Genomic DNA, 56762 nt, shown 5'->3' with positions numbered 1-56762 from the left:
CTGGAATTATCGTTGGTGGCTTCATTTTGTTCGCAGTCTAAGTCCGCAATAACGTCTTCGAAGGCAGAAATAGTCTGCTGGAGTGCAGCAATTTTCCTGAGTTCGTCGTCTCCGACGGGTCCTTGAGAATTTCTCAATGCAACGACCAGCTCTCTTCGACGCTCCTTCAGTTGAACCAGCGGTAAACCGTGATCGGGCGGATAATTCATTTGGATCTCTCTGTTGTGAAGTCCCTCAACTTTAACCCAAACCTGCTGGCATTGAATTGAAACGACTAGTCATATTTTAGATGTTCGATCCTCAGTCACCACAGGCTAGGCTACCACCGGGTCGCGCATCGCTAGATCTTAATCATCGAGCGAAGTTGCACCGGACACCGCGAGCGCTTGAGCCAGACTGTCGCACGAACATTGCCTAGAGCTCCTCTCCTCCTTAACAGCCGAGGCCCGCCCTTCCCGGTATGGGACATGGGTCGCTCTGCGGCCGAGGCTGACATGACTGCGCTCGGTAAGGTTGATCAGTTAGGTTAAAAACTGGGTCAAGTTGCTGAATCGGAACGCCACGCTACTCTGTTTTTATGAACACCAAGAGAGCCACGCCTTCAGAAGGTGAGTCGTCTACCGCGACGCTTGTTCGGATGCGCGAAGAAGTACTCAAGCTAAGGCTGGAAGTCGAAGCTGAGCAGGCGCGAGCGGATGCAATCAAAGCTCAGCGGCGCAGGGAAACTGCCGGAACGAAATAGTCTCTTCAAACATCTCGACCAGATGAAGCAAGCCCTACGTGTGCGATCCGCCTCAATGAATCAATCACACACGTTTGTTTGAGGCACAGCTGCATCTCCGGCCATCGCGGTCAACTGGTCAAGAGTTCGATGCATTCCTAACCAGCATCGCGATCGTGAGTATGATCGCTCCCGAGACGCGCGAGCCTTCCCTGCCGACGGCCGCGGCGGACATCGAGATTCTCAACCGTTTTCAGCCCAGGGCCGACCCGCACTAACTGCGGAGATGGGCTTTTTCGCTCCCTTCCCCGTGGGTCCAAGCGAGTAGACATTGTAATCGCCCTGCTCCGTTACGGAATACTGATAGGGGCGTCCCCATGGGTCCAGAAGAGTCTTGGCATTCTTCAGGTAGGGGCCGTTCCAACGAGGCGCTTCTGGCGTCGCTTCCACCAGAGCCCTTAGCCCCGCGCTCGAACTCGGATAAGAACCATTCTCCACGAAGTACATTTCCAACGCTGTGTTGATATTCTCGATTTGAAGCTGCGCGGATTGCGTCTTGGCTTTTCCGAAATATCCCATCACTTGCGGAGTAGCCATGGCGGTCAGCGCTGCGAGGATGCCCATCACGACGAGCAACTCGAGGAGCGTGTAGCCGGCCGCTGCCGCTCGCCGCCGGTGAACGCGCAGCTTCCTAGAGCGCTGAGGCGCTGGCATTTTACTCGTATCGACGGTCATGGTGCCCCCAAACAAGTAGCTATTGCATTTCGGGGTATCCTCATCATCCCGCGTATTTAACGGGTTAATGGACCCGGCAACTTTGAACCAGTCTGAATACGGGGATTAGAGACTGGTGAGAATGTGCAGCCGTCCGATAGTCAGCGGTTAAGCTTTTCCGCAAGTTAACGGCATTCGTAGATAACAACGTTCGACCATCAAGCTTAACCCGCGAGTTCATTTGTCTCGAAATGCAGCCATTCCTATAATCCGCACAATGCATCTCAAAATCAGAAATTGATCGATATGATTGCGGGGACTTGGACTTTGCAGCGCATTAATGTCTCTAGGAACGTCACGCTGGATCCGATCGAGAAGTCTTTAGGCTTGCGCTATGCGGAAATTGTTGCGCTCCGCAAAGCCGTTCGGAAAGAGAGTTCGACCTTGGCTTCCAAGAAGCCCAGGTCGAACAGACGCAAGCGAATGCATATTCACGTCAAGTAAGCTCCGCGTTTCTGCACCGAGCTGACAAGGCTATATCGGCGCTCGCTGCCGAGACCGCGATCATCGCCGAGCCCAAATAATCCTTCAACGCTCAAACCCTATCAATTGCAGCGATTGAGACTGCGCCATCGCAGGCCGTCGGCCCAAACCAGGCGACAGCGTGTCACGTCGGCGCGGCCATAGGCATCGCGCGCCCACTTCCCATAGATAGCGTATTCGCCGTAACCGAAGGGGTAGTCGTACCCGTCATCGAGCCTGTTGTAGGCGTAGGCCGATACCGGGTGGGAGAGATCTGGCGTCACGACGGTGAGGATGGGATTCGAAGTTCGCCAGAGGCGAGCGTCATATCCGTAGTTTCGGCGCCATTCAGACTTACTGTAGAGTTCCGTGCGGTCCCTCGCCTCGCCAATGCCGGGAGCGAGCGCCGCAAACATCGCGGCGGTGACTAATGTAAACGTCGTGGCTTTCATCGACTTGCTAGCTCCGCTTGCGTTCCCCTCTCTCGCGACGATGAGCACTGTAGACTACTCGCGGTCGCGGCGAGTACCTTTCCCCCAAGATGTGGTTAAGCTTTCGAACGCGATGGTGGTTAAAGAACGCGGTTCTAACGCGCCTCCCGCAGTCGGGTTACCACAAGAAACATGGACACTTCGCCGTTCGCGCTGCATAAGCGTGGAATGAATGGATCGATCCTCAAAACCGCGCTCGCGATTGCCGCCTGGGGGTCAGTTTCCTTGATCGGTTACGCCACGCTGACCAAGGTTCAATTCATCTACGCGGTCTACGGCACGATCAAACCGTTCCTTTGGGGATTGGACATGGCGACCTGGGCCCATCTGGAGCACGCGATCGCTTTCCTGACGTTGGGGAGCCTCTTCGCCCTCGCCTACCCTCGGCGGACCCCCTTGATCTGCCTGGTCGTGGTCGGCAGCGCCATCACCTTCGAATTGCTTCAGACGTTAACCCCTGACCGGCACGGCACGGTGTTCGACGTATCGGAGAAAATCGTCGCAGGTTGCGCGGGGATCGCCGCTGTTAGACTTGTCCAGGTCGTTCGATCTGCGCGAAGAAAACCTGAGACTTGCGCCTCCAAATGATGGTGCGCCACTATCCCAGCAGAATGCTCAGCGGATCGAACACCCACGCCAGCCACAGCCCGACGGCAAGATGAGGGCCGAACGGAACCGCGTGCCGCCCGTCGACCTCATAGCGCACCGACCTGAGCAGGAAGGCGCAGGCGAGCGCCGAGACAACGGCGATCAAGAGCATGACCGGAAGCGAGCGGAGGCCGGTCCAAACGGTGGCGGCGGCGAGAAATTTCACATCCCCGAGGCCAAGTCCATCATAACCGCGAACCCAACGATAGATCGAGCGAAAGGCAACGATCGCAACCGCGACGATTGCGACGTCCGCGAGACGATAGACGATCTCGTCAGAGTCAAGCAGCCACACCGCGGCCAGGCCGCAGACCGCCAACACGACGACTAGCGTATCTGGGATGATGCCGAAACGGGCGTCGATAGCGCAGATGGCTGCCAGAACGGTAACGAGCGCGACGCTTAGCGCGAGATGGACGGTCCAATTTTGGTCGGCCGAACCGGTGAGCAAGATCCATAGCAATCCGGCGACCAGGAGCCAGGCGACGAGAACCTGGTCCTGATAGGGATCCCGCCAGACCAGAGCACGCGTCAAGTAGCGGCCGGTGCGCCTCGCCGTCTTTCGCAGACCGGCGATCATTTCGCCAAGACGTTGAGCGGCAGGGTCTGCCGTTCGCCTTCCGCCTCGAGCACGATCTCGTTCGGTTTGACTTCGGAAAGGCGCCAGCCAGACCATTGCTCATTCAGGGCGATCCAGACGCCTACCGGATCGTCCGACGAGGTGAGGAACGCCTTGGCACGCTCGCCGCTCATGAAGACGCCTCTGAGCGCCACACTGGGGTCCAGCATCGCTCGAGCCGGCGGCGCCGGTTTATCGACAATCTGCTGTGGCACGGCAGGTGCAACGGCCTGGCGGCTTCTGGAAAAGAGCGGACGCTGCAGGATGTGCTCATAGTTTCCGACGCCCTGGCCCTCTCGCCCTGCGAGAGATCCGCCACCGCGACTTCCCGGCGCGGACTGGCCCGCTATGGCAATTTCCAGCGACACGATCAACACGATCGGCGCGATCGCCGTGAATGCCGTCAGCACGACGAGGCCGAGCAAGAGCGCTCGCCTGATCGGGGCCACCGACTGCAACTCTCGAGGGCTCGGGACCTGACCGCGCAAACCCTCAATAATACTCGCGAGCGTCAGTCCGCTGCGTGAGTTCAGAACGGTCTGCGCGAGATGCTGACGGGTGTTTGGGGGCGTCAACTCGGTCATCGGTTGCCTGCCTTTACGTCGCCGCTCGACCGGTTCTCACTCAACAATGGCCCGGCCGGCGGAGCAGTCGGGCTGCGCAGCGCGCCTTCGACAGTCAGGCTCACACGCATCCGACTGTCATCTCCGTCGGAGAGCGTCCGTAACGACAAGTCCGTGATGAACAGGAATGGCGTTTGGGTTTCGATCGCGGCGACCAGTTCGCGCACGGCAACGGCGGTCCCCTCAACCTCGAGTCCCACCGGAACCGCGCGCCATTGTCCTGAGTGGCGGCCAGGCAAGCCGCGGACTGCCTGCACCGCCAATCCTTTGGCGCTTGTCAGGGCCTGAAGATTGGCTTGCAGATCGGCGCTGGCGATGCGCTCTTCGGTGCCCGGCAAATACGGATCGACGTCCAGAGTGGCGGCCTTGCCAAGCCTCGCGGCTTCGTCCACAACACGGCGGACCTGAGCGAGCTGTGCAGCGCTGTCCATCATGTCGTCATTGCGTTCTGCGAAATGGGAGGCGATCGGCTCCAAGACCGCAAGGCAGATGGCCAGCACAATCGTCGCATTCAGCCCAAAGAAAAGCAACCGCCGCCTGAGAAGTCCGCCTTGGCTCATGATTCTGGCCTTTCAGCCGCTTTGGCCATCCGGCCAGCGCCGACCTTCCGCAGCTTCAGGATGATGCGAAAGCGATCCCTGCGCTCAGCGGCGTCGGGCGTGATCGGTCCCGCCAGCGTCGCGCCGGTGAAGAGACGGGAGCCGTCGAGAATACGCACCAACCGGGCCGCGTCGGACGACAGTCCCGACAGCGTGATGATCCCGGCCGCAATCCGGACCTCCGTCAGGAATGTGTGGTCGGGAATGACGCGGGACAATTCGTCCCAGGCCGCCAAGCCGCCCGGCACCGCCTTGAGCGCCAAGAGCCGGACCGGCGATCCTGCACCCTGCTGCGCGAACTGGACGCCCTGTTTTGCTTCGTTCAACTCGTCCTCGAGCTGCGCCGCCCGACTTGACTGCCACCACTCGAACCCCAGGAGACCAGTCATCGCGGTCACCAGCAGGGCGACCGCGAGGATACGGGTCGCACGCAACACGCGCGGCGGATCATCCCGTCGGCTTGCTCGAAGCGACACAACAGGAATTGGCCGGCCGGCGGCTGGCCTCGCTGCGATGAAATCGACCCCGGTCGTCGACAGGCCCAGCCGCGAGAGTTCCGCTTCCGCGCGGTCCTTGGGAATAATCCAGTGGCGATACCGAGCCACGCCGTCATGCAACGGCTCGACTTCGGGCGTTACACCATGCCAGATATCGGCAAGTTGAAATGGCGTGCGGTGAACGACCTCCTGGGCGAGAATCCGCGTCAACGCGTCCAGCTCCGATCGTGGCAACGAGAAGTCACGCTGGAAAAAGAGATCGGCGCCCAGCGCAACGCCGATCTGCATCGCGTCACGCTCGCATCCGACGTCCGCGAGCCAATCGTCGACCTGCGAGCCGATAGGACAATTGGCCTGAAAGCGACGCTCATGCACCCCAAACGGTGTCACGAGGTGACCGGCCACTGCATCGCTGTCGCTGAAAATGAAGAGGCGCGTTTCGGCCCGCGACTGAACCATACGACGCAAGACCTTGGGCGAGCACTCACGCAGCTCGTTTATCCACCAGCGCGCGAATTGTCGCGACGCCTCTATGAGCGCGCGCGGACCCTGCAATGGCGTCACCGAGACGTCGGTCATCGGCCTGTTTTCCCTGCAAATCGGAGCATTGATGCGACGACTATATTTACCAGTTGTTTACGAGACGTAACGCCGGCGACCGCTCAAGAGCCGCCCGGCGCCCCTTCATTACGCAGCGCCACGATCGAGACCGGAGCATTGCGTCTCGCATCCTCGAAACTGAAGCTCATCTCGACCAGGGCGGGCAGCCGGTCGGACTTCGTCCAGCCGTCACGCCATGTCGGCTCGCCCTTCGCTCCGGCGTCCCCGAAATAGCGAAAACGGACGTCGCGCAAACCCCTTAAGATTGTCGTCGTTGAGATCGGCGCCTTGCGGGCGTCATTGTCCCGCAACGATCCGAAGACCTCCACGACCAACTCCTTGCCGCGGCGGCGGATCCGGACGTCCTGCGGCCCCCCGCGCAACGTGCGGCCTTCGCTCAAGGCCACGAAGCGCAGCTCTTCGCGCTGCCCATCGAACAACAGGGGACCGCCCGGCTGCGAATTGGCCGCGGGTATCGCCGAGGCAACCAGGTCGCGGACACTCTCCGCTGCCGCATGGCTTGCCATTTCGGTGGTGCTGCGGCGGTCGGTGTTGAACGCGCGGATCGTAGTGGACAGCCCGCCCACGATGAAACTCGTGAGGATCATCAGGATTGCCAGCGAAACCAACAGCTCGATCAAGGTGAGTCCGCACTGGGAGGCACGTCGACGCGGCGCGCGCAGGGTTCGCCTTCGCCCACGGCCGGTCATTGCGCCACTCTCTGGACCAGCTTGAGAGCTGCCAGCCTGGTCTCCAGCCCGGCCTCGTCCCGCACGACGATCTCGACCCACGACGGCATAAATGACGCGACCTGCGGTGTGGTGCCGTCCCGCGGCCGTTCTTTACCGAGATCGACCGGCGTCACGATCTCCCGCCAGCGATATCGTCCGATGCGACCTTCGCGCCGGCCGCTCTTCAAAAGGCCGGTTCGACCGGCCGCCTCCAGCCTCGACTCGGCAATTTGATCGAGTACATGCTTGCTGTGCACCTTGGCATCCGCCCGCAGGGCGGTCGCGATTCCCACCGCTAGGGTGCCGAGACCGATCGCAAGCACGACGAAAGCGACGAGCACTTCGATCAGAGTGAAGCCGCGCTGAGCTCCGAGGCGGTTACCCTTGGCGGATGATTTGCGGGACGAGAGGCAGATCGGCATCACTCGATCCCCGAATCGCCAGTAAACCAGTTGACGACGATGCGCTCCCTGCGCCCACGATAGGTCAGCAGGATCTCCCCGCCGCTCGAACGACCGTCCGGATAGAACCTGATGCCGCCGACGGAGGCGTGCCGCTCCGTTGCCGCAATGGTCAGGGAGACTTGCATGCCTTCGGGCAATTGACGCATCGCGTCGACGCCCCCGAAGCGTCCGTTCTGCGTGTCGACGCCGACGACAATCTCGGCGTTGCGGGCGCGTGCCCTGCTGCGGGCCAATTGCAGGCTCGCCACGATCGCGCGAGCTTCGGCATTGACCCGGGCGGCCGTCGTCCTCGGCTTCGCCGCCAGCACCGTCGCCGAAACCAGCGCCATGATCGAAAGTACGACCAGCGTTTCGATCAGCGAGAATCCCGCCAATTTGGAATCCGGCCGCATCATTGATAGGCCAGATTGCTGATGGAGAGGACGGCGCTCATCACCTGGAGGATCAGGGCGCCGACCAGCCCGCCGATCCCGACGGTGAGTAGCGGCGTGAGAAGCCCGACGAGTTGCTCGATCCTGCCTTGGACCTCGCTTTCCAGATGGGACGCGACGCGAACCAGCATCTTCGCGAGCTGTCCTGTCTCCTCGCCCACCGCGATGAGTCTGATCATTGCCGGCGGGAGCAACGCCATGCTTTCGAGCACTTGGCTGAGCGCCCTGCCTTCGGGCACACGGCTGATGGCCTCGCCATAGCGCGCATTCAGATATCGGTTGCCCACCAGCGACCTGGCCGTCTGCAACGCCGCCATGAGCGGCACCCGGGCCTCGACCAGGCTGCCGGCAGAGCGCGCGAACTGGCTCGCCTCGCGCCGCTGGACCAGCGGCCCTAGCATGGGAAGGCGACACCTGAGATGGTCGAGCTTTTTCATCGTCGTTTCGTCGCCGACGATCCGGCGATACGCGATCCAGCCGACCACGGCGGCAACTGCGCTCCAGAGCAAGAGCCGTTGCCAGTTGTCCGGCAGATCGGCGAGGATCGCCAGGACTCCCGGCAAAGGTAGTCCCGCGTCGGAGAAAATCGGTGTGAGATTCGGGATGAGCACGAAGACGATCACGCCCATCGACATCAGCGACATCATGAGAAGAATGGCGGGATAAACCAGAGATCCGCGAATCTTGTTTCTGATTTCGACCCGCCTGGCGAGCATCTCTGCGATCAGGGTGAGCGCCTGCGCAGTCTGCCCTCCGGCCTCGCCGCCGGCCAAAATCGCGATGTAGTCGGCCGGGAAGACTTCGGGCCTCCGGCCCATGGCTTCGGACAACTGTAAGCCCGCCAGAATGTCCTTGAGCAGTCCGTTCGCAAGAGCGATCCGTCGGGGTGACGCGCCGGCGCCAGCGAGCACCCGGAATGACGCATCGAGGGGAACACCGGAACCCACCAACGAGGCCAGTTCGGTCGTGAATGCCGACAACTCCTTCAAACCCACGCGCTTTGAGCCCTGCCAGCGAAGGCCGAGCCCACTCCGTTCGGGTGGACGCGTTGCCGGCGCCGTTTCGCCGTCGGCGCAGAGTACGGCTTCGACTGGCGTGAGGCCGGAGCCGTAGAGCGCCTCTATCGCGGCATCCAGCTCTTCGGCCACGATAGTCCCCGACGTCACGACGCCTTGCCTGGTGTAGGCGCGATACTGAAACCTGGACATGTGATGCCCCCTAGCTCGATCGCGACACCCTGAGCACCTCCTCGATCGTGGTCTCCCCCCGGGAAACCTTGATGAGGCCAGCCTCATAGAGCGTGTGGAAGCCCGCAAGCCGTGCGAGAGAGATCATGGTGCGTTGATCGTCACTTCGACGGCCGATCGCTTCACGCATGTCGTCATCGACGACGAGAAGCTCGGAAACGCTGGTTCGCCCGAGATAGCCGGTGCCGTGACAGACGTTGCAGCCCACGGCTTCACGCGCACCCGACCAGTCAATTGTCACGCCATCGGGGATCGGCCATCTCCGCCGCGACGCCGCTTCGGCCCGATAGGCCGCCGGGCGTGCGCAATGCTGACATAGCCTGCGCACCAGACGTTGAGCCATCACGCCGGTGAGCGTCGAGGCAAGCAGGTAACGCTCGATGCCGATATCGATCAGTCGGGTGATCGCGGCGATCGCGCTGTTGGTGTGAAGCGTCGAGAACACCAGATGTCCGGTCAGCGACGCCTGGACGGCGATGCGCGCCGTCTCAAGGTCGCGGATTTCGCCGATCATGATGATGTCCGGATCCTGGCGCAGGATCGAGCGAAGCGCGGCAGGGAAGTCCAGACCGATCTGCGGCTGAACCTGGATCTGGTTGATGCCGCCGAGCTGATATTCGATTGGATCCTCGACAGTAAAGAGTTTCAGCTCGGGGCGATTGAGCTCCTTCAAAGCCGTGTAAAGCGTGGTCGTTTTGCCGCTGCCTGTCGGCCCGGTGACCAGGACGATTCCGCTCGGGAGCGCCATCAATCGGTGGAGGCCGTCCTGGATGTCCTGATCGAGGCCGAGCTTGAAAAAATCGAGCTCGACCCGGGTGCGATCCAGAATACGCAGCACTAGGCTTTCGCCGAACGCCGTCGGCAGCGTCGACACACGCACGTCGATCTCGGTGCCGCGGACCGCCGTCTTGATGCGTCCGTCCTGCGGCAGCCGGCGTTCGGCAATGTCCAGCTTGGCCATGATCTTGATGCGCGTCGTCAGCGCAGCCTTGAGCGTCGATGGGACGACGCGTTCCTGCTGGAGAAATCCGTCGAGCCTGAAGCGCACCAGAACCGTGTCGCGGCCCGGCTCGATGTGAATGTCGGATGCACCGCGCTCGACGGCACCCGCAATGATCTGGTTGACCAGGCGAATGATCGGCGCTTCATTGGCGATATCGCGCAGGCGCTCGACGTCGATTTCGTTTCCATCGGCCGCACCGACGGCGGCCAATCTGTGGTCATCGCCGGTCGCTTGGGTACCCGTATCTTGATAGAGCTTGCGGAATGCAAGCTCGATGTCCGCAGGCGCGATGACCGCCATATCGACCCGGCAGCCAAGCATGTAGCCAATCGCCTTGCAGGCCTCATCGTCGAACGGATCAACGGCCGCAAGCAGCAGGGAGCCATCGGACGCCGAGATCGGCAGCGCGCGACTGGACTTGAGGAAGGGCAGCTTCAACCGATCGGCAAGCAGGGGCTGCGACGGAAGGTCGGACGGGCGAGCGACCCTGAGCCCGCAATAGGCAGCATAGGCGCCGCAGAGATCGGCCTCCGAAAGCAGGCCGAGCTTCACCATGACGATGTCTAGGCGTTCGGAGGCAGCCTCCGAAGCGCGCCTGGCTCTGGCGACTGCTCCAGGGTCGACCAGTCCCTCGCGCACCAGAAGTGCGGAGAACGCGTCGGCAAATCCGTCGTCCTTCGGCGTCAGGACATTGACCGCGCCTACCGCGGGCGCTTCTTCGCGTGTCAACGTCTGTAGCTCAGCGGGCATGGGTTCTCGAAAGTCCGGGCATTGGGTTAGCCATGCCACCCTAGTGCTATTTTGTTAATTAAGGCTTTTCATACTTTGTTTGCCATTTTCCTTTACCAGCTCGCAATCGATACGGCGAACGAGGTTACCCCGTGCTAGCACGATCTACGTCGATTGCGCCTGCATGTCGCCGCATGCGGCATCATCGCGACGCCCCCGACAGGTCTCCATCCGGCCTCCGCGACCGCAAAGGTTTTGCGTTGATCACAGTGATCTGGGGGCTCGGTCTCCTCACGCTGCTCGGCGCAACCGTGATCGTTGGCGCTCGTTACCGAGCCAGGTCCGCGCAGGTCGACGGCTCGATGCTCGCCACAGCCGCGGCCGCGGAAAGCGCGGTGAATTTCGCAATCGCCAGCATCCTTTCGTCGGCGCCAAACACGAGCTTTCCGAGGCGGTGCCGAATGCCCGGCGGCGAGCAGGCCGATATCGTGATCGAACAAGAGGTCGGCAAGATCGATCTCAATGCCGCCAGCCAACCAATTCTCGAGCGCTTTTTCTCCACACTTGCCCAGGACAAGACTCGCGGAGGCCGAATCGCCCAGAACATCGTCAATTTCCGGAAGCCGCCGCAGGGCAAAGACGCCGGCAATCAGACGACAGCCTCGGACAACCGGACCACGCAAACGAATGCGGCAAACGACGCCAAGAGCTCCAGCTTTTCCAGCATCCTGGAACTGGACCAAATCGACGGCATGTCGCCCACCTTGCTGCGCTCTGCGATGCGCCACACAACAACATTGTCCGGCCGGCCCGAACCCGTGCCTGAGGCGATGACACCGGCCTTGCGGCTGCTCATGGGGCTCGAGCTCGGCCGGACGGATCTAAGGCGGCCGGCACTGCCCGGACATTTCACCGTTCGCGCCGACGTACGCGCGAACGACGGGTCGCTGTACATACGAGAGGCGCTGGTCTCGTTCGGAGCATCTTCAACGCGGTCCTACACCATTCGCGAATGGCGTCGCGGCGACATCGTCGATGGCTCCATAGACGCGCTTATGGCCCGCGAGCCGGTACAGGCGTGCATCAAATTCTAGGTACTTGGCTTGACGCGGCTCTTTACCCCAAATGAGCGCCGTTCCCTTGGAAAACGGCCCATTGCGGCGAGGGCCGATCAGCCCTTCGAGCGAAGAACGGACTGAGGCCTCGAATTTCTCGCCGACTCTTCCAGCCGCTCTCTCTCCTCGACGACGGCGGGACCAGGCTCGATCACCGTGCATCCCTTTATGCGTTGAAGATCCGTCAGGGCATCCAGCCGCCGCCGCTCGTCGGCCAATTGCTTGGGTGCATCGAGCGGGAACCTGTCGGAGTCATAGCCGGCGAGCGGTCCGGCCGCGAGCCAGTATTCGAGGCGCGCGGCGCGCCTGACTGAAAAGCGGAACGATCCCGCGATCGCACTGCAGGACATGGACTCGTCAACGGGCAGTATCATGTAGGGCGGCGGCGGCTCGATCATGTAAGGCTGATCGGTCACGCAGCCGGCCAAGAAAAGCGGCAATGCCCAAATCCGTCCCATCCAGAGGACTGTGCCCGGGAAACGCATTACGGCGTCACCAGGCGGTGGACCGTATTGTAGGGCGCGCGCTGACGAGTCGTGGCGTGCGGCATATAGACGTTCATCTTGCGCCGATACTCTTCGGTCACCAACCGACTTTCCGTGCCATCGCGAACAACCTTCGGCGTGATCAGTATGACGAGCTCGGTCTTCTGTACGGCGTCCTTTCTGTTTGCGAATACCGCGCCGAGGCCAGGGATATCTCCCAGGATCGGCAACTGATTACTGCTTTTGTTCGCACTGTCCTGAATCATTCCGCCGAGCGCCAAGACCTCTCCGTCACTCACGACGACCGTTGTCTTAACTCGTCGCTGCTGAATGGTGGGAGAGTCGATGTTAGAAGTCGTCGTCTTGACGACACTGCTGACTTCCTGTTCGATGTCGAGTTGTACGCGCCCGCTCTCGTTGATGCGTGGCGTCACCGCGAGAATTACGCCGGTATCCTGCATCGTGATGGAGTTGACGATCGCCGTCTGCGCAGTGACCGTGCTTGTCGCCGTCTGCGTCGTGATCGGAACTTGGTCACCGATCTGAAGGCGAGCCGTCTTGTTGTCGAGCACCATGAGCGACGGCGTTGAGATGATATTGACATGGGTTAGAGCGTTGAGCGCGCTCAAGGTGGCAGCTATGTTCGCTGTATTGACTGCATAATTAAAGCCGGGGAACGAAGCTGCCACGCCGCCGGTTAGAGCGTTAGTGAATGCTGCGGTCGGTGTGCCGTTCTTGGCAAACTGCCACTGCAGCCCGAACTGAAGATCGTCATTGAGCGACACCTCGGCAATCACTGCCTCGATCAAAACCTGGCTGGCCACTACGTCGAGTCCCTGCACGACTCGCAGTACCCGCTGATAGTCGCGATCATTTGCCATGATCAGCAGAGAGTTTTTGGTATCGTCGGCTACAATCTTCATCATCGGCTCGGCGTTCGATGCAGAGCTATTGTCGGCCATATCGGTAGGCTGGCCGTCGAAGTCGGCGTTGGGAGAACGCGATGCTCCGAGCGGATCGCCCGCCTTCCCCAACCCTGCTTGCAGGCCGGCGTCCGAGCCACCGATGCCGTTCGTCTGGGATCTCGGCTGTTCGCTCCCGAAGGAGACCTGTCTGGATTTCGGTGAGACGTTGCGGCTCGTCGGGCGCACCACTTTCATCTCCTGCGAAAACATAGACTGGAGAATTCCGGCAAGTTCCCCCGCCGTTCGGTTCTGGACCTGATAGACATGCAATTGCGGCTCCGTTCCGGCCGCGCGAGCATCGAGGCGCCTGATCCAGGATTGCGCGCGCGGCAGGTAGCTCGGGTTGGACGCCACGACGAGAATTGCACCGAGCCTGGTGTTGGCGATGAACCGCACCCTGCCCTTCAGAGGACCTTCCTTCTCTGTAGTAAATACGGCCTTCAGCTCATCCACCATTTTCTCGGGTTGGGCAGCCTTAACGGGCACGACGGCAAAGGACATGCCCTTCATGACATCGACATCGAAGATGGAAACCGAGTCGAGCATGCTGTCGATTTCGGCCTGCGAGCCCTTTAGTGCGATGATGTTTCGTGCATCGTCGGCCTGCACGATGGCTCCCTTCGGCACCATTGGCTCAAGCACACGCGCGACTTCTGTGGCGGCGACATATTTGAGCTGCACGATGCGGACGCCATTCCCGGTGACGGCATTGTTCGTAGCATCGCGGACTGAGACCGCTCCCGTCGCCGCCTGGTCCGCCGGGGCGATCCGGTAAATGCCGCGGTTCTGCACCAGCACGGCGCCGATAGGCGCAATGGCGGTCTGGAACAGCTCGACGGCTTCCGCCTTGGAGACGGGGTGACTGGTCTGGACCGAAACGACGCCGTCCACCCGCGGATCGACCACATAATTGACCCCAACCAGATCGCCCAACACGGTCTTTGCCGCCTGCTGCAGGGGGACGTTTGCCAGATTAAGGACCACGTTGCCGTTGGCGGCCGTGGGGGTCGACTTGGCCGCGGCCGAGCCGATCATCCGGCCGTCACCTCCCTCCACGATGGCGACCGCCTTGGACGATTGGGACGGAAGCGCAATAGCTCCGGTGGGCATCAGATCCTGTGCGTTTGCCTCAAGAGATACTGGCTGACCGGAGAGCCTAGGCCGTTCGCTCAGGGTTGGACTGACGATTCCCGGGGCGCCACAGCCAGCGACGAGGCTCGCGAGCAGGCAAACCACAGAACCCGTAATTGGGCCACGAGACATCGGCAAAAATTGCTCCGAACAGGGAAAAGCGCGCGCGGGAATTCGAGCGTAAAGAATAGGTAAATCATCATGGTTAACCCATCGTAAAAGGGGCTCGCAGGGCCAAGGCAATGCCAGGATGCGAGCGTGGGGCGGCTGAGACCCTCCCCGACGCCTCTGCTGTCGGCGTCTGGGCGACTACCACTTCGGGCGCGGTCGGTATTTCTAAAGCACCTATGACAGCCGCCAGGACCAGCGTTCGATTTACCTGGGCTGGCAGCTCTGGCGGCAGACCTGTGCCTGGCTGTCACACGTTGCGAAGCACGGGGCACCAAGGGTGGTCGGGCAGACACGCTTGCATGCCGCGTTCTGGTTATCGCAGTTAACTATGCAGGCCTGACTGGTTGCGTCGGCAAACCGGAGCTTCGACCGGCTATGATTTTCACTCGACGCTTGCGCCAGCCCAGGCAACGAGAGGCAGGTGATCAGGGCCAAAACAACTCTCACGAAGGCCTCCTGGCTTACGGATACATTGCAGCGTCAAATTACCAGAGGTGCGATGCGACCATATTATACTTCAGATCAGGAAGTCGTCGATCGAGCGGCCGGTTCGTAGTGCGGCGGCGAGCCATTTGGGCTGCTTGCCCCGGCCCGACCATGTTTCATAAGGGGCGTTCACATTGCGATATTTGGGGTGAACCTGAGGGTAAGGGCGACGCTGGCGTTCCGCCGGAGCCGCTGGCGGATTGACGGCCTCGTTTTCACGGCGAAGCTGCGCCAAGCGCTTCTCCAACGCACGTTTCTCGGCGTTCAACCGAACCGACAAAAGCTGATTCAGCTCTTCGTGTAGTTGCCAGAGCTCATCCAGCGACAGGGTTTCCAGGTTGAGTTTTTTCATCCGTCCATCATATCGTCGCAGCCCAGCTGTACGATCACAGCACGCTGTGATTCGACGTGCTGAATATTGTTCCAATTTTCTTGTATTTTCCAACCGTGATTTATTTGCGACCAAAAATCGCTGCACGGCCTCGGCTCAGCAGGCGCTAAGCCTCTATAATAAAAGATGATATTTTAGTCTGGCTTTGCGACAAAGATTCAACCGTCTGGGTGTAAACCGCCTTTAATTCTCGCCTTAGTAGGCATTTCGCTTTCGCGCGACCTCAAAGAAGGTCTTGATGAGAATCTGGACGTCGAGCCAAAGGCTCCAATTATTGACATACCAAAGGTCAAGTTTGACGCGTTCAGCAATGTCCTCCACCGTGGGCGTCGCGCCTCGGGAGCCGTTGCACTGCGCCCAGCCCGTCAGTCCCGGCTTCACATGATGCCGGAACGCGTAATCTTCGAGAATCTTCTCGAAATAACTGTCATGAGCGAGAGCGTGAGGTCGGGGACCGATCAGCGACATCTCGCCGCTTAAAACGTTGAGCAATTGCGGCAGCTCATCGATGCTCGCCGCACGAAGGAAGCGCCCAATTGACGTTACGCGCGGATCTTGTCGCGTCGCTTGCACGACCACGGGCCCATCTTCCTGCACTTTCATAGTGCGGAATTTCAGCATTACAAATTCCTTGCCGTTGAAGCCTCTGCGACGTTGACGAAAAATAACCGGCCCGGCGCTATCCAGCTTGATAGCAATTGCGGTGAGGACGAAAATTGGAAGCAGCGCAGCCAGCGCCGGCGCCGCGACCAGAATGTCCATTGCACGCTTGACGACCCGTTCGACCGCGCTGAGCGGAGCGCGCTGAATTTCGATTGCAAGTACTCGCTGACGCGCCGACGACACAAAATTGGATAGGGATCGGACGTGTGAGTCCGGCAGCAATCGCGAGGAAACGGGCAGGTTTTTGACCTTCTCGCGGGCAAATTCAATTCTCGCAGTGTCGTTCCAGGGAAGCACTAAAAGCACTTCCCGGCAATTATTGCGGCGAACGAAAGCCCGGATCTGTTCAAATACACCTTCGTCGTCAGCCAAACGAGACTCGGGATCGACCTGCCCACTCAGCCGAAATTCCTTGACGTCCGTGGCCCCAAACAACGCGAGGCGGTCCCTTGGGGCGAGAGCAGCCATTTCGGTCTGATCTCCGACGAGCACCGCATCCCTGCGTCTAATCCCGCCCTTGGCAACAGCGGAAGCCAACTTCGCCTTGGTCGCCTTGCGAACAGCGAGGAGACCTATGGGTGTGACGAGGTAAAAGGCGAAAAAAGCACCACGCGAATAATCGCCACCAATCTTCAGCAGAAATGCAAAGAAGGCCAGCAATATCCCGGTACTAAACCAGCAGACAAGGATTTCCGTGATCTCGACCCCAGGCTTAGCGCTATCCGGCAGGTCATAGTAACCGACCCCGCTCATACGCAGGATATAGATAAACGCGGCCATCAGACCCACCGCGCAACATGGCAGAAGGTTCGGTACGGGGCTGCCCGCGAAGAGGTGATAGAAGATACCGCCGCTGATACTCGCTAAAACGATCACGAGGGCATCGGAAGTCGACAGGATATAGGGAATGGTGTCCGACGACCAAATTGTTCCCCTTTGGCCATACGCTTGGTCGACCCGACGCGTCTTATCGCGAATATCCGACCCAATCGACATAAATTTCACCAAATCGCTAAAGAGAAAATTAATCGGAGGATCAATCATAAAATCCAGCTTCTGACAAATGCTCCAATAAGTTTTCGTTAACGTTTTTAAGCTTAGGCTGCTTGTGTGTGCGACGCAATAAGATTTGGCACCGATTTTTGCCGTGAGGAACAGTCGACGCGGCGTGCCTCTGCCTTTAAGGGTTGCATGCGAGGCGCACCTTCTTGGCCGCTAAACGTTCCCGTCCTGCCCTTGCCGATGTCGTCGACGTTGTGCCGCCATGCACGTTCGCTGCCTAGTGGCACAAGCCTTCGACAAATAGGTAACGTCTTGCTGTGGCGAGCTGCACGCCTGGATTGACGCCCCTCCTCCCGCCGGCCAAAATCTCCTCAAGCTCCCGTCATCTGCGAAGCAGATTGGTCTGCGAACTCCACTATCCGTGTCCAGCACTCAGTCCAGCCCCGGGCAACTGCAGGCCATTGAGGCGTCTTCCAGGACCGGCGCTGCAATTGCGCTCGCCATCACACGCGGACTATAATTCAGCCGAACCCGTCCTTGCTCGGGAGGCTCTGGAGATTTCAAGTGGTCTATCGGGAAGCGCCGAGATCGTTCGTCGTGACTTTTCTATTCACAGCAAGACGACTACTCGGAGTTGCGACTTTCGTTCTTGCCCTTACGTTGCTTGCTCCCAAGCTTTTTCTTTTTTTCGACAACCCAAAAAGTGCCAGCTTCTCCGCCACATTGCTGGACGCGCGTGAAATCATTCTCAAGAAGGCCGCACCGCTCCTTCATCGCTACATACCCACGAACATCGCTGGTGCGGATCGCTCTGACTGGATTCTGATCGGGCTCGCGATCCTCTTCACCTTCGTGGTCGGGTCTCTGGCTCAGAGGAGCCAACAATCGGTCAACCGACGCGTCCTCAGGGCCTCTGCACAGGAGTGGCGCAAGAAAGAGGGCGTCAAACCCGGCTCCGTGCTCGACAAGCAACTGGAAAGCACACTGAGGGTTGCGGAGAGCGACAACGCGGTGAACCGGCAGGATCTTCTGCGCGTGTTCGCCGAGACCAAGAAGAAGCTCGACTCATTCGGACGGGAAGTTGCTTTTCTGGCGGTTGACGTCGTCGGATCGACTCACATGAAGACTGGCGAGGACCCGGCTTCCGTTCAGTACGACTTCGCCGAGTACAGAAAGCTCGTGGAGCGCATATTTCGGGCGCGGGGCGTGTTGAAGACCGCCTGGACCCCCGACGGCGTCATGGCCTGTTTTGCTCACGTCGAGGATGCGTGCCAGGCCGGCAAGGATGTGATCAAAAGCCTCAAGGGATTTAACCGCGACGTCAAGATTTCGAAAGCCGACTTCTCCGTACGGTGCGGCGTCAATGCGGGCCTCGTCTATTTCGACGACTCGACCCCATTGGAGACCATTTCCGACCGTGTCATCGATGTGGCAGGCCATATGCAGAAACACGCCGAACCCAACACCGTTCTCATCGCCCGAAAAGTCATCGAACCCTTACGCCAACTGGAAGAATTCACACACACGAGCCAGGTCATCGATGGATACGAGGCCAGCGTATGGCGCGATCCGGGGACCTTGTAGCTCCCGACCTTGGCGGCAACTGCTCAAGCCGCGTCCGGGTTATTTCCGAGCGACTATTTACCCTGTATTGCCAATGCTTTGGATTTCGCACAATATTGCCCAAACATCGTTTGTCTGGAACTTGGGCTCCGTTTAATCTGGTTCCCCTGAATACCGACAGATAATTTGGCTTTGCGCGTCATATCGACTGCGCTGGCACGTCGATTTGGGGTTTCGGACATGCATCACCCGCATCGGGACGAGTTTTCCCAATCTATTCCTGTTCGAACCTTTCTCGTTGTGATCGGCACCCGCCCGGAGGTGATCAAGCTGGCACCGCTCATTCGGCGCCTGCGCAGCACGGGTTGGGCCAACGTCAAGATCGTAACCAGCGGTCAACAGAGCGATCTGCTCGACCAGACACTGGCAGAATTCGGCCTTGCACCTGACATTGCAATTCGTCATCGAGGAACGTCCCATAGCCCGGCCCAGACGGCGAGCCGTCTTCTCAGCAAACTGGACAGCATTCTCGAGAACGAGCCGCCGGACTGCGTCATTGCGCAGGGAGACACGACCACGGCATATGCGGCCTCGGTCGGCGCATTTTACCGAAAGACGCCCTTCATTCACATCGAAGCTGGATTACGCACGCCGGAGCTCGACACGCCTTTCCCCGAGGAATTCCATCGTCGAGCGATCGCCGTTTCAACCGCGCTCCATTTCGCCCCCACGTCGGCTGCGGCTCAAAACCTGATCGGCGAAAACGTCCCGAAAGACAAGGTCTTCGTGTCCGGCAACACCGTCATCGACTCGCTGCTGGAGATCGCTGCCACCAAGCCACCCCCTCCGCCGGAATTCCAGGCGAGGCGGACGATACTGTTGACCGCACATCGCCGAGAGAATTTCGGCAGTAGATTGCGCGACGCTCTCACCGCGGTGAAAGCTTTTGTCGATCTTACTCCCGATGTCGGCGTGTACTTCCCCGTCCACCCGAATCCGAATGCCCGCGAGGCGGCCATGGAGATTCTAGCCGGACACCCGAGAATCCATCTCGTGGGGCCCTTAAACTACCGGACCATGGTCGCGGCAATCCAGAATGCCTGGTGCGTGGTGACTGATAGCGGGGGATTGCAGGAAGAGGCTCCGGCACTCGCCAAACCGGTCCTGGTCCTGCGTGACGTCACAGAGCGTCCGGAAGCAGTCGCCTCCGGTGTTGTGGAGCTCGTGGGAACGTCTCGCGAAGCCGTCTTCAGGTCGCTTTACGACCTTCACAAGTCGCCGTCAAAATACGCGAGGATGGCGCGCTCCGTTTTCCCGTACGGCGACGGGCACGCCAGCCGCCGCATCATAGATGTCATCTACCGGCATTTCGTGACCTGCCGAGATCAGACTTTAGCGACGCTCGTTCCACTTCAACATGCACCCTGACCCATGGCTGAACTGACCGCCTACCTCGCCGGATATATTTATTCGGTTGAGATCATGATGCTCGTGGCGGGCGTCATCATTGCCATATCCAGCTTTGACGATCTCGTGGTCGATGTCCTGTTCTGGAGCGGGAGGCTGTTCGGCATTGCGCGGACCAGGGATCTACCAGATGTCGAGCTTCTCGAGCAGCTGCCCGAGCGACCAATCGCGATCATGATCCCGTGCTGGAAGGAGCACGACGTGATCTTTTCGATGCTGTCTTCGAATTCCCGGCTCCTTCGCTATCGACAGGCCCACTATTTCGTCGGAGTCTACCTCAACGATCCCCAGACTCAGGACGAAATACGAAAGGCCCAGACCCTCTATCCAAACATACATATGGTTCTGGTGCCCCGGGACGGTCCGACCAGCAAGGCGGATTGCCTGAACCAAATCGTTTCCGACATTTTCATGTTCGAGGCAGAGCAATCTCTTCAATTTGCCGGGGTCGTCATGCACGATTCCGAGGATCTTATTCATCCCCTCGAGCTGAAGCTCTTCAACAAGCTTGTCGAACTCTACGACTTCGTTCAGTTGCCGGTCTATTCGTTCTCTCGTCCCGTTCTCTCCATGATCGGGGGGATTTACATGGACGAGTTTGCGGAAATGCACACTAAGGATCTCGAGGTCCGCCAGCGCATCTCCGGCGTCATTCCCTGCGCTGGCGTCTCAGCCTGCTTCGGCCGTGAAGCGATGCTTCATCTCGTCGACCAAAATCTAGGCGAAGCATTCCGCGTTGCCTCCTTCACGGAGGACTACGATATCGCCTTTCGCGTCTCCGAGTTGGGCTTCAAGTCCGCGTTCATTTCTTATCCGGCGAAGTACGCCATCGACATCGATATAGACACCGGAAATCCCGGCATCCTCCACCGGCGTCTTCCGATCGCAACGCGTGAATTCTTTCCCTCGAAGCTAGAAGAAGCCTACCGACAGCGCGCACGATGGCTACTCGGGATCGTCTTTCAGGGAACCGAAGAAATCGGCTGGAAGGGCAAGTTCGGCACGAAGTATTTTTTGGCACGCGACCGAAAGGGCGTCCTTACCAGTCCGGCAGTTATGCTTGCCTATTTCGCGATGGCCAATTTGGCTTTGTTCGAGACATTCCGTTGGTATCTCGACCCCAATTCGGCGCTCACCTACGTGCTTTTGTCTTCCAGCTGGGCGAAGACGTTATTCTGGGTGACGTTCGGGTTTCTGATCTGGCGCCTGCTCAACCGCATGATCTTCACCGGGATGATTTACAATCTGCGCCACGCGCTTATGTCGGCGCCGAGGCTGATTGTCGGAAATTTCGTCAATTTCTTTGCCACGTGGCGAGCCGTTCGCGTTTATACCAGCCACCGCTTTTCAGGCAGGCCTCTTGTGTGGGATAAGACCTCGCACTCTTATCCCATCAAAATGGGTGAGCTGGAGCTACCTGTTTCCGAGAATGAGCTGCCTGGCGGCGCAAGCGCGTCCTAACCGTATTGAAGCGCGGGACGATCGGCCGGGATCGGGCGCGTCTGCTGGCTGGGCCCAAGCACCATCCGGCAGATCGAGCGCAGCGCAAACGATGCGATGCCAAGCCCAATGGCCGCAATCTGCACTTCAGGGTGAAGGACGACCGCAACAAGCATGGCCCAACCCAGCGCGATGGCACAGACGTCGATAAACTTCTGTCCACGCGCCTTGTGTGCAGTCAAAAGACCTCGGTCAAACGCTGAGGCGATTGCCGCAAGCCCATCGACAGCATCCCGGCTCGGAAGCGCGGCGAAGTTCGTCGGATTTAAGCAGTTTGCAGTAGACATTAACGCCCCCGGTCGTCAGCCTCTTGCTGGCTCCATGGGGCTTTTGACATTAGAGCTCTTACGTGCGGCTCAAACCAATCAATAGAGTTTTACGGACCTTCGAGATTGGGCACTGGCATCCGAGCGCTTTCGGCAACAGGGATAACGCACACTTAAACACCAAATTCGACATAACCATTCTGCCCCTGCTCTCACGAAAATTTCGAGCAGGACTATGATCAAACGCCGATGACATCGACCCGTTCCGCGCGAGTGACAACTTCGCCACTTCGGCGCGGCGGCTTGCATGAGAAGAGGCCGCTCGGGTCCGGGGTAATTAGTTTCATTTCCCTCGAATACAACCATTGGCCGTGCAGCCTTCGCTGCGCTGCCAACCGGCTTTGACAGAGAGCACAGGCTGTCACGAAAGCAGCCACTGCATGAGCGCACGATGATGGTGCAAACATGTCAGACCCGCGGCTAAACAATAGCGGGCGGTTGGAATGTGGCGAGAATGAAGACGTTTAGCTGGACTGATCACAAACTGTGCTTATTCAGACGCGTGTGTAGTTGCCAGAAGGTCACAAAACCGCGCGTTTGCTTTCGATAAAACTTGATGAGAGTGACTCGACGAGGGGAAGCTTGCTACGTTCGAGCACAATGAAATGTTGGCGTGAGGTTGTGGTGGTCAGTAAGACAATAAAATCATCGGCTGAGATCAGCGTTTATCGATTGGTTGCGATGATCTTCGTCCTTACGATGATGACTGGCTGCGCCGGTATCATTCCGATGGACGCGCCGGATGCTGCTGCCGTTCACGAAAACGCTGCGATCGTGACGGAGCCGTCGGTACCGCTCCACTATGTACTGATGCCCATCAATCCGGCGGTTCTCAGTGCTTCAAATGCAATCACCACCGCAACCGGCATGTCGTTCGCCTCGGTGCCAGGTGGACGCTTTCGGGAAGCACCTATTAGCGTGGGCGATATTCTGACCGTCACCGTTTTCGAAGCCCAGGCCGGCGGCCTCTTTATTCCGGGCGAAGCCGGGGTCAGGTCTGGCAATTTTGTCGATATCCCGCGACAGCAGGTCGATCAATCCGGCAGCATCAACATCCCCTACGCCGGCTCGATCAAAGTCGCGGGCCAAACACCGCGCGCGGTGGGCAATATCATCCGCGAGCGCCTCAAGGAGCGCGCTATCGAGCCGCAAGTCGTGGTCGCGGTTGCAGAACAACGCGGCAATCAGGTCAGTGTGCTCGGCGAGGTCAACTCTCCATCGCGTTTCCCAATCGACCCCGGCGGGCTGCATTTGCTCGCGGCCATCGCAAGGGCCGGTGGCCCGAAGTTTCCAGATTACGAAGTCACTGTCACGTTGAAGCGCGGCAGCCGAACTTACACGCAGTACGTTTCGAGCGTTGTCCAACGGCCTTCGGAGGACGTGCTGCTGTCGCCGGGCGATGTCGTCTTCCTGACGCGAGTGCCTCGCGTGTTCATGGCATTCGGATCCACGCCTTCGCCGGGCTCGATTGGCGGCACGAATAATCGTCGCTTCACCTTCGAGAATGCAGAGATGTCGCTAGCCGAAGCCTTGGCCAAAGCCGGTGGTCTCGATGGCAACCGCGCCAATTCCAAATCGGTCTTCGTCTACCGGTTCGAGCCCAAGAGATTGATGGAAAGCGTTGGACTGAACGTGTCCGGATTCCCGACGATCCAGGTCCCTGCGGTCTACAAATTCGACATGAGCAAGCCTGATGGCTGGTTCCAGGCAGATTCGTTCAGGATGCGGGATCACGACGTCATTTCGGTAGCGGAGTCACCGTCAACTGAGTTTATCAAGCTCATGGCCCCTTTGGACGCGGCCACCACCAACGCGGCCAATATCAATTCCATCGTGACCTCAAGGTAGTTAATCTGCTCATCAAACGGGAGCCAGCGCGACACGCGTCAAGAGCGTCCCAGCTGTCGATCTTCCTTGGGCATGTCTCCTCCGCGCAAAAGACCTGAGGGCGCCGACGCCCCCACGTGTTGCCGGCGTATGCTGCCGTCGTTCAAAACGGTTAGGATTAACAGCAAATTGAAGTATTCGCTTCAGTCATTGTTAGGGCGCAAAAGTTAGGTTCTCACGGACTTTTTGTGGAGCCCCCTGACGATGTTGCTCATTGCCGGTAGTATAGCCATGGGGATACTCGTTGGTCTTCGATACCGGGTGTTCGTGCTCGTGCCGATTATTCTCGTCGGCACATTTGCAATTTGTGCAATTTCCCCTGAGCCGCTTCCGCAGGCCTTGGTATCTACTTTGACTTTCGCCCTACTGCTGCAAATCAGTTATGTCGGAGGGGCGCTGTTGAAATTTGCCGCCGGCGGCGGAGTGACCGCTGTTGTCCCCGGCGAGCTGAGCCGCATACGACCACGCTAGAGCTTGCCGCTGTCTGGAGAGCCCATGGCAAGCTTTACTTGCGCGAGGTGGGACCAAGCTGAGGCCGAAAGTCCGGAAAACGGCTCTGCACGGCAGCTTTAATGAACCTGAAATGGCCAATTGCCGTCCTGAGCTCCTCTAGTCGCCTCTGTCCGTTGACGATCTCGATATCGAACAGATCGTGATGATGGCTGTCGAGCGGCTCCCTGTGCAGGTACTCGTCGTCACCGTTGCCGAGCGTTACAGCGGCCCTGGCCATGACGTCATCGACGCGGCGGCCCAGACCGGCCCGCTCACGCTCAGCTGACTGCAGAGCGTCCTCGACGGCGGCCATGATAGCTCCGACGCGATGGTGGTCGGTTTCGGTATCCCGGCCAGCCGAGCGCACGCGAAATTCGGGAACGCCAACGCGGCGAAGCAAATTCTGGCTCCGAGCCCTTAGGAAACGTTGAAACATGGGCGGCATTCTCGTTCGAGGTCGGCACCCTCAGAACATCGCCCTCCCGTGGTTAACGAAGCTTTAACGGCTAAAACTGCACCGCGTGAACCAACCAGCTTCGCCAGGCGAGATCATGCTTTTCGTAGAGTGTCAGCCACCTCTGCTCGCTGTCTTCGGCCACGGCAAGGCCAGCTTCTGCGTCCATTGCTCGCGGCTCGACCTGCCCTCGATCAAGCCCCTCAAATTCCCGTGTCTCCTCGACCGTCAGTCCAATCAGAACCCTTTTCCCAACCCCATCCACAAAATACCGTCTGGGCGCCGCGTTCCCTGAAGCGATCATGTGACATCCCTGCGTCTAATATCGAAACGCCATACGGACAACGTCACGGCGCCATCCGTACTTGAAATCATAAATCAGGCAATTGTCGCTGATCGGCCGCATGACACATCAAACAAGGCCTTGCGCAACTGAATTGCCTGCAACTTACACCGGAGTTCAATTCGAGCAAATAGGATCTACTGGCAGCGTTAAAGCCAGACCGGGCGATCATTATCTACGAGCCGCGTATGAGACTGATTTTGATAAAGGGACAACCATATCGGCCTCGCGGCGCACGCGATTCCAGCGGGTAAGGTTGAGGGGTTAGCTTAACGCCCGGTGTTTGTTGCGAAGTCTTTGGAAACCCCTATTCATCTCGACAACGGGCTGCCCCCAAGGCCCGGCCCTCCCAAGCAAGGTCGCTGAGCGAACATGGGTGCGCTTGGCGACTTTGTCTTGTGCCCGTACGAAAGGATGCCTACCAGGATGGCTCGCAGGCCTTGGTCATTCAAGGAAGACCGTCGGCTCATGGAACTTGCGAAGTCCTCCACCACGCTGGAGGACGCGGCAAAGCAACTCGGCCGATCAACCGATGCCGTCAAGCGCATGGCGCTACGGCTCGGCCTTACGCTTAAATCGAAGAGGGCCAGCAAGCGCTAGTCTGTGGCCGATACGTTTGAGATCGACAAATTCTTCGTCAAGACCATCAACTGGACGCAGCTCCCTGACGATTGTGAAGATGCTGTTGGCGCTTGCGCTGGATTTTGTTTTTGACCGTCTCCGCCAGGCTACGCGACCAAGAAGCAATCCGCGCGTTTGATTTTTCATGCTGCGTTCAGGAAAGCCAGGGCTTTTTCGGTTCGGCCGCCCCTCCCTCTCCTGCGTCCAGCGCTGCTGGCAGCGGTGTCACGCCAACATCGCCGCGTCGATCGGGTCGACGCTCTGGTGGCTTGTGCGCGCCAAATCAAATCAGACAATGCGCGTCACAAGGCCTTAACGATGTTCTCGGCTTTCGAAGCCGCCAAGCGTACGATCGGCTATGCTGCTGACATGCGTCGCAATCACTTCATTGCAGCCGGGGGAATTTGCCTCGCGCTGGTCATTTATGCCACTCTCGTACGGCTGGCGGGCAAGCCTGTTCTCGTCGGCCATGCTGAGGCATATTGGATCATCGTCATTGAGCGCTTCAGCGTGTACGCCCTTCTTGGCTTCCTTTTATCCTTCCTGCTTCCCGGAAGGTTCGCCGTTGCTAGTAGCCTGGTAACTGCAGTCGCGATCGGACTTGAGTGCGCACAGACATTGATCCCCGATTACCATTTTGGATTTCTAGATGTCCTTCAAAAGGCAACGGGAGGCGTCGTCGGCGTCATCCTCGCCCAGACGATCTTGGCATTTTTGCCCAGACCGCCCGCGTAGCCCTTCTTACTCCAACAGCTGGCAGGCGTGGAGCTTCGGAAGGGGCGTCAGCTATCTCGCCATTTGCCTGCATTTCGCCACCCGGCTGGCCGCTGTATAGGAAAAATTCGCATACCTTTCGCCGGCTCTTTATAAATTCGCTGTCTGCGCGTCGCTAAGGTCACAGTTCCTGAAACGCGCTCTGCGCGCCGAGTAGAATTGGAGCACGCTGCCCGCGTTCGTTCCCTGCCCCGCCAAGGCCGTGGAATGCGCATCAAGCACTTGTTCAATGGAGTTCAGCATAGGCCACCTGCAGGTCACGACAAGCCTAAGTATCGAATGCTGCTTCCGCGTCACCCGAACGGCGACTTCATTTGACGACACTTCTTCGCTTCCTTAAAGTTCTCCGTGCAATATGACTACCTGCGCATTGGCTACCGACGCAAGACCGAGCGCATGCGCAGCGAAAGCTGCGCCCCGTCAAGTAGGGGCAATTCTTATGGCACCCCCTGGCCGTGACCATATGGCCATCCTGGTCCGGTGGAGCACCGGCGTTGCGCAACATTTTGACTGGGGGGTTATGGCTGCTTCGAATTGGTTCAGAGCGAGAGCTAAGCGCCACGCCTGAAAGCCGCGCTGCGCGGACTGAATCCCCTTGCCATCTCTCGATGGGTGTCGCGCAGGGCAGCGACGGCCTCATCGGAATCGAATTCCGATTTCCGAATCGTCTCGATGAAGTAGATTGTCAACATGGCGTTCAGCTTGACACGGGTATGTCCATCGCGGCTTCGACGCCGATCGAGCAGCAGCTGTTGCGCCTGCAACCTGGCCTCGTCAGCACCAAATCCGCAAAGTTTCCCAAGCTCCTGATACGTCATCCAGATCTGAGGCATATTCCTTGTCCGCTTATTGTTCTGGGCCTCACACTACGTTTCTCGCCTAAAGGCCGAGTTGCCGTGCATGTTGCAACGATGTTTTGGCGATAACAGCGTCAATGCAATGCTAAGATGCGGGAGCTTTGGGCGACCTGGATTGATGGCGCGGCCCCGAGCGGCTGTCGAGCCCCTTGGGTAATTTGTCATTTGGCTTGACGACCGCGTAGCGCGCTTTCACAGCCGGCGCGTCTTCCTGGCTGTAGATCAGCGTCACCTCGAACTTCACGTCGGGTGCTTGGCGTGCCGTTCCGGAGCAGGTCGCCATCGCACCGCTGCACGTGCCCGAAAGCGCGACCTCGACCTCGTCCAGACCGAACACGGTCGGCGGACCCTCGGCATAGCGCCGCGTGGTCAGGACGGCAGTGAAGCGCTGGTCGTCGTCGAACAGATAGGAGCCGTCATAGGTGAAGAAGCTGTCGCCGCCCGAGATCCGTCCATCCGCAAGATGCACGATACCCGTGCCCTGGCCACGCGGGGTCCTGAACCAGGCCGCATATTTGCCGTCTCGCATCATGGAAAACACCCGTCGTAATAGTCACCGGTATTTGCAACCAACTCTGAGGCGCGACAATGACCGATGCGGCGAGCATGCCGCCACGGTTAACGCCCTGCAAAGCCAACCCTTCAAATTGCCACCGCAGCATGCGGCGGCACCGTCAAAAAAATTCGATGCCGTCATCCGCGGTCTCGACCGCCTCGACCCGGCGCGTGACCGCGATCGACGCCAGCCCGAGCGCCTGCAGCAATTCGCGATGAACGTCCCGCTCGCGCTCCATCGTGTAGCGCGCGAAAAGATCGTCCAGGATCGCCTGATCCTGCGGCTCAGGCTGTAGCCGCTGCGCGCCCGCGCCCGCGCTCGCAGTCTCGAGCCGCGAGGCGACCGCAGGCAAGGCTGCGGAGCTTTCGCCGAGACCGGTCATCTGGGCCTGGGCGGAATTCATCAGCCGCTCGAATTCCGCGCCTTCGTCCACGAGCCGGCTCATCAGCTTGCCGAGCCGTTCATTGCCCGCCTCGACCTCGCGCAGCGCCTGCAGAATTTGCGGCTCGAGCTTGGCCAGCTGCGTGGGGTCACCCTGCACGCGCAGCTCCCTCAGCTCGTTGGCCGAGCGCTCGATCGCGTCGAGCACGGGCCTCAGGCGCCCGGCGCCCGCGGAGACCTGGTCCGAGGTCGCCTTGAGCTCGTTGGCGATGACGACGAAGGCGCTGCCGCGGCTGCCAAGATGGCTCGCCTTGAGGCCGGCATTCATTCCGATCAGCGTGATGTCGACGGTCGCCTCGGCAAGCCCGGCGATCGCCTGGCGAAATTTCGCCAACGTGTCCTCGACGATCGCGAGCGCCTCGTCGACCGAGCGGCCCGCGCTCTCGCAGGTGGCAATCAGGGTCGATGCGTGCGCCAGCGTCTGCTTGATCCGCGTCAGGAACGACGACGCGCCGCCATCCTCGCCGCCGAACAGCGTGCGGCCATGGCCGACGACGCTGCCCGCATCGTGCAGAATGGCCGTCAGCGCGCCGACAATTTGGTCGACGTCGCTGCCGAACTCGCGCTGGGCATCCCTGAGCTGGGCCGCCTGCAACCGGCAGATCGCACGCACGCCGTCGTCGCTCGTCACAGGCGCGGGAACCAGGCTCGGACCGGATTCCGACGCAAGCCTGATGCCGTGGGACACGTGCTCGAGACGCTGACGCGTGCTGTCGCCCGCCTGCAGCGAAATGATCGCGCTGCCGACCGCCTCGGCGATCTTCCTGGTGCTGGAACTGGCGCGGTCAGCCAGATGGCTGCTCTTGCTGCGCTGGTCCCGCAATCCTGAATAGGCTGCGCCGAGTTCGGCGCTCTCCGACACCAGTCTGGCCCGGTACCGGCTTTCGAACTCCTTCTGCCGGCCGGACGCGGTGGCAACAGCCTCGGACAGGCGCTGCTGGTCCCGCGCGCAGCCTTCGATCGAGCGCTGCACGGCCTTGCCGAGATCATACGCTTCCTGGGTGAAGGCGAGAAATCCCTCGCGGTCGCCGTCGAGCGAGGCCGCCTCGATCCGCGCGCTGCGCGCGATGATGGTGATCATCCCGATATGCTTGAACAGCGGCTTGAGCAGCGTGGACGCCTCTGCCGTGCTCTTGCCGATCGTCTCCAGCAGGGCGCTCTCCGCCGGCAGCGCCTGCGCCAGCTCGCTCAGCCGCGCCGCGATCTCCTGCAGCGCGGTTGCAGCGCCCTCGATCTCGGCGCCCGAGAGCTCACCGGAAAGCGTCGCGAGGCCCTGGTTCAGCTCCTTGAAGATGAGGTGGCCGCGTCCGAGTTCGTGGCCGACGCGCGCGAAGACGTCCTCGATGCGCGAGGAGACGTCCTCGATCGCGGCGGTTGCCTCGGTGAGCGTGTTGGCCGGAACGGGCGACATGGCCATCAGCCTGCCACCGCGGCGTGCCCGGCCTGATACCAGAGCATGATCTCCCGCGGAATGTGATGCAGCGAAACCACCTTTTCGACCCCGCCATGGGCGATGGCTTCCTTGGGCATGCCGAACACCACGCAGCTCTCTTCGTCCTGCGCCCGCGTCGAGGCGCCGAGCTTGCGCATTTCCAGCATCCCGCGCGCGCCGTCGTCGCCCATGCCCGTCATGATGACGCCGAGCGCGTTGGCGCCGGCATGCTGGGCCGCCGAACGGAACAACACGTCGACGGAGGGGCGATGCCGCGACACCGGCGGCCCGTCCTTGATCGCGATCTGGTAGCGCAGACCGATGCGCTGCAGCAGCATGTGGCGCGCGCCGGGCGCAATATAGGCGCAGCCCTGCAGCACCGGCTCGCCGTCCTCGGCTTCCTTGACCCTGATCTGGCAGACGCTGTCGAGACGCCTGGCAAAGGCCGCCGTGAAGCCTGCCGGCATGTGCTGGACGATGACGATCGGCGGACAATGCGCCGGCAGCATCTCGAGGACGTCGTTGAGCGCTTCGGTCCCGCCGGTCGACGCACCGATGCAAACGATGCGCTCGGTCGTCGGCCGGACCTTGCCCTGCACCGGGGGCGGGATGATGGCATCGGCGGTCAGCTTCTTCTCGATGGCCCGGCGTTCCGCACGCGGCCGCACCCGCGCGCGCGCAGCCGACTTCACCGCCTCGCGCAGCCGCGCCGAGCATTCGAGCAGCGCCTGGCGTGTGTCGATCTTCGGCTTGGGCACGATGTCGACCGCGCCGGCCTCGAACGCCTCGAACATCACGTTCGAGCCTTCCTCGGTCAGCGAGGAGCAGATGATCACCGGGATCGGGCGCTGCGCCATGATCTTGCGCAGGAAGGTCATGCCATCCATGCGCGGCATCTCAAGGTCGAGGATCATGACATCAGGAATTTCGTCCTGGAGACGCTTCGCCGCCACGAACGGGTCCGAGGCCGTTCCCATCACCTCGATGTCGGGATCGTCGTTGAGGATCGTTTGCAGGATTTGGCGCACCGACGCCGAATCGTCCACGATCAGAACGCGAACTTTCTCCTTCGGCATGTCAGGCGGCGCTCCGGCTAGACTCTGAAAATGGTTGGTTCAACTTGCTTCAAGCCCGGCACGGCACTGTGAATCATCGACTCCGAATGCCCGACCAGGAGATAACCGCCCGGCCGTAAATGGCTGCACAATTGCTCGATTACCTTGCGCTGCGTCTCGCGCTCGAAATAGATCAGGACGTTGCGGCAGAAGATGATGTCGACGTCGCGGTCGACGGGATAGGACGTGTCCATCAGGTTCATCCGCATGAAATGCGTCATGCGCCGCAACTCCGGCACCACCCGCACCTCGCCGCGCGACCTGTCGCGCGAGGACAGGAAATATCGCTTCACGAAGGGTTCGGGCACGGGCGCGAGCACGTCGCGGGTGTAGATCGCGGTCTGGGCGAGGCGCAGCACGGCGGTCGAGATGTCGGTCCCGAGAATGCGGTACTGGAAGCGCGAGCCGTTCCGCGTCATGTCGTCCAGCACCATCGCGGTGGTGTAGGCCTCCATGCCGGTGGAGCTCGCGGAACTCCATATCTTCAGGTTGGCGTTCTTGCGTCCGTGAGACTTGAGCAATGCGGGGATCGCGACCTCGCGCATGAAGGTGAAGTGCTGCGGCTCTCGGAAGAAGTCGGTCTTGTTGGTCGTCACGACGTCGATGAGGTGCGTGAGCTCGGTGTCGAAATGATCCGGCTCGAACAGGTTCTCGACATATTCGTTGAGGTCGGAAAAGTTCAACGCGCGCACGCGCTTGTGCAGCCGCCCCTCGAGCATCAGCCGCTTGCCCTGCGGCAGCTTGATGCCAACCTGGCCTTCGATCAGTTCGGCAATGGTCCGGAAATGCCGATCCGACAGATGGACAGCCGTATCCTGCAGGGCGGGCATCATGGACGTGCGCCTCTATGGAAGAGGGACGCCTGCACTGAATGTCGGGCCATCATGGCCATCTGCAACCCTACGCGTCTACTGGAAGAACTTGGAGACGAACCGGCGCGCCCTTTCGCGGCGTGCCGGTCCGCTGGCGATAAATCAACGTTGGAAGTCGGCGTCCCGATCGTCGCCGCCATCGTCCATGTCGAAGGCGAAGCCGCCGCCGCCAGCTGCCTTCACGCCGCGCGACGGCTTGGCGTAGACGACCTTCCTGGCCGGACGCTCGACGGCCGCCATGGTGGCCGCCTTCGCGCGCAACTGGCTGACGGCCTTGTCGATCGGCGCCGGCGCCTGGCTCCTCGCGCCCTGCTCGATGCGGAAATACGCAATCGTGGACTGGAGCTGTTCGGCCTGCGAGGCGAGCTCCTCGGAGGTCGAGGACACCTGCTCGGACGCGCTGGCGTTCTGCTGGCCGACCTTGTCGAGTTGCTGGATCGCCTGGTTGATCTGGGCCGAGCCGACGTCCTGCTCGCGGCAGGCGGCGGTGATCTCCTCGACCAGTGCGGCGGTCTTCTTGATATCGGGAACAAGCTTGGACAGCATCGCGCCGGCTTCCTGCGCGACCTTCACGGTCTCGGATGACAGCGATCCGATCTCCGCTGCGGCGGCCTGGCTGCGTTCGGCGAGCTTGCGCACTTCGGAGGCGACGACCGCAAAACCCTTGCCGTGCTCGCCGGCGCGGGCGGCCTCGACCGCCGCGTTGAGCGCCAGCAGGTCGGTCTGCCGGGCGATCTCCTGCACGATGGTGATCTTCTCGGCGATGGTCTGCATGGCGTCGACGGCGCGGCCAACGGCGGCACCGCTGGCCTCCGCATCCTTGGCGGACTGCGCCGCGATCTTCTCGGTCTGATTGGCGTTGTCGGCGTTCTGCTTCACGTTCGAGGCCATCTCCTCCATCGAAGAGGAGGCTTCCTCGGCCGACGAGGCCTGCTCGGTCGCGCCCTGCGACAGCTGCTCGGCGCTGGCCGAAAGTTCCTGGCTGCCGGCGGAGACGTTCTGCGCCGCGGTCAGGGCTTCGGACACGATCTGGCGAAGCTTCTCCACCATGCGCTCCAAGGCGAGGCCGAGCGTGTCCTTGTCCGACAACGGCTTGGCTTCGACGGTGAGATTGCCATGCGCGATCTCATTGGCGACCGCGGCTGTGGCGTTCAGATTGGCCGTCATCGCGTTGAGGGATTTGACGAGATCGCCGATTTCGTCGTTGGCGACGTTGTCGATCTTGTGGCTGAGATCGCCGACCGCGACGGCATCTGCCAGGCCGACCGCCTTGGCCAGCGACCGGCTGATGTTGATCGAGATCCAGACTGCCCCGATGGCAGCGACGATCAGTGATACGACGACCAGGACGATAAGAACCAGCTGAGCGCGACGGCTGTCCTCCTGCGACTGAACGGCCTGCTCGGCCATCTGCCGCTTGGTGTTCGCGACATAGGCGCCCATTGCCTCCGTCGCATCCGCAACCACCTTGCGACCGTCGCCCATCGATCGCTCTGTCGCCTTCGCCTTGTCGGTCTTCGCCAGCCTGATCGTCTCCTCCTGAAAGGCATTCATCCTGGCATAGGCGCTGGCGAAATTGTCGAGCAGCTTCTTGCCGCCCTCGCTGGCGAGTGCGTAGACCTCGTCCTTGATCTTGGTGGCCTCGTCGCGCAGCTTGGCGGCATTGGCCGCGAACTCTTCGGCTTGGTGCTCGGTTCCCAGGATTGCGTTCTTTTCCGCCCGGACCTGCTGCCAGATGATCTTTTCGACTTCGGCAGCCTTCTCCATGCGTTTGGCGCGCAGCACCATGGACTCCGCGGTCGAGGCCATGTCGGACAACTTCACGTAGCTGACGGCGCCGGCCACCATGAACAGAAGGATGACGGCTCCGAAGGCGCTTGCGAGCTTTGCTTTGACGGTGAATCGCATTTCAGTCTCGTTGGTTCGAATTGGGGGAGTTACGCTCGGTCACGCTTAACTGGAATTCAGGCCGCCCGCGGCGACTCGCGCCCGTCCGGGATCTCGTCGTGCGCCATCAGCTTGGCGAGGTCGAAGATGACGACGAATTTTTCGCCTTTGCGGCCGATGCCGGCGGCGTAGTCCGATTGCCATTTGCCGCCGACCTCGGGGATCGGCTCAATGGCCTGCTCGTCGATGTCGGTGACCTCGAAGACGCAGTCGGCGACGAAGCCGACGCCGACCAGGCGGTCTTTCATCGGCACGTCGAGGATGATGATGCGGGTGGCTTCCGTGGCGGCCACGCTCGGCAGGCCGAGCTTCTTCCTGAGATCGACGATCGGATAGCCGCTGCCGCGCACGTCGATCATCCCGAGCAGGAAGTCCGGTGCGTGCGGAAGCCGGGAGATCGGCCGCATGTCGAGAATTTCGCGGACGTTGCGAATGCTGATGCCGAACGTCTCGCCGGCAAGCCCGAGCGTCAGATATTGCGAAGTTGCGGCCATGATGCGGTCCGGATTCCGAGGGTTTGGACATGAGTGCGGCCCGGCGCGAGGCCGGACCGGTTGATCAGCGCTGGAACTCGGCGTCGCGGTCGTCTTCGCCGTCGTTCATGTCGAAGGCGAAGCCACCGCCGCCGGCCACCTTCATCGGCCTGCGGGCAGGCACCGGCTTCTTCATGCCGCGATCGGCGGCCGCCATGTGCGCGGCCTTGGCCCGGAGCTGACCGACGGCGCGATCGATCGGCTCAGCCGCCGCCTTCTCCTTGCGCGCATCTTCGATCCGGAAAAACGAGATGGTGGACTGCAGCTGCTCGGCCTGCGAAGCGAGCTCCTCGGACGTCGAAGACACCTGCTCGGACGCGCTGGCGTTCTGTTGCCCAACCTTGTCGAGCTGCTGGATCGCCTGGTTGATCTGGGCCGAACCGACGTCCTGCTCGCGGCAGGCCGCAGTGATTTCCTGCACCAGCTCGGCCGTTTTCTTGATGTCCGGCACGAGCTTGGACAGCATGTCGCCGGCCTCCTGTGCGACCTTCACCGTTTCCGTCGACAGCGTGCCGATGTCGGCCGCCGCTGCCTGGCTCCGTTCGGCGAGCTTGCGCACTTCGGAGGCAACCACCGCGAAGCCTTTGCCATGCTCGCCGGCACGGGCGGCCTCGACCGCCGCGTTGAGAGCCAGCAGGTCCGTCTGACGGGCGATCTCCTGAACGATGGTGATCTTTTCGGCGATGGTCTGCATGGCCTGGACGGCGCGGCCCACGGCAATGCCGCTGGCCTCCGCGTCCTTGGCCGACTGACCCGCAATCTTCTCGGTCTGGTTGGCGTTGTCGGCATTCTGCTTCACGTTCGAGGCCATCTCCTCCATCGAGGAGGAGGCTTCCTCGGCGGACGAAGCCTGCTCGGTGGCGCCCTGCGAGAGCTGCTCGGCGCTGGCGGAGAGCTCCTGGCTGCCGGCCGAAACGTTGCTGGCAGCAGTGAGCGCCTCTTCGACGACCTGGCGAAGCCTCGCCACCATCGCGTTCAGGGATTTGACGAGATCGCCGATCTCGTCATTGCTCGAGACGTTGATCGTCTGGGTCAGATCACCGCTCGCCACGGCACCGGCGAGATTGACTGCGCGGCCAAGACCGCGCGCGATGCTGATGGAGATCCAAATCGCCGCTGCCAGACCGATCACGAGCGAGGCCACGACGGCCGAGATCAGCAGCAGCTGGGCCCGGTTGCCGTCCTGGTGCGCCTGCGCGGCCTGGTCGTTCATGTTCTTCTTGACGTTGGTAACATAAGCGTTGCCGGCCTCCATCGCCTCGCCGACAGCCTTGCGGACCTCGGTCATGGAGCGCTCGGCTGCTTTCGCCTTGTCCGTCCGCGCGAGCTTGAGGGCCTCATCCTGGGCCGCGTTCATGCGCGTGTAGGCGACACCAAAATTCTCGAGCAGCTTCTTGCCTTCGGGTGAGGCCGCAGCGTGAATCTCTTCCTTCAGCTTGAGAAGTGTCTCGCGCTGCTTGGCGATCTCGGCAAGGAAACGCTCCGCCTCGCTCTCGGGAGCGACGATGATGTTCTTCTCGGCGCGGACCTGAAGCAGAATGCCCTTTTCGATCTCGGCGGCTCGATCCATGCGACCGGCGCGCGACACCAGGCTGTCGGCGGTATCGATCATCTCGGTCAGCTTCACATAGGCGAGGCCGCCGGCCGCCATCGAGAGCAACAGGACCACGCCGAATGCACTGGCAAGCTTTGCCTTGACCGTAAATCTCATTTGCAGCCCCTAACCCCAGTCTCGCCCGAGACCCTCGTTTCAATTCAGAATGCGTTCCATGTTGGGAACGATGACGAACTCTTCGCGCCACTTCGCGATGAAGCGAATGAACTCCGGCTTCCAGTGCATGCCGACGCGCGGCGTCTGCTGCACGTCGGTCTGCGAAATCTCCGTGACCTCGTAGACCTTGTCGGCGGTGACGCCGACCAGGACCGGCTCGCCGTCGAGATCGAGCTCGATCACGACGATGCGCGTCTCGGCCGTGTCATCGAGCTGCGGCATGCCGAAGCGGATGCGCAGGTCGGCGAGCGGAATGACGTTGCCGCGCACGTTGATCACGCTGGGAACGAAGGCTCTTGCGCCCGCCACTTTGGTTACGGGGACGGGATCGATGATCTCGCGCACGAGACCGGCATCGAGAGCGAATTTCTCCTCGCCGAGGCCGATCATCACGACCTGCATCGCGTCGGCTTGCCGTTCGCCGGCCAAACCATCGTTCATCACGCCGCCTCGCTGATATGCTGCTTCTCGACCTTCGACTGCGCCAACGCGACGAGCTGCGCGACGTCGAGGATCAACGCCGCCGTGCCGTCACCCAGGATGGTCGCGCCGGAGAACATCGTGACGTCCGAATGCAGCTTGGAGAGCGACTTGATCACGGTCTGGTGGTTGCCGATGATCTGATCGGCGACCAGACCGACGTGGGTGTCGCCGGTCGAGATGATGATCGTCTTCTGGTGCCGGTCCGGCGCGCCGGATGCGTTCATGATCTCGCGCAGCCGGAGGAACGGCACGAGATTGCCACGCACGTTGAGGAAATTGCGGCCGCGGGAGCGCTCGTCCTCGGCGGTCAGCTCGATGCATTCCTCGACGGCGGACAGCGGGATGATGTAGCGGCCCTCGCCGACGCGGATCAGAAGACCTTCGATGATCGCCAGCGTCAGCGGCAGGCGCAGCGTCACGGTGGTGCCCTGGCCCGGGCGGGTCGACAGATCGATCGAACCGCGCATGTTCTCGATGGTGCGCTTGACCACGTCCATGCCGACGCCGCGGCCTGACAGCGCCGAGATGGTCTGCGCGGTCGAGAAGCCGGGATGGAACAGGAACTGGTGGATTTCGTGATCGGTGAGCACCGCGCCGGCTGCGATCAGCCCCTGCTCTTCCGCTTTCGCGCGGATGCGCGCGGTGTTGAGGCCGCCGCCATTGTCCTTCACGGTGACGAGCACCTGCGCGCCGGAATGGACGGCGGCGAGCTCGATCCGGCCCTGCTCGGTCTTGCCGTTGGCCGAGCGGGTCGCGGTATCCTCGATGCCGTGATCGATGGCGTTGCGGATCAAATGCACCAGCGGATCGGCCAGACACTCGATCATGGTCTTGTCGAGCTCGGTATCCTCGCCAGTGGTGACGAATTCGACCGGCTTCGACAGACCGCGCGACAGATCGTGGATCAGGCGGCGGAAGCGGCCGAACAGCGAACCGATCGGCACCATGCGCGCGCCCATCGTGGTGTCACGCAGAGAGGAGGCAAGGCGCTCGATTTCCTCGGCGATCATCTTGATCGAGAGATCGGAGCCGGAGGATGCGAGCTGGGTCAGACGCGCCTGCGCGATGACGAGTTCGCCGACGCGGTCCATCAACTCGTCGAGGCGCTCGGCCTGGACGCGGACGGTAGCGATGCCGCGATCGTCACGCTTGGCCTCGAGCTTCGGTTCAGGCTTTGGTTCGGACTTCGGCTCCACCTTTGGGACGGCCTGCTCTGCGACAGGCGCGGCAGCAGCCTCGACCGGCGGCGCTGGCGCAGCGGCCATCGGGGCCGGCTCCTCGTCGAGCAACTGGAACAGCGGTGCGGGCGCCGGCGCTTCGACATGCGCCAACGGCGAGAGCGTCAGCTTCATCTCGTCCGACACGAACATGAAGACGTCGTCGATCGCGTCCTTGTCGCAGGCGGCGTGCAGCTTGACGTCCCATTTCAGATAGCAGTCCTCCGGCTCCATCTCGTCGAGGAAGGGGATGCCGTCTGTGACAGGCACGACGAAGCAGGGGCCGAGCTTGCAGAGATCTTCCAGCAGGTCGAGCGGGTTCGAGCCGTTGCGGAGGATATGGGATTCGAATTCCAGATAAAGGTGCCAGCCGGCCTGCTTGCTCTCAACCGGGACGAGCGGCGGCGCCACCATTTCGGCGACGGGTGCCGCGGCCTGGTCGGGAAACACGAAGCGCTTGAGGTCGTCGAGGATGGCCTCGCCGATGATGTCGTCGGTCGACTGGGGATCTTCGATCAACGCGCGGATGTAGTCCTTGGCGGCGAGCGCGACCGAGATCAGCTCCTGGGTCGGCTTGATCTCGCCCTTGCGGACGCGGTCGAAAGCGGTCTCGAATTCGTGGGTGAAGGCGGCAACCTTGTCGAAGCCGAACATGGCGCCCGAACCCTTGATGGTATGCAGGGCGCGGAAGGCGGAATCGACCAGTTCACGGTCGTCTGGACGCTGGCCGAGGTCGAGCAGGGCCCCTTCAAGAACTTCGAAAAGCTCGCTGGCTTCCTGACGAAAGATCTCGGTCGGATCCATCGCGCTCATGCACGCACCAATTTGCCCACCACGGCGAGCAGTTGCTCAGGCTTGAACGGTTTGGTGATCCAACCGGTGGCGCCGGCGCTCTTGGCTTCCTGCTTCACCGTGTCGTTGGATTCGGTCGTCAGGAACACGATGGGCATGCCGACCGCGCTGGGCAGTTTGCGCAAAGCCCTGATCAGCTCCAGCCCGTTCATGACGGGCATGTTGAGATCGGTGATGACGAGGTCGAGCTTGCCGGCCTGGGCCTTGGCGAGCCCTTGCGCACCGTCACCGGCCTCGATCACGTTGTGTCCGGCCGGCTCGAGCACGACCTTGATCATCTGCCGGATGCTGGGCGAATCGTCGACGGTCAGAATCGTGGCCATTAGATGCCATCTTTCTTTTGCGGGAAATGCTGATCGATCATCGCCTCGCTGGTGAAGCCGGCGCGGCGAAGGGTGTTGCGAAGAGACTGTGAGAAAGCGGTCAGCACCACCGGGCGGCCCTGGGCCTGCCCCGTCTTGGCCGTCGACAGCAGGAGCTGGAGCGAGGTCACGTCCGCCTTGTCGACGCTCGAGCAGTCGATCTCGAGACGCTCCTGGCGGCCGAACGCCTCGCGAATGAGTTCATAGACATTGCGGATGGCCGCGATGCTGCAATCGGCGGGTAACCGCAACGACCACTTTGGCTCCGTGGGATTGAGCGCCATCGCTGACCCGCCTTTGCTAAAATTCCACTACTCGTTTGACGCGAATCGGGTGAGCAAACCCCTAACACGGGTATCCGTACAACTACGGGTCACATTCCCGCGGAATTCGCGCAACCGTGTGCAAGCGTGCACAGCTTGCCGATCCCCATCATGCGCGACGTGCATATCCGAGGTGCAAGCGCCCTCGTGCGACGCATTTGCTTCGCGTTAAATTCGCTCGGGTGATGCCCCGGGTTCGTGTCCTTGCCAGCGAAGATGCTCACCCAAGCGCTTCCGGTGACGACAGCCGCTCGGTCCTCAACTATCTGAAACCGTCACATCGAGGCCGAAGGCTCGGTCGAGGCCACCACCTTCCTCGATCCCGTGGAAGCGTTGTCGTGCGCGCGGAGCGCATTGTCGATCTCGTGCTGGTCGACTACGAGATGCCGCACATGGACGGCATCAGCTTCATCCGTGTTTTCCGGTCCTTGCCGGGCTGCACCGACATCCCGATCGCGATGGTCACCTCACAGCAGACCGACGACATCAAGATGGAAGCGCTGCAGGTCGGTGCAACCGACTTCCTGCCCAAGCAGCCGCAGACCCTCGAGATGACGATGCGCCTGCGGAATTTGATTCAGTTCGCGCTGGAATGAGGCGGTCGGGATCGCTGCCGGTGACCGGGCGACACCAATTCAAGAGGCGAAGGCTCCGCTCGCGCCGATCATGGGGTCGCCGCTCGAGGGCCGTTCGCCTGAGACTGTCACGGCCGGCTGATTTCGCCGTTCGGCCAAGAGCTTGGCACCCTCCTCCGTCGGCGATGAGCGGTTTGAACCACTTCCTGCTAGAGTACACCAATCATCAAAGAGTGATTCTGGTCACACTTGTCTGGGTGCCCCGACGCTAAAAGTCGCACCGGGACGGGGACCAGCAAAGCATCGGTCGAATTGAATGAGAATAGCCATGAGAAGCCTGATCGGCGCTGTTGTCGGCGCGTTCTGTATTGCGGTCCCTGCCTTGGCAGAGACGCCCGCCGCTATCGTCGAGGATGTGCAAGGCAAGGTCGATGGCGTCGAGTTCATGGACTATGTCGCTGCGGGCAAGATCATCAAGCTCGGGCCCAAGGCCAGCATTACGCTGAGCTATCTCAAATCCTGCCTGCGCGAGACCATCAGCGAGGGCGTCGTAATGGTGGGCGCCGAGCAGAGCACCGTGCAGCTCGGCGACGTGCAGCGCGCCAAGGTGCCCTGCGACACCAAGGCGGCGCAGCTCTCCGAGCGCGAGGCGAACCAGAGTGCCGCCACCACGTTCCGGACCGTGCGGTCCGACGCCAAGGCCGCTCCGTCCAAGCTGCCGACGATCTATGGCACCGCGCCCGTGATCCAGGCCAAGAGCGGCAGCACGCTGGTGATCGAGCGCACCGACGGCAAGGAACCCACGATCAGCGTTCCGCTCAAGAACGACATCATGATCCGCGGCAAATTCTATGACTTTGCCAAGGCCGGGAAGTCGCTGACCCCCGGCGGCAGCTATCTCGCGAGTCTCGGAACCAAGCGTTACACCTTCCAGGTCGACGCCAGCGCCACCGCCTCGCCGACCCCGATCATCGGCCGCCTGCTGCGGCTCGAATAGCGGACCTGGCGACGGGAGCGATGCGGCGGATCGGGGGACGGGACATCGTTGCGGCGATCCTGATTGCGCTCGTCACGGGCGTGATCTTCACGTCGCCGCCGCTGCAGACCCTGCAAGGCCTCTCGCTCGACATCCTCACGGCGATGCGCTGGAAGCTTCTCGGCGACAGCCGCGATCCTGCGACGTCGCCGGTCGTCGTCGTCGCCATCGACAGTGAAACCTACGACACACCACCATTCAAGGGATCACCGACGCAGACCTGGACGCGCGAGATCGGCCGGGTGCTCGGCAGCATCACCGAAGGCGGCGCCAAGGTGATCGGCTTCGACGTCATCTTTCCGAGCTCGATCGAGCAATCGGAGATTCCGTTTGGCGACACGGCCGTCGGCGGCCGCATGAAGGGATTCGACCGGGATTATCTGATCGCGCTGCGGCAAATCTCCGACGGCGGCAAATTGGTGCTCGGCGAGATCCTCAGCAACGACCATCCGGAAGTGCCCTATCGCGCCCAGCAAGTGGCCGTGCGCAACACTGTGCGGGCGCTCAATGTCCACACCGATCCCGACGACGTCATCCGACGAATGCCGCTGAGCTTTGCAATCGAGGGGCGGCCGGTGCCGGCAATGGCGGTCGAGCTCGCTGCACGCGCGACCGGCGCAAAGCCGAAAATTGCGCCCTCCGGCGCGACCGAATTGGCTGGCTACGCGATCCCGAGTGCCGTTCCGAATACAATGACGCTCAACTTCCGGGGACTGGGACGCGACCTCCCGACCCACTCCTTCGTCGATCTGCGCGCCTGCGTCGACAAGGGTGACCGCGACTTTTTTCGCCGCGCTTTCGACGGCAAGGTCGTGCTGCTTGGGACAGCCCTGAACTTCGAGGATCGCAAGCTCACCTCGATGCGCCTGTCCGGCGGCTACGATGGAACGCAGGCCGCACGATGCGCACTGCCGGCGCAGGCAGGCACGCCGCAGAAGGCCCGCAGCGACGTCGCGGGGGTGTTCGTCCACGCCACCGCGGTCCGAAACCTGATGGAGCACGACGCCGTAACCGAGCTCGGCTATCCGATGCGAGCCGTTCTCACGATCGCGTTCGCCGCGATCATCGCCTGCGCGGCCTGCGTGCTCGCGCCGAGCGGCGCACTGATGGCCTGGTTTGGCCTCACCCTCGCCTACACGGCCATAGCCGTCGGTGCGTTCGTCCATGCCTTGGCGCTGCCGTTGACCGAGCCGGCACTCGCCAGCCTTGCCGCACTCGCGATCATGATCGGCTATCGATTCGTGCTCGCTGACCGCGACGAGCGCTTCCTGCGCAGGAGCTTCGCCTACTATCTCGCGCCCGAGGTGATCGAGACCATGGTCGCCTCCGGCAAGATGCCGGCGCTTGGCGGCGAGATGCGCAACGTCACCATGTTCTTCTCCGACCTCAGCGGCTTCTCGTCCATTGCCGAGGCGATGACGCCGGTCGAGCTGGTGACCCTGATGAACGAATATCTGTCCGCCATGACCGACATCATCCAAAGCCACGGCGGATACGTCGACAAATATATCGGCGATTCCATCGTCGCGATGTTCGGTGCGCCGGCCGACGATCCCGCACATGCCCGCAACGCCGTTCGCGCCGCGCTGAAGTGCCATGAGAAGCTGGCGGAGCTCAATGCCGGCAATCCCGCATTCGCCGGCCACGGCCTGTCGCACCGCATCGGATTGAACAGCGGCGAGGCCGTGGTCGGCAATATCGGTTCGCGGCGTCGCTTCAACTATACCGTGATGAGCGACACCGTGAACGTCGCCTCGCGGCTCGAAGGCGCCAACAAATATTACGGCACTGCGATCATGGCCTCGGAGACGACGATGATGCAGACCGGCGACACCTTTGCCTGGCGCGAATTGGATGCAATCAAAGTGCTCGGACGCGGCGAAGCCATCAAGGTGTTCGAGCCGTTGGCCGAGAAGAGCACGGTGAGTGCGGAACAGGCGAAAGTGACGGCAACCTATGCGGAAGGGCTCGCCTGCTGGCGCGGGCGTGATTTCTTGAAGGCGGCCGATGCGTTCGGACAGATGGCAAAGGCCGATCCGGCGTCAGCTTTGTTCGCCAAGCGCGCCACGGCATTCGCTGCGAATCCACCGCCGCCGGATTGGATACCGGTCAATGCGCTGGAAGGAAAGTAGCGACGCCAGCGCCAGGCTCCGACTAGAACGGCAGTCCCACGTAATTCTCCGCGAGCAGCCGCTGCGCCGTCTCTGACGAGAGCAGATAGTCCAGCTCGGTCTGCTGAAGCCGGTCCTCGTAGTCGAGCCGGTCGGGGAACCGGTGCAGGAGCATCGTCATCCACCAGGAAAAGCGCTGCGCCTTCCAGATCCGCGCCAGTGCCTTGGCGGAATAGCCTTCGAGGCCGGAATCGTCACCGCGCTGATAATGCGCGAGCATCGCGTGGTAGAGATAGTAGATGTCGGATGCCGCGCTGTTGAGCCCGCGCGCGCCGGTCGGCGGCACGATGTGGGCCGCATCGCCGGCGAGGAACAGCCGGCCGTAGCTCATCGGCTCGGCGACGAAGCTGCGCAGCGGCGCGATGCTCTTCTCGATCGAGGGCCCCGTGATCAAACGACCGGCGACCTCGTCGGGCAGGCGCCGCTTCAGCTCGGCCCAGAACGCATCGTCGCTCCAATCCTCGACCTTGTCGGTCAGCGGCACCTGAACGTAGTAGCGGCTCAGCACCTGCGAGCGCAGCGAGCAGAGCGCAAAGCCGCGCTCATGCTTCACATAAATCAGTTCCGGCGAGACCGGCTTGGTGCGCGACAGCACCCCCAGCCAGCCGAACGGATAAACTTTCTCATATTCGCGCAGCACATCCTTCGGGATCGACTTGCGGCTGACGCCGTGAAAACCGTCGGCGCCGACGATGTAGTCGCAATCGACGCGGACCATCTCGCCGTTCGATCGATAGGTCACATAGGGACGGTCCGAGGTCAGATCATGCGGCGTCACGTCCTGCGCATCGTGCACGACCTTGCCGCCGAGGCGGTCCCGTGCCTCGTAGAGATCGCGCGTCAGCTCGGTCTGGCCGTAGACCAGCACCGAACTACCGCCGGAATGCTTGTGCAGATCGATCTTGGATAGCATGCGGTCATGGGCGATCTCGAACCCATTATGGATCTCGCCCTCGCGGTCCATCCGCTCGCCGCATTGCGCTTCGCGCATCAACTTGGCGAAGCCGTGTTCGAGCACGCCGGCACGAATGCGGGCAAGCACGTGATCCCGGCTGTACTTTTCCAGCACGACCGTGTCGATGCCCTTGAGGTGCAACAGCTGGGACAACAACAGCCCGGACGGGCCGCCGCCGATGATACAGACCTGAACTTTCATTTTTGCGTCCTCCCGTCGGCACTTTTTTGCAGATTTGGCGCCACGGACCGATGGAGGGTTTTGCCATTGTCTTGTACTATTCGAACATGAGAGGCGCAGCCCCCGCGATCCGTATCTACAATTTGTTCGGCGAGTCCGGCGACTTGCCGGACGTCGTGCATTGCGAGACCATCGCGTCCCGCTCGGTGCTGCACGACTGGACCCTGGCCGTTCACCGCCATGCCCGCCTGCACCAGGTGCTGCTGATCGAGCGCGGCGGTGGCGAGGCGACTCTCGACGGGCGGGTCTTGCCGTTGAGGCCGATGCAGATCGTCAATGTGCCTGTCGGCCACGTGCACGGCTTCCGCTTCGTGCCCGATACGCAAGGCTGGGTGCTGACCATCGCCGCGGAGATCCTGGACGAGGCGCTGCTCGCCGCCGAGGGCCTGCGCGGCGCGCTGGCCCGCTCGGCCGTGGTACGCGGTACGCCGCAGATCCGTACCACCATGAAGCAGATCTTCGCCGAACATGCCGCGCGCGAATTCGGCCGCGCGCATGTGCTGCGGGCGTTGTCGTCGGCCATGATCGGGCTGGTGGCCCGCGCGCTCACGAGCGAGAGCGGCGGCAACGGCACGGTCGAATCCAGCCTGTTCCGCCGTTTCGAGGCACTGCTGGAGCAGCATCATCTGGAACGCTGGAGCGTCGCGGACTATGCCGAGGCGCTGGCGGTGACCCCGACGCATCTCAACCGGATCACACGGGCGGCGACCGGTGATACCGCCTCGCATCTGATCCTCAACCGGCTGATCCGTGAGGCGCGACGCAACCTCGTCTACACCAATCTGCCGGTCTCGACGATCGCCTACGCGCTCGGCTTCGAGGACCCCGCCTATTTCAGCCGGGTCTACACCGCAGCCACGGGGGTCTCACCGCGCGCCTTTCGCGCGCAGCTCCATGGCGAGGAGACGTGACGCCTCACACGTCGAAGAACACCGTCTCTTCCGGCCCCTGCAAATTGATCGTGAAAGAGTACACGACCTTGCCGCCGCGCTCGCTGCGCTTGGCAACCAGCGTCGAGCGCCGGATCGGCTGTTCGATCAGATTGAGCACGGGGTCGGCGGCGTTGGCAGCCTCTTCATCCGAGAAATAGAGCCGCGTGTTGAGGCCGATGTTGATGCCGCGCGCGACGATCCAGACATTGATATGGGGCGCGCATGTTCGGCCCGCTCTGTCGGTGATCGCGCCCGGCTTGATGGTCTCGAAGGTGACGAGACCGCTCTCGAAGTCGGAGCCGGCGCGGCCCCAGCCGCGAAACTCCTGCTGCAGCGCGCCGGCCGAGCGATCGGCCGGATGGTTGTAGCGGCCGGCCGCGTTGGCCTGCCAGATCTCCAGCAGCACGTCGCGCAGCGGCGTACCTGTGCCGTCGATCACCTTGCCTTCCAGCGTGATGCGCTCGCCTTCGGTGTCCGGTGTCGTCAGGACATTCGAAAAGTTCTTCTCGAAGATGTCGAAGCCGGCCATCGCCGGGATCAGACCGATATGGACGTAGGGACCGGCGGTCTGCGAAGCGGTTTCCTTGAGATAGTTCAGCGGCTGCGGCATGTGCTCAGTTCCCCGCGGTGCGATTTTCAAAGTACGTGGAGCGCTGGCCGCGCAGCACGATGTCGAAACGGTAGGCCAGCGAATCGAACGGCGCCGAGGCGTTGAGGTCGAGCGGCGCCACGAGGCGGTCGAGTGCGTCCTTGTCCGGGATGGTGGTCAGGATCGGGCAGATCGGGATCAGGGGATCGCCCTCGAAATACATCTGCGTGATCAACCGCTGTGCAAAGCCCGAACCGAACACCGAGAAGTGGATGTGGGCCGGACGCCAGCTGTTGACGTAGTTGCGCCAGGGATAAGGCCCCGGCTTCACGGTGCGGAAATAGTAGTAGCCGGTGTCGTCGGTCAGTGCGCGCCCGCAGCCGCCGAAATTCGGGTCGATCGGCGCCAGATAGGTGTCCTTCTTGTGCCGGTAGCGGCCGCCGGCATTGGCCTGCCAGAACTCGACCAGCGTGTTCGGCACGCCGCGGCCGGTCTCGTCCAGCACGCGGCCGTGGACGATGATGCGCTCGCCGACGGGATCGCCGTCCTTGGCGTAGTTGCGGATCAGATCATTGTCGAGCGGGCCGAGATCGTTGTGGCCGAACACCGGCCCCGTGATCTCGGAGACCGAACCCTCCAGCGAGAGCAGCGACTGGCGAGGCGAGCGCAGCACCGAGGATTTGTAGCCCGGCGCATGCGCCGGCGGATGAATCGAACGATCCCGCTGGAAGAAGCCGCCGTCGCCGAGCGGCGGTGCAAGGGGCTCGGGGCGGTTGAGGCGGGGATCCTGCAAGGCTGGCGCCTGGGCATTCATCGTGTTTCTCCCTGGGGCGCCCGGTCCGGACGCGCGGCTTATCGGGAGATCATGGGCCGGTCTATTCCACAGATAAATAGATGGATTATAATGTATTGCATGAAGGAAATCGATCATTTGGCCCTCGACGGCCATGCCCTCGAACTGTTCCTCGCCGTGCTGGAGGAAGGCTCGGTCACGGCGGCCGCCACCCGGCTCGGCCTGACGCAGTCCACCGTCAGCCACGCCCTGAACAAGCTACGGCGGATCGTGGGCGATCCGCTGTTCGCCAAATCAGGCCGCGGCATCGTCGCAACCGCGCATGCGCAAGCGTTGGCCGCAAAGGCGCGCGCGCTGATCGACGAGATGCGAAGCTTCGCCGGCGGCGTCAGCTTCGAGCCGCCCCACGCGCAGCTGTCGCTGACGATCGCGGCCAACGACTTCCAGCGCGACCTGCTGCTGCCCCGGTTCTTCGATCAGGTCGCCAGCCAGGTGAAGAGCCTGAACCTGCGCGTGATCCCCTCGCAGTCGCCCTCGCCCGCGATGTTGCGCGAGAACCGCTGTGATCTCCTGATCACGCCTCTGCCGCCGTCCGGCATCGACATCGTGCAGAAGCGCCTGCTGAGGGATCATTACGTCTGTTACTTCGATCCAAAGGCGCGTCCCGCGCCGGCCAGCCGCGGCGCCTATCTCGCTGCACGCCACATCACCGTCGTCTACACCGACAACGAGCGGCTCGACTTCGACCGCCGGCTGGCGGCCAACGGTCTTCACCGCGACATCGCGATCTCGGTGCCGAGCTTTTCCGGCGTGCCGCCGTTCCTGCGCGGCTCGCAGATGCTGGCGAGCATGCCGAGCCTGCTCGCATCCGGTATGATGCGCGGCTTCGCACAAACCCGGATACCGCTGGCGTCACGCACGCGAACGCTCGCCGAGCTGCCGATGTTCATGGTCTGGCACCAGCGCTATCAGAAAGATCCGGCTCATCGTTGGGTCAGAAGCCAGCTGGAAATTGTCGCAGCGACAGCTGCGGGCGGCTGAGCCTCCGCCTCTGGGAAGCCTGCCCCTCGCCAAACCCACTGGTTGCGCAAGCGGAGCCGCGCTAAAATCCTTCCATGACAGTGACAGATATTGCGAGCCGGACCTACAATCACAGCTGGCGGCTGGATCCCATCATCCGCAGCCTGCTTGATACTGACTTCTACAAACTATTGATGTTGCAGATGATTCGGGAAGCGTACCCGAAGCAACAGGTGACCTTCTCGGTCATCAACCGCTCGCGCCATGTTCGGCTCGCCGAGATCATCGACGAGGGCGAGCTCCGCGCCCAGCTCGACCACGCCCGCACCATCCGCTTCACCAAGAAGGAGCTGATCTGGCTGGCGGGTAACACTTTCTACGGCAAGACCCACATGTTCTCGGCGGACTTCATCCGCTGGCTGGCCGAATTCCGCCTCCCCGAGTACGAGCTGCGCAAGGTCGAGGGCCAGTATGAATTGCATTTCCACGGCCCCTGGAGCCACACCACGATGTGGGAGATTCCGGCGCTGGCGATCCTCAACGAGCTGCGCTCGCGCGCGGCGATGAAGGGCCGCGGCCGCTTCGAGCTCGACGTGCTCTATGCCCGCGCCAAGGCCAAGCTGTGGACCAAGGTGGAGCGGCTGCGCAAGCTGGAGAACCTGCGCCTGTCCGACTTCGGCACCCGCCGCCGCCACGGCTTTCTCTGGCAGCGCTGGTGCGTGGAGGCGGTGAAGGAAGGGCTGGGTCCGTCCTTCATCGGCACCTCCAACGTGCTGCTTGCGATGGACAACGATCTCGAAGCCATCGGTACCAATGCGCACGAGCTGCCGATGGTCGCCGCCGCGCTGGCCAGGGACGACGAGGAATTGCGCTGGGCGCCATATCGCATTCTCGACCAGTGGCGCCAGACCTATGGCGGCAACCTGCTGATCGCGCTGCCCGACGCCTTCGGCACCAAGGCCTTCCTGCGCGATGCCCCGGAATGGGTCGCCGACTGGACCGGCTTCCGCCCCGACAGCGCGCCGCCAATCCAGGCCGGCGAAGAGATCATCGCCTGGTGGGACAAGAAGGGCCGCAATCCCAAAGACAAGCTTCTGGTGTTCTCGGACGCCATGGATGTCGGCTCGATCGAGGAGACCTATCACCACTTCGCCGGCCGGGTGCGGCTGTCCTTCGGCTGGGGCACCAACCTCACCAACGACTTCGTCGGCTGCACGCCGGACGGCTCGTTCAATCTCGATCCGATCTCGCTGGTCTGCAAGGTGTCGTCGGTGGACGGCCATCCGGCCGTCAAGCTCTCCGACAATCCGGAGAAAGCGACCGGCATGCCCTCCGAGATCGAGCGTTATCTGCGCGTTTTCGGCGATGCCGGCCGCGTCCGCAAGCCGGTGCTGGTCTAACGGCGCCGACGAAACTCTCTCGGTCGTGTACACTGCGCAGACCAATGCGAGGCATTGGTTCGCGATACTGCGCCATTTGTGATTGGGCAGTATTTTAAGCAAACAGGGCAAACCGGGTTCACAGCGCCTTCACCTTGCACTGCAGTCTCCTGCAGTCTCCTGCAGCCTTCAGGCCGGGTTAAGCAACCATCGCCTCTACTTGGCGTTGCAGGCGCAGCGCTTCCGCTGGGGGTGGTGCGCGATTTGGGGAACGCAGGGTGTTTCGCAGAACAGCGACGTCAACGAAGGGACACAGCTTCCTTCATGTCATCAAGCTCGTGTCGCCTTTCGTGATGGTCGTCGTGCTCCAGGCGGCGATCGCGGGATTCAGTCTCGAGGTGATGTCGTCGGTCCGCGCCTATGTCGGCGGCGAAGCGATGTGGTCGCGTTCGCAGAAGAACGCTGTTTATTTCCTCAATCTCTACCTGCATTCGGGCGACGCCAGCCAGTTCGCGCAATACCAGTCCTCGCTTGCCGTTCCCATCGGCGACGAATTCGCGCGCTGGGCGCTCGAGCGCGACCCGGTCGACGTCGAGGCCGCCCGCATCGGCTTCCTGCAAGGCGGCAACCATCCCGATGACGTCCCGGGATTGATCTGGCTGTTTCGCTACTTCAATGGCGTCAGCTTCCTTCAGGATGCAATCCGCGAGTGGGCCGCCACCGATCCCATGTTGCTCGAGCTCAGCGTCTTCGGCGAGGTCATCCGATCCGAGTTGGAGAACGGTCCTGTTCGCGACGCAAACCGGCTGCAGTTCCTGTCGTCGCGGCTCTCCGAGCTCAACACCCAATTCACGGTCCATGCCAACCGGTTCTCCACCGTGCTCGGCGAAGGCTCCCGCGCCATCAAGCTGACGCTGACCGGCATCAACATCGTCACCGCCGGGACGCTGATCCTGCTCCTGATCTGGCACACGAGGCGATTGGTGCTGCAGCGCCAGGCCTTCGAAGATGCCCTGGATGCCGAGAAGGAACGCCTGGTGTGGCAGGCATCGCACGACTGGCTGACCGGCCTGTCCAACCGCCGCGCCTTCGAGGCGCGCCTGCAAAGCGAACTGGACGTTGCCGGAGCGGATTCGCTGGGCCTCATCCTGCTCGACCTCGACCAGTTCAAGAACGTCAACGACAGCTGCGGGCACCTCGCCGGCGACCGCCTGCTCTGCCAGGTCTCGCGCCTCCTGCAACAGGACCGGCATCCCCGCGATCTGGTGGCCCGGCTTGGCGGCGACGAATTCGGACTGATCCTGCCCCAGTGCTCGCCTGCGAAGGCGCTCGACATCGCCGAACGGCTGCGCCGATCGCTGGAGCTGTTCAACTTCGTCTGGGACGATCGCTGTTTTGCGGTGACTGCCAGCATCGGGGTCACCTGCATCGCCGACGCCAACACCACGCTCGAAGCCGCGATGCGGTGCGCGGATGCCGCCTGCTATCGCGCCAAGGAGAAGGGACGCAACCGGGTTCAGGTTGACGGCGGAAGAGCCGATGCCGTCGTCGTGGCGCCCCGGCCGCGCGAAATCGCGCGCGCCTGACGTTCTCCGCCGTCACCGCCGCGGCAGGATCCCGAGACCCACCAGATGCGCGTCGAGGAATTGTTCGACCTGCTGACGCAGCAGCTGGGGCGGCACGGCCACCATGCGCTCTTCCAGACCGAGCGATATGATTCCATGCACGGCTGAAAACAAGGTGCGCGACAACAGCGCGATCTTGACGTCATCCGCATCCGGCAGCAGCCGGACCAGGGGCGGATGCATCAGCGCGAAAGCATCCATCACCATCTGCAGGATGTCGTCGGGATAAGGGCGGTCGTCCTCCATCCGATGTTCGAACAGCGAGCGCAGCAGATTGGCGTGCTCCGAGAAGAATTCGAGATAAGTCTCAGCGAGCCCGTAGAGCTGGCGAACGGGGTCCTCATCTGAAACCCCGCGAAGTCGGTCCGTGAGCGCCTGAACGGTCTCCCGATTGACGGTTAAAATCACCCCGTCGAAGTCGCCGAACTCGTTATAGACGCTGCCGACCGAACAGCCGGCGGCCTCCGCGACGTCCCGAACCTTCAACGATCTCAATCCCTTAGCGGCAATGATGCCCCGCGCGATCTCCAGGATCTGGAGCCGTCTTCGATTTTTTTTCTGGTCTCGAGGCGATTCTTCTTGAACATTGTTCATTTTCAAGCTACTCATGTGAACATTGTTCAAATTAGCCTGGAGACCTGTAAAATGCAAACCCTCGCTGTTGATATCGCCGCTACCTTCGTGGATGACGCCATCGTTCTCGTGACCGGCCCTGCCCGCGCCCTGCTGCGGTTCGCCATGAGGCCGATCGATCGCATCGCAAATGCCTGCGACATTGCCGGCGTGCTTGCCGAACGCCGCGCGACCTTCCGGATGTGGCGGGCCAGCCGCGACCGCGCACGTCTCGAAGGCCGCAAGCTCAGCATCCTTGGCCGCCTGTCGCCCTTCCGCCACCTCGCCCATCTCACCTGAAGCGCGCGACAGCCTGCACGTTCCGGTCGATTCGAATGCAGGATCAGGTTGCAAGGAAGGACTTACCATGCCCCGACATCGGCATCCGATTTCGTCACCTTCGGCGATGCGGTTCAACTTTTCCTCATCGCCCCACGCGATACCCCAACAGGCGCGACCTCTCCGCCCGAACTGCAGTCGTGACCAGATATTTGCGAACCTAACGAGGCCACTTGGATACCAACAAGATCAGAGGGACCGAGGGGACAGAGCAGGCGCCGACCATCGTCACCCTGCAATCGTCCGATCCCTATCCTTCCGGTCGTGACGTTTCACCCACTCTGCAAGCACTTCAGGCTGCCTTTCCAAAACAGGACTGATCATGATCAGGGAATTGATGTCGTCACGCCGCTTTGCGCCGCTGTTCTGGGCGCAATTCTTCTCGGCGCTCAATGACAACGTGCTCAAGAATGCGCTCGTCATCATTCTGCTCTACAGCGCCGCAACCGGCCATGGCGACGCGCTGGTGACGGTGGCGGGCGCCGTCTTCATCTTCCCCTATTTCATCCTGTCGGGGCTCGGCGGCCAGCTCGCCGACAAATACGTCAAGTCCGTCGTCGCAAGGCGGCTCAAATTCGCCGAGATCTTCGCCGCGGCGTTCGCGGCCGCCGGGTTCTTCCTGCACTCGGTGCCGCTATTGTTCGCAGCGCTCGCGCTGTTCGGTGTCATCGCCGCGCTGTTCGGGCCCGTGAAATACTCCATGCTCCCGGATCAGCTCGAGCTCGGCGAGCTCGCGACCGGCAACGCGCTGGTCGAAGGCGCGACCTTCATGGCGATTCTGCTGGGCACCGTCGCCGGCGGCCAGTTCGTGGCGGGATCGGCGCATATGGGCTGGGTCGCATCGGCCGTGGTCGTGCTGGCCCTGCTGTCCTGGGCGTTCGCTTCCCGCATTCCGCAGACGACACCGTCGGCGCCCGACCTGCCCGTCGATGCCAATCCCTGGACCTCGACGGTGAGCCTTCTCAAGACCCTGCACGCCGACCACCGGCTGTGGGACGGCACCGTGATCGTCTCCTGGTTCTGGCTGGTCGGCGCGATCGTTCTGTCGCTGTTGCCGGCGCTGGTCAAGGAGGTCGTCGGCGGCACCGAGGGCGTGGTGACGCTGTGCCTTGCGATCTTCGCCATCGGCATCGCCATCGGCTCGCTGTTCGCGGCCAACCTCAGCCACGTTCGCCCGAATCTCGCGCTGGTACCGATCGGTGCCATCATCATGGGGTTTGCCGGCCTCGATCTCGCATGGGCCATCGGCGTCACCGCCAAGGGCCAGGACATCACCGCAGCCGGTTTCGCGACCTCGTTCGCGGGCCTGCGCATGCTGGCCGACTTCGTCGCCTTCGCATTCGGCGGCGGCCTGTTCGTCGTTCCCTCCTTCGCCGCGGTCCAGGCCTGGTCGGCGCCATCCGAGCGCGCCCGCATCATCGCCGCCGGCAACGTGCTGCAGGCGGCCTTCATGGTTGTCGGCTCGCTGTTCGTCGCGCTGCTGCAGGCGGCCGGCCTGCATATCGGCTGGATCTTCTTCGGCCTCGGCGTCGCCAGCTTCGGCGCAGTGTGGTTCGTGCTGACCAAATGGGGCAAGGAAGGCGTGCGTGATGCCGGCGGACTGCTGTTCCGCGCCCTCTTCCGCACCGAGGTCCGCGGTCTCGAAAATCTGCCGCCTCCGGGCACGCGCATGCTGATCGCACCCAATCATGTCAGCCTGATCGATGGCCCGTTGCTGCACGCCGTGTTGCCGATCGACGCGAGCTTCGCGGTCGACACCGGCATTGCCAAGGCTTGGTGGGCGAAGCCGTTCCTGCGCGTCGTCAAGCACTACACCATGGATCCGACCAAGCCGCTGGCCGCGCGCGACCTGATCAAGCTGGTCGCCGCCGGCGAGCCGGTGGTGATCTTCCCGGAGGGACGCATCACCGTCTCGGGCTCGCTGATGAAGGTCTATGACGGCACCGCGATGATCGCCGACAAGGCCGACGCCGTGATCGTGCCTGTTCGCATCGAGGGCGCGCAACGCTCGCATCTCAGCTATCTCAACTCCAGCCAGATCAAGCGCTCGTGGTTTCCCCGGGTGACGGTCACCATCCTGCCGCCGGTCAAGTTGCCGGTCGACCCGGCGCTGAAGGGCAAGGCGCGCCGCAATGCTGCCGGCGCCGCACTTCAGGACGTCATGATTGACGCCATGGTCAAGAACGCGATGCTCGATCACTCGCTGTTCGAGGCGCTCGGGCACGCCTATCGCGACCGCGACACCGGCAAGGTCATCATCGAGGACGCACTCGGCACCAAGCTGACCTATCGCAAGCTGATCCTCGGCGCGCAGGTCCTGAGCCGGAAGCTGGAGAGCGGTACCGTCGTCGGCGAGAATGTCGGCGTGCTGCTGCCGAATTCCGCGGGCGTCGCCGTGGTCTTCATGGCGCTGCAGAACATCGGCCGGGTCCCGGCGATGCTCAACTTCTCGGCGGGCCCGGTCAACGTGACCGCCGCCATGAAGGCTGCGCAGGTCAAGACCGTGCTGACCTCGAAGGCGTTCATCGAGAAGGGCAAGCTCGACAAGCTGATGGCTGCGATCTCCGGAGAAGCCCGGGTCGTCTATCTCGAGGACGTCCGCGCCTCGATCGGCACGGCCGACAAGATCAAGGGCCTGCTCGCCGGCACGACGCCGCGCGTCGTCCGCCAGGCCAGCGACCCCGCTGTGGTGCTGTTCACGTCGGGCTCGGAAGGCACGCCCAAGGGGGTGGTGCTGTCCCATCGCAACATCCTCGCCAATGCGGCGCAGGCTTTGGCGCGGGTCGATGCCAACGCCAACGACAAGGTGTTCAACGTACTGCCGGTGTTCCACTCGTTCGGGCTCACGGGCGGGATGATGATGCCGATGCTCGCGGGCATCCCGATCTACATGTACCCCTCGCCGCTGCATTACCGGATCGTGCCTGAGCTGATCTACCAGACTGGCGCAACCATCCTGTTCGGCACCGACACGTTCCTCACCGGCTATGCGCGCTCCGCCCATGCCTACGACTTCCGCACCTTGCGCCTGGTGATCGCAGGCGCCGAGGCGGTCAAGGACCGCACGCGGCAGGTGTTCATGGAACGCTACGGCATTCGGATCCTCGAAGGCTATGGCGTCACCGAGACCGCGCCGGTACTGGCGATGAACACGCCGATGGCAAATCGTCCCGGCACCGTCGGCCGCCTGTCGCCGCTGATGGAAAGCCGCCTCGATCCGGTCCCCGGCATCGAGGAAGGTGGGCGGCTCTCGGTGCGCGGACCCAACGTGATGCTCGGATACCTGCGGGCGGAAAATCCCGGCGTGCTCGAAGTGCTCCCCGAGGGCTGGCACGACACCGGCGACATCGTGGCCATCGACGACGCCGGCTTCATCACAATCAAGGGCCGCGCCAAGCGCTTTGCCAAGATTGCGGGCGAAATGGTGTCACTGTCGGCGGTCGAAGCCATCGCGAATACACTATGGCCGCAAGCCGGATCGATTGCCGTGTCGATCCCCGATCCGCGCAAGGGCGAGCGCATCGTGCTGCTGACGACGGAGAAGAACGCCGAGCGCAGCGCAATGCAGGTCCAGGCCAAGACGATCGGCGCCTCCGAGCTGACCGTTCCCGCGGCGATCATGGTGGTCGACAAGGTGCCGCTGCTCGGCACCGGCAAGACCGACTACGTCACCGCCACTGCAATGGCCCGCGAGCAGGCGTCAGCGCCGGAGCGCGAGGTGGCGTAAGACACATGCACGAGGCGCCTCAATCAGGCGACGCGCGATGCCCGGGAGTGGTTCTGCTTCACGGCATCGCGCGGACCTCGGCATCGCTGACCAAGCTGGAGCGGGCGCTCCAGACCGCCGGCTTCGCAACGCTCAACATCGACTATCCCAGCCGCAGCAAGCCGATCGCGGCCCTCGCCGATGATCTCCACCCGGCAATCTCGGGCTTCGCCAACCGCAACGCGCCTCTGCATTTCGCTGCATATTCGATGGGCGGTCTCGTCACACGCGCCTACATCGCGAAATATCGCCCGAAAAGGCTTGCCAGTGTCGTGATGCTTGGGACGCCGAACGGCGGTAGTGAAGTTGCCGACCTCCTCAGCGGATCGCGGCTCTATCGCGCTTTCTACGGACCCGCCGGACTCGAATTGACGACGGCCCGACCGATGGCCTTTCCCGCCGTGGATTATCCCGTCGGCGTGATCGCAGGAAGCCGCTTCATCGACCCCGTCGCCGGACTGTTTATTTTGCCGAAGCCGAACGACGGACGAGTGTCGGTACAAAGCGCAATGCTTTCCGGGATGGCCGACCATGTCGTCGTGAAAGCCTCGCATACCGGACTTCCGCGTCACAGCGTTGCGATCGCGCAGACCATCGCCTTCCTGCGCGACGGCCGCTTTCAAGCGGGATAATTGGTCACGCCGCCGTCCGCCGCTCCTGCGCATAGCGCACCAGGGCTGCGAAGCGATAGATGCCGTGCACGAATTTGCCGTAGGGCATGGTGATGAACAGCGCGAACACGGCGCCGAGATGCAGCGCCAGCAGCGGTCCCATCGCGGCGGTCTCGCGCAGGACCAGAAGCGCCATGCCGGTGAGGCCGGTCAGGAACAGCATGGCGATGAAGCCGACATCCATGCCGTAGCTGAACTCGTCGAGCAGCGCCGGATCACGTTTCATCTTGGCCAAGAACAGGCCGACCGGACCGATGATCAGACCGATTCCGCCGAGCGTGCCCAGCACCACCGGCAGGTCCCACCACGGATACGGCGCCTCGCGCGCAAGCAGGTAGTGATACAGCGTCGCCACCGAGGTCGCGGCAAAGCACAGCAGGAATCCGTAGAAGGTCAGGTGGTGATAGAATTTGCGCCGGTCGGTCGGCTTGTCGTCCTCGTTGTAGCAACCAACGCCGCCGCCATGCAGATAGCGCAGTTCGCCGGCATCGCGGATCGCCTGGAAGATCGAGCCCCCATCGGGGCGGCCGCCGATCGGCGTGCCGATATCGCGCCAGAACGCGCGCACGCTCATGACCAGCGCTAGGACTGCATAGAGGAATGCGGCGCTGAACAGCGCCGCCATCGCGTTGTGCGGCATCAATTTGTAGAAAGCGCCGGGGCCGGTGTGCACACCGAACAGCACGCTGCGGTCGTTCAGCGCGGCGAAGCCGAGGATGAAGGCGGCCATGCTGAGTGCGGCGACGATGCTGATGACGAGCCCGTTGCGGGCGAAGGCGCCGGACAACGCACCCGGCCAGGCATAGGCGGCATAGGATTCGGC

The 56762-nt window shown here is 61.9% G+C and carries 53 protein-coding genes and 1 pseudogene (2 of these 54 running past the window's edge); 18 read left to right on the top strand and 36 right to left on the bottom strand.

Features of this window, described 5'->3' with window-relative positions:
• The 3 genes from JQ580_RS26665 to JQ580_RS26655 all read right to left on the bottom strand — a co-directional run.
• Window positions 1-209 carry the 5' portion of a hypothetical protein gene (locus tag JQ580_RS26665; protein WP_212283252.1) on the bottom strand. The gene continues 67 nt to the left of window position 1, outside the view, so 209 of the gene's 276 nt are visible here — the first part of the coding sequence; it begins with the start codon at window positions 207-209; the stop codon falls past the left edge of the window.
• A 755-nt stretch (window positions 210-964) separates the two neighbouring features.
• The gene (gspG, locus tag JQ580_RS26660; protein ID WP_212283215.1) at window positions 965-1456 is read right to left on the bottom strand and encodes a type II secretion system major pseudopilin GspG; all 492 of its coding nucleotides are present in this window, start codon (window positions 1454-1456) and stop codon (window positions 965-967) included.
• A gap of 584 nt (window positions 1457-2040) precedes the next feature.
• On the bottom strand, window positions 2041-2409 hold the full coding sequence (locus tag JQ580_RS26655; protein WP_212283213.1) for a hypothetical protein: 369 nt from the start codon (window positions 2407-2409) through the stop codon (window positions 2041-2043).
• Between the two features lie 171 nt (window positions 2410-2580).
• Between JQ580_RS26655 and JQ580_RS26650 the strand changes: the two genes are divergently transcribed.
• The gene (locus JQ580_RS26650) at window positions 2581-3036 is read left to right on the top strand and encodes a VanZ family protein (RefSeq protein ID WP_212283211.1); all 456 of its coding nucleotides are present in this window, start codon (window positions 2581-2583) and stop codon (window positions 3034-3036) included.
• Window positions 3037-3046: 10 nt separating this feature from the next.
• On the opposite strand, the gene JQ580_RS26645 is transcribed toward JQ580_RS26650, so the two are convergent.
• From JQ580_RS26645 to JQ580_RS26605, 9 genes are all read right to left on the bottom strand, one after another.
• Entirely contained in the window at window positions 3047-3676 is a 630-nt protein-coding gene (locus JQ580_RS26645) for a prepilin peptidase (RefSeq protein WP_212283209.1), read from the bottom strand.
• Complete coding sequence (locus JQ580_RS26640) at window positions 3673-4299, bottom strand: hypothetical protein (protein WP_212283207.1); 627 nt, start codon at window positions 4297-4299, stop codon at window positions 3673-3675. The genes JQ580_RS26645 and JQ580_RS26640 overlap by 4 nt, the downstream gene beginning before the upstream one ends.
• A complete protein-coding gene (gspM, locus tag JQ580_RS26635; protein ID WP_212283205.1) occupies window positions 4296-4898 on the bottom strand; it encodes a type II secretion system protein GspM in 603 nt (200 codons plus the stop codon). The genes JQ580_RS26640 and gspM overlap by 4 nt, the downstream gene beginning before the upstream one ends.
• A complete protein-coding gene (locus JQ580_RS26630) occupies window positions 4895-6013 on the bottom strand; it encodes a PilN domain-containing protein (RefSeq protein WP_212283203.1) in 1119 nt (372 codons plus the stop codon). Before JQ580_RS26630 ends, gspM begins: the two co-directional genes overlap by 4 nt.
• 83 nt (window positions 6014-6096) lie before the next feature.
• The gene (locus JQ580_RS26625; protein WP_283813988.1) at window positions 6097-6744 is read right to left on the bottom strand and encodes a prepilin-type N-terminal cleavage/methylation domain-containing protein; all 648 of its coding nucleotides are present in this window, start codon (window positions 6742-6744) and stop codon (window positions 6097-6099) included.
• Window positions 6741-7187, bottom strand: a complete 447-nt coding sequence (locus tag JQ580_RS26620; RefSeq protein WP_212283199.1) for a type IV pilus modification PilV family protein — start codon at window positions 7185-7187, stop codon at window positions 6741-6743. The genes JQ580_RS26625 and JQ580_RS26620 overlap by 4 nt, the downstream gene beginning before the upstream one ends.
• Window positions 7187-7603: a GspH/FimT family pseudopilin gene (locus tag JQ580_RS26615; RefSeq protein ID WP_212283197.1), complete on the bottom strand. Its 417-nt coding sequence runs from the start codon at window positions 7601-7603 to the stop codon at window positions 7187-7189. Before JQ580_RS26615 ends, JQ580_RS26620 begins: the two co-directional genes overlap by 1 nt.
• 17 nt (window positions 7604-7620) lie before the next feature.
• Window positions 7621-8868 carry a type II secretion system F family protein gene (locus JQ580_RS26610; RefSeq protein ID WP_212283195.1) on the bottom strand — a complete coding sequence of 416 codons (1248 nt, stop codon included), beginning with the start codon at window positions 8866-8868 and terminating at the stop codon, window positions 7621-7623.
• Window positions 8869-8878: 10 nt separating this feature from the next.
• Window positions 8879-10660 (bottom strand): GspE/PulE family protein, encoded by a 1782-nt coding sequence (locus JQ580_RS26605; RefSeq protein WP_212283193.1) that lies wholly within the window; start codon window positions 10658-10660, stop codon window positions 8879-8881.
• 173 nt (window positions 10661-10833) lie between these two features.
• Here JQ580_RS26605 and JQ580_RS26600 point away from each other — a divergent pair, with 173 nt between their 5' ends.
• Window positions 10834-11733: a type II secretion system protein GspK gene (locus JQ580_RS26600; protein WP_212283191.1), complete on the top strand. Its 900-nt coding sequence runs from the start codon at window positions 10834-10836 to the stop codon at window positions 11731-11733.
• Window positions 11734-11810: 77 nt separating this feature from the next.
• Here the strand turns inward: JQ580_RS26600 and JQ580_RS26595 are convergent, their stop codons facing one another.
• The 4 genes from JQ580_RS26595 to JQ580_RS26580 form a co-directional block, all read right to left on the bottom strand.
• Window positions 11811-12239, bottom strand: a complete 429-nt coding sequence (locus JQ580_RS26595) for a hypothetical protein (RefSeq protein ID WP_212283189.1) — start codon at window positions 12237-12239, stop codon at window positions 11811-11813.
• Window positions 12239-14314 carry a type II secretion system secretin GspD gene (gene gspD / locus JQ580_RS26590; RefSeq protein WP_212283187.1) on the bottom strand — a complete coding sequence of 692 codons (2076 nt, stop codon included), beginning with the start codon at window positions 14312-14314 and terminating at the stop codon, window positions 12239-12241. Before gspD ends, JQ580_RS26595 begins: the two co-directional genes overlap by 1 nt.
• 709 nt (window positions 14315-15023) lie before the next feature.
• The gene (locus JQ580_RS26585; protein ID WP_212283185.1) at window positions 15024-15344 is read right to left on the bottom strand and encodes an H-NS histone family protein; all 321 of its coding nucleotides are present in this window, start codon (window positions 15342-15344) and stop codon (window positions 15024-15026) included.
• Window positions 15345-15578: 234 nt separating this feature from the next.
• Window positions 15579-17090: an undecaprenyl-phosphate glucose phosphotransferase gene (locus JQ580_RS26580; RefSeq protein ID WP_249134442.1), complete on the bottom strand. Its 1512-nt coding sequence runs from the start codon at window positions 17088-17090 to the stop codon at window positions 15579-15581.
• A gap of 522 nt (window positions 17091-17612) precedes the next feature.
• Here JQ580_RS26580 and JQ580_RS34145 point away from each other — a divergent pair.
• The 3 genes from JQ580_RS34145 to JQ580_RS26565 all read left to right on the top strand — a co-directional run bounded on the left by JQ580_RS34145 (window position 17613) and on the right by JQ580_RS26565 (window position 21539).
• The gene (locus JQ580_RS34145; RefSeq protein WP_212283183.1) at window positions 17613-18632 is read left to right on the top strand and encodes an adenylate/guanylate cyclase domain-containing protein; all 1020 of its coding nucleotides are present in this window, start codon (window positions 17613-17615) and stop codon (window positions 18630-18632) included.
• Between the two features lie 219 nt (window positions 18633-18851).
• Window positions 18852-20039, top strand: coding sequence for a non-hydrolyzing UDP-N-acetylglucosamine 2-epimerase (gene wecB / locus JQ580_RS26570; protein ID WP_212283181.1), 1188 nt, complete (start codon window positions 18852-18854; stop codon window positions 20037-20039).
• 3 nt (window positions 20040-20042) lie between these two features.
• Window positions 20043-21539 carry a glycosyl transferase family protein gene (locus JQ580_RS26565; RefSeq protein WP_212283179.1) on the top strand — a complete coding sequence of 499 codons (1497 nt, stop codon included), beginning with the start codon at window positions 20043-20045 and terminating at the stop codon, window positions 21537-21539.
• Here the strand turns inward: JQ580_RS26565 and JQ580_RS26560 are convergent.
• Window positions 21536-21865 carry a hypothetical protein gene (locus tag JQ580_RS26560; protein ID WP_212283177.1) on the bottom strand — a complete coding sequence of 110 codons (330 nt, stop codon included), beginning with the start codon at window positions 21863-21865 and terminating at the stop codon, window positions 21536-21538. The genes JQ580_RS26565 and JQ580_RS26560 overlap by 4 nt on opposite strands.
• 663 nt (window positions 21866-22528) lie before the next feature.
• Here JQ580_RS26560 and JQ580_RS26555 point away from each other — a divergent pair.
• Together JQ580_RS26555 and JQ580_RS26550 are read left to right on the top strand one after the other, a co-directional pair.
• Complete coding sequence (locus tag JQ580_RS26555; protein ID WP_311982491.1) at window positions 22529-23752, top strand: polysaccharide biosynthesis/export family protein; 1224 nt, start codon at window positions 22529-22531, stop codon at window positions 23750-23752.
• Window positions 23753-23995: 243 nt separating this feature from the next.
• The gene (locus JQ580_RS26550; protein ID WP_212283175.1) at window positions 23996-24262 is read left to right on the top strand and encodes a hypothetical protein; all 267 of its coding nucleotides are present in this window, start codon (window positions 23996-23998) and stop codon (window positions 24260-24262) included.
• Window positions 24263-24296: 34 nt separating this feature from the next.
• Here the strand turns inward: JQ580_RS26550 and JQ580_RS26545 are convergent, their stop codons facing one another.
• Window positions 24297-24719, bottom strand: coding sequence for a hypothetical protein (locus tag JQ580_RS26545; RefSeq protein ID WP_212283173.1), 423 nt, complete (start codon window positions 24717-24719; stop codon window positions 24297-24299).
• 70 nt (window positions 24720-24789) lie between these two features.
• The gene (locus tag JQ580_RS26540) at window positions 24790-25041 is read right to left on the bottom strand and encodes a hypothetical protein (protein ID WP_212283171.1); all 252 of its coding nucleotides are present in this window, start codon (window positions 25039-25041) and stop codon (window positions 24790-24792) included.
• Window positions 25042-25548: 507 nt separating this feature from the next.
• Between JQ580_RS26540 and JQ580_RS34140 the strand changes: the two genes are divergently transcribed.
• Together JQ580_RS34140 and JQ580_RS34350 are read left to right on the top strand one after the other, a co-directional pair.
• Window positions 25549-25680, top strand: a complete 132-nt coding sequence (locus tag JQ580_RS34140; protein ID WP_283813992.1) for a hypothetical protein — start codon at window positions 25549-25551, stop codon at window positions 25678-25680.
• A gap of 156 nt (window positions 25681-25836) precedes the next feature.
• Window positions 25837-26436, top strand: coding sequence for a hypothetical protein (locus JQ580_RS34350; RefSeq protein WP_249134441.1), 600 nt, complete (start codon window positions 25837-25839; stop codon window positions 26434-26436).
• 590 nt (window positions 26437-27026) lie between these two features.
• Here JQ580_RS34350 and JQ580_RS26530 read toward each other — a convergent pair.
• The 12 genes from JQ580_RS26530 to JQ580_RS26475 all read right to left on the bottom strand — a co-directional run bounded on the left by JQ580_RS26530 (window position 27027) and on the right by JQ580_RS26475 (window position 39197).
• Window positions 27027-27308 carry a hypothetical protein gene (locus tag JQ580_RS26530; RefSeq protein WP_212283169.1) on the bottom strand — a complete coding sequence of 94 codons (282 nt, stop codon included), beginning with the start codon at window positions 27306-27308 and terminating at the stop codon, window positions 27027-27029.
• A gap of 109 nt (window positions 27309-27417) precedes the next feature.
• On the bottom strand, window positions 27418-27864 hold the full coding sequence (locus JQ580_RS26525) for a hypothetical protein (RefSeq protein WP_212283167.1): 447 nt from the start codon (window positions 27862-27864) through the stop codon (window positions 27418-27420).
• Between the two features lie 142 nt (window positions 27865-28006).
• Complete coding sequence (locus JQ580_RS26520; protein ID WP_212283165.1) at window positions 28007-29740, bottom strand: chemotaxis protein; 1734 nt, start codon at window positions 29738-29740, stop codon at window positions 28007-28009.
• A 5-nt stretch (window positions 29741-29745) separates the two neighbouring features.
• A complete protein-coding gene (locus JQ580_RS26515) occupies window positions 29746-30837 on the bottom strand; it encodes a protein-glutamate methylesterase/protein-glutamine glutaminase (RefSeq protein ID WP_212283163.1) in 1092 nt (363 codons plus the stop codon).
• A gap of 17 nt (window positions 30838-30854) precedes the next feature.
• Window positions 30855-31709, bottom strand: coding sequence for a CheR family methyltransferase (locus JQ580_RS26510; protein ID WP_212283161.1), 855 nt, complete (start codon window positions 31707-31709; stop codon window positions 30855-30857).
• A 141-nt stretch (window positions 31710-31850) separates the two neighbouring features.
• Complete coding sequence (locus JQ580_RS26505; RefSeq protein ID WP_212283159.1) at window positions 31851-33656, bottom strand: methyl-accepting chemotaxis protein; 1806 nt, start codon at window positions 33654-33656, stop codon at window positions 31851-31853.
• Between the two features lie 56 nt (window positions 33657-33712).
• Complete coding sequence (locus JQ580_RS26500) at window positions 33713-34189, bottom strand: chemotaxis protein CheW (RefSeq protein WP_212283157.1); 477 nt, start codon at window positions 34187-34189, stop codon at window positions 33713-33715.
• A gap of 64 nt (window positions 34190-34253) precedes the next feature.
• Window positions 34254-35939 carry a methyl-accepting chemotaxis protein gene (locus tag JQ580_RS26495; protein WP_212283155.1) on the bottom strand — a complete coding sequence of 562 codons (1686 nt, stop codon included), beginning with the start codon at window positions 35937-35939 and terminating at the stop codon, window positions 34254-34256.
• 39 nt (window positions 35940-35978) lie between these two features.
• Window positions 35979-36440: a chemotaxis protein CheW gene (locus JQ580_RS26490; RefSeq protein ID WP_199581090.1), complete on the bottom strand. Its 462-nt coding sequence runs from the start codon at window positions 36438-36440 to the stop codon at window positions 35979-35981.
• Window positions 36440-38512, bottom strand: coding sequence for a chemotaxis protein CheA (locus tag JQ580_RS26485; RefSeq protein ID WP_212283153.1), 2073 nt, complete (start codon window positions 38510-38512; stop codon window positions 36440-36442). The genes JQ580_RS26490 and JQ580_RS26485 overlap by 1 nt, the downstream gene beginning before the upstream one ends.
• Window positions 38509-38874 (bottom strand): response regulator, encoded by a 366-nt coding sequence (locus JQ580_RS26480; protein WP_008142319.1) that lies wholly within the window; start codon window positions 38872-38874, stop codon window positions 38509-38511. Before JQ580_RS26480 ends, JQ580_RS26485 begins: the two co-directional genes overlap by 4 nt.
• Window positions 38874-39197, bottom strand: a complete 324-nt coding sequence (locus tag JQ580_RS26475; protein WP_212283151.1) for an STAS domain-containing protein — start codon at window positions 39195-39197, stop codon at window positions 38874-38876. Before JQ580_RS26475 ends, JQ580_RS26480 begins: the two co-directional genes overlap by 1 nt.
• A 255-nt stretch (window positions 39198-39452) precedes the next feature.
• On the opposite strand from JQ580_RS26475, the pseudogene JQ580_RS33945 reads away from it, so the two are divergent.
• From JQ580_RS33945 to JQ580_RS26460, 3 genes and pseudogenes are all read left to right on the top strand, one after another.
• A pseudogene (locus tag JQ580_RS33945) lies at window positions 39453-39817 on the top strand (response regulator); the annotation flags it as partial.
• 322 nt (window positions 39818-40139) lie between these two features.
• Window positions 40140-40808, top strand: a complete 669-nt coding sequence (locus JQ580_RS26465; protein WP_212283149.1) for a hypothetical protein — start codon at window positions 40140-40142, stop codon at window positions 40806-40808.
• 20 nt (window positions 40809-40828) lie between these two features.
• Window positions 40829-42979 carry an adenylate/guanylate cyclase domain-containing protein gene (locus tag JQ580_RS26460; protein WP_212283147.1) on the top strand — a complete coding sequence of 717 codons (2151 nt, stop codon included), beginning with the start codon at window positions 40829-40831 and terminating at the stop codon, window positions 42977-42979.
• A 22-nt stretch (window positions 42980-43001) separates the two neighbouring features.
• On the opposite strand, the gene pobA is transcribed toward JQ580_RS26460, so the two are convergent.
• Window positions 43002-44174 (bottom strand): 4-hydroxybenzoate 3-monooxygenase, encoded by a 1173-nt coding sequence (gene pobA, locus JQ580_RS26455; RefSeq protein ID WP_212283145.1) that lies wholly within the window; start codon window positions 44172-44174, stop codon window positions 43002-43004.
• Window positions 44175-44224: 50 nt separating this feature from the next.
• Here pobA and JQ580_RS26450 point away from each other — a divergent pair, with 50 nt between their 5' ends.
• Window positions 44225-45124 carry a helix-turn-helix domain-containing protein gene (locus JQ580_RS26450; protein WP_212283143.1) on the top strand — a complete coding sequence of 300 codons (900 nt, stop codon included), beginning with the start codon at window positions 44225-44227 and terminating at the stop codon, window positions 45122-45124.
• 4 nt (window positions 45125-45128) lie between these two features.
• On the opposite strand, the gene pcaG is transcribed toward JQ580_RS26450, so the two are convergent.
• Entirely contained in the window at window positions 45129-45755 is a 627-nt protein-coding gene (gene pcaG, locus JQ580_RS26445; protein ID WP_212283141.1) for a protocatechuate 3,4-dioxygenase subunit alpha, read from the bottom strand.
• A gap of 4 nt (window positions 45756-45759) precedes the next feature.
• Window positions 45760-46548 carry a protocatechuate 3,4-dioxygenase subunit beta gene (pcaH, locus tag JQ580_RS26440; RefSeq protein ID WP_212283139.1) on the bottom strand — a complete coding sequence of 263 codons (789 nt, stop codon included), beginning with the start codon at window positions 46546-46548 and terminating at the stop codon, window positions 45760-45762.
• A gap of 90 nt (window positions 46549-46638) precedes the next feature.
• On the opposite strand from pcaH, the gene JQ580_RS26435 reads away from it, so the two are divergent.
• From JQ580_RS26435 to JQ580_RS26425, 3 genes are all read left to right on the top strand, one after another.
• Complete coding sequence (locus tag JQ580_RS26435) at window positions 46639-47568, top strand: LysR family transcriptional regulator (RefSeq protein WP_212283137.1); 930 nt, start codon at window positions 46639-46641, stop codon at window positions 47566-47568.
• A gap of 74 nt (window positions 47569-47642) precedes the next feature.
• Window positions 47643-48947 carry a nicotinate phosphoribosyltransferase gene (gene pncB / locus JQ580_RS26430; protein WP_212283135.1) on the top strand — a complete coding sequence of 435 codons (1305 nt, stop codon included), beginning with the start codon at window positions 47643-47645 and terminating at the stop codon, window positions 48945-48947.
• A gap of 257 nt (window positions 48948-49204) precedes the next feature.
• Window positions 49205-50512 (top strand): GGDEF domain-containing protein, encoded by a 1308-nt coding sequence (locus JQ580_RS26425; protein WP_212283133.1) that lies wholly within the window; start codon window positions 49205-49207, stop codon window positions 50510-50512.
• Window positions 50513-50524: 12 nt separating this feature from the next.
• Here the strand turns inward: JQ580_RS26425 and JQ580_RS26420 are convergent, their stop codons facing one another.
• Window positions 50525-51145, bottom strand: coding sequence for a TetR/AcrR family transcriptional regulator (locus JQ580_RS26420; RefSeq protein WP_212283244.1), 621 nt, complete (start codon window positions 51143-51145; stop codon window positions 50525-50527).
• 679 nt (window positions 51146-51824) lie between these two features.
• Between JQ580_RS26420 and JQ580_RS26415 the strand changes: the two genes are divergently transcribed.
• Both JQ580_RS26415 and JQ580_RS26410 read left to right on the top strand, forming a co-directional pair.
• Window positions 51825-55229 carry an acyl-[ACP]--phospholipid O-acyltransferase gene (locus JQ580_RS26415; protein WP_212283131.1) on the top strand — a complete coding sequence of 1135 codons (3405 nt, stop codon included), beginning with the start codon at window positions 51825-51827 and terminating at the stop codon, window positions 55227-55229.
• 5 nt (window positions 55230-55234) lie between these two features.
• Window positions 55235-55900: an esterase/lipase family protein gene (locus JQ580_RS26410; RefSeq protein ID WP_212283129.1), complete on the top strand. Its 666-nt coding sequence runs from the start codon at window positions 55235-55237 to the stop codon at window positions 55898-55900.
• Window positions 55901-55904: 4 nt separating this feature from the next.
• Here JQ580_RS26410 and tcuB read toward each other — a convergent pair whose 3' ends face one another.
• Window positions 55905-56762, bottom strand: the 3' portion of a protein-coding gene (gene tcuB / locus JQ580_RS26405) for a tricarballylate utilization 4Fe-4S protein TcuB (RefSeq protein ID WP_212283127.1). Its footprint extends 243 nt past the window's final position; only the last 858 of its 1101 coding nucleotides appear in the window; the start codon falls outside the window, past its right edge — the gene reads right to left on this strand; its stop codon occupies window positions 55905-55907.

The organism is Bradyrhizobium sp. SZCCT0148 (genome assembly GCF_018129985.1).
Lineage (GTDB): Bacteria > Pseudomonadota > Alphaproteobacteria > Rhizobiales > Xanthobacteraceae > Bradyrhizobium > Bradyrhizobium japonicum_H.
This window is presented reverse-complemented; position numbering and strand designations above follow the sequence as displayed.

Coding starts and splice junctions, on each gene's coding strand:
- JQ580_RS26450 (WP_212283143.1), top strand. CDS start 44,225: ATGGAGGGTTTTGCCATTGTCTTGTACTATTCGAACATGAGAGGCGCA.
- JQ580_RS26485 (WP_212283153.1), bottom strand. CDS start 38,512: ATGAGCGCGATGGATCCGACCGAGATCTTTCGTCAGGAAGCCAGCGAG.
- JQ580_RS26495 (WP_212283155.1), bottom strand. CDS start 35,939: ATGAGATTTACGGTCAAGGCAAAGCTTGCCAGTGCATTCGGCGTGGTC.
- JQ580_RS26645 (WP_212283209.1), bottom strand. CDS start 3,676: ATGATCGCCGGTCTGCGAAAGACGGCGAGGCGCACCGGCCGCTACTTG.
- JQ580_RS26550 (WP_212283175.1), top strand. CDS start 23,996: ATGTTGCTCATTGCCGGTAGTATAGCCATGGGGATACTCGTTGGTCTT.
- JQ580_RS26625 (WP_283813988.1), bottom strand. CDS start 6,744: ATGACCGGCCGTGGGCGAAGGCGAACCCTGCGCGCGCCGCGTCGACGT.
- JQ580_RS26605 (WP_212283193.1), bottom strand. CDS start 10,660: ATGCCCGCTGAGCTACAGACGTTGACACGCGAAGAAGCGCCCGCGGTA.
- JQ580_RS26530 (WP_212283169.1), bottom strand. CDS start 27,308: ATGCCTCAGATCTGGATGACGTATCAGGAGCTTGGGAAACTTTGCGGA.
- pcaG (WP_212283141.1), bottom strand. CDS start 45,755: ATGCCGCAGCCGCTGAACTATCTCAAGGAAACCGCTTCGCAGACCGCC.
- JQ580_RS26490 (WP_199581090.1), bottom strand. CDS start 36,440: ATGAACGATGGTTTGGCCGGCGAACGGCAAGCCGACGCGATGCAGGTC.
- JQ580_RS26480 (WP_008142319.1), bottom strand. CDS start 38,874: ATGGCCACGATTCTGACCGTCGACGATTCGCCCAGCATCCGGCAGATG.
- pncB (WP_212283135.1), top strand. CDS start 47,643: ATGACAGTGACAGATATTGCGAGCCGGACCTACAATCACAGCTGGCGG.
- JQ580_RS26520 (WP_212283165.1), bottom strand. CDS start 29,740: ATGTCGCCCGTTCCGGCCAACACGCTCACCGAGGCAACCGCCGCGATC.
- JQ580_RS26630 (WP_212283203.1), bottom strand. CDS start 6,013: ATGACCGACGTCTCGGTGACGCCATTGCAGGGTCCGCGCGCGCTCATA.
- JQ580_RS26540 (WP_212283171.1), bottom strand. CDS start 25,041: ATGATCGCTTCAGGGAACGCGGCGCCCAGACGGTATTTTGTGGATGGG.
- JQ580_RS26435 (WP_212283137.1), top strand. CDS start 46,639: ATGTATTGCATGAAGGAAATCGATCATTTGGCCCTCGACGGCCATGCC.
- JQ580_RS26475 (WP_212283151.1), bottom strand. CDS start 39,197: ATGGCGCTCAATCCCACGGAGCCAAAGTGGTCGTTGCGGTTACCCGCC.
- JQ580_RS26580 (WP_249134442.1), bottom strand. CDS start 17,090: ATGATTGATCCTCCGATTAATTTTCTCTTTAGCGATTTGGTGAAATTT.
- JQ580_RS26505 (WP_212283159.1), bottom strand. CDS start 33,656: ATGCGATTCACCGTCAAAGCAAAGCTCGCAAGCGCCTTCGGAGCCGTC.
- JQ580_RS26525 (WP_212283167.1), bottom strand. CDS start 27,864: ATGATGCGAGACGGCAAATATGCGGCCTGGTTCAGGACCCCGCGTGGC.
- JQ580_RS26600 (WP_212283191.1), top strand. CDS start 10,834: ATGCGGCATCATCGCGACGCCCCCGACAGGTCTCCATCCGGCCTCCGC.
- JQ580_RS26510 (WP_212283161.1), bottom strand. CDS start 31,709: ATGATGCCCGCCCTGCAGGATACGGCTGTCCATCTGTCGGATCGGCAT.
- gspD (WP_212283187.1), bottom strand. CDS start 14,314: ATGCCCACCGGAGCTATTGCGCTTCCGTCCCAATCGTCCAAGGCGGTC.
- JQ580_RS26500 (WP_212283157.1), bottom strand. CDS start 34,189: ATGGCCGCAACTTCGCAATATCTGACGCTCGGGCTTGCCGGCGAGACG.
- JQ580_RS34140 (WP_283813992.1), top strand. CDS start 25,549: ATGGAACTTGCGAAGTCCTCCACCACGCTGGAGGACGCGGCAAAGCAA.
- wecB (WP_212283181.1), top strand. CDS start 18,852: ATGCATCACCCGCATCGGGACGAGTTTTCCCAATCTATTCCTGTTCGA.
- JQ580_RS26415 (WP_212283131.1), top strand. CDS start 51,825: ATGATCAGGGAATTGATGTCGTCACGCCGCTTTGCGCCGCTGTTCTGG.
- pcaH (WP_212283139.1), bottom strand. CDS start 46,548: ATGAATGCCCAGGCGCCAGCCTTGCAGGATCCCCGCCTCAACCGCCCC.
- gspG (WP_212283215.1), bottom strand. CDS start 1,456: ATGACCGTCGATACGAGTAAAATGCCAGCGCCTCAGCGCTCTAGGAAG.
- JQ580_RS26595 (WP_212283189.1), bottom strand. CDS start 12,239: ATGCGTTTCCCGGGCACAGTCCTCTGGATGGGACGGATTTGGGCATTG.
- JQ580_RS26460 (WP_212283147.1), top strand. CDS start 40,829: ATGCGGCGGATCGGGGGACGGGACATCGTTGCGGCGATCCTGATTGCG.
- JQ580_RS26465 (WP_212283149.1), top strand. CDS start 40,140: ATGAGAAGCCTGATCGGCGCTGTTGTCGGCGCGTTCTGTATTGCGGTC.
- JQ580_RS26610 (WP_212283195.1), bottom strand. CDS start 8,868: ATGTCCAGGTTTCAGTATCGCGCCTACACCAGGCAAGGCGTCGTGACG.
- JQ580_RS26640 (WP_212283207.1), bottom strand. CDS start 4,299: ATGACCGAGTTGACGCCCCCAAACACCCGTCAGCATCTCGCGCAGACC.
- JQ580_RS26620 (WP_212283199.1), bottom strand. CDS start 7,187: ATGCCGATCTGCCTCTCGTCCCGCAAATCATCCGCCAAGGGTAACCGC.
- JQ580_RS26650 (WP_212283211.1), top strand. CDS start 2,581: ATGGACACTTCGCCGTTCGCGCTGCATAAGCGTGGAATGAATGGATCG.
- JQ580_RS26565 (WP_212283179.1), top strand. CDS start 20,043: ATGGCTGAACTGACCGCCTACCTCGCCGGATATATTTATTCGGTTGAG.
- JQ580_RS26420 (WP_212283244.1), bottom strand. CDS start 51,145: ATGAACAATGTTCAAGAAGAATCGCCTCGAGACCAGAAAAAAAATCGA.
- gspM (WP_212283205.1), bottom strand. CDS start 4,898: ATGAGCCAAGGCGGACTTCTCAGGCGGCGGTTGCTTTTCTTTGGGCTG.
- JQ580_RS26410 (WP_212283129.1), top strand. CDS start 55,235: ATGCACGAGGCGCCTCAATCAGGCGACGCGCGATGCCCGGGAGTGGTT.
- JQ580_RS26560 (WP_212283177.1), bottom strand. CDS start 21,865: ATGTCTACTGCAAACTGCTTAAATCCGACGAACTTCGCCGCGCTTCCG.
- pobA (WP_212283145.1), bottom strand. CDS start 44,174: ATGAAAGTTCAGGTCTGTATCATCGGCGGCGGCCCGTCCGGGCTGTTG.
- JQ580_RS26655 (WP_212283213.1), bottom strand. CDS start 2,409: ATGAAAGCCACGACGTTTACATTAGTCACCGCCGCGATGTTTGCGGCG.
- JQ580_RS26515 (WP_212283163.1), bottom strand. CDS start 30,837: ATGCCGAAGGAGAAAGTTCGCGTTCTGATCGTGGACGATTCGGCGTCG.
- JQ580_RS26585 (WP_212283185.1), bottom strand. CDS start 15,344: ATGAAAAAACTCAACCTGGAAACCCTGTCGCTGGATGAGCTCTGGCAA.
- JQ580_RS26545 (WP_212283173.1), bottom strand. CDS start 24,719: ATGTTTCAACGTTTCCTAAGGGCTCGGAGCCAGAATTTGCTTCGCCGC.